Raw genomic sequence first — 47,402 nt, 5'->3', positions numbered from 1 at the left:
CATTCCGAACCCGGAAGTTAAGCCCTTCAGCGCCGATGGTACTGCATGGGAGACTGTGTGGGAGAGTAGGACACCGCCGGACATTTTTTAGGAAGGCCCCGCCGTTACGGCGGGGCCTTCCGCATTTATCGGGGTTTCCGGTCAGGGATCGATCAGAGCCTTCGCGTAGTTGGACAGGGAACGGTTGTAGCGCGGCAGGTGGCGGGAGAGCGCGCCGAGCGCCAGAGCCGCTGCTTCGCGGTCACGACCGAGGTCGGTGAGCGCCAGGGCGAGAAAGGCCGTGACGGCATCGTCCAGCTCGTCGGAGCCGGCGTCACGTTCCGCCGTGAGAAGCCTGACGCTCTCCTCCGCCTCGCCGAGGTTGCGGAGCGTGCTGGCGAACTGGATGGTCGCCGGGCGGCGGCGCGAATCGGGCAGGCCCTCGGCGAACGCACGTCGGTAATGGACGGCCGCCTCCGCTTCATACCCGGTGGAGTCATAGGCGGAGGCGAGCTCGTACTCGGCGATGGCGTTTCCGGCAGGAAGCTCGCCGGTCAGGTCCTTGACCTTGGCGAGGAAGTCCTGCGGTTCGTGATCATCGAAGGTGGCCCAGAGGTCGGCGATCCGCCGTTGCCACCGTTCGTCCGGAATGGTCATCCGGGAAGCCTTCCACACGAGGCCGATGGTGCGCCCGGCGGCCCCAGACGTGCAGGTCGGGCAGGGACGCAACGCGTGTGCAACGTGTGATGAGTGATAATTCAACTGTCTGGTGATGACCGGGCTCATGGTCGCGCCGGTGCCAACCCACACACTGCACCGGCGCGGCCACCGGCCCGCACCACACGCCGGCGTGGTGGTCACATGCCGGTGAGCGTGAGCACATACCGAGGCGGGACAACGTCACCCCCGCGAGGCCGCACACAAGGGGCGCGCCAGGCAGGTTGGGATCATCATGTCGCCGAGCACCGCGAGGGCCGCAGTCACGAGGACGTGGCGTTGCGAGCGGGCGTTTCCGTCTGGCGGGTCCGGCGGCCGGAGGCGGTGGAGCGTCCGGGAGGGCGACGCGGGGAAATCGAGCGCCATCGCGTCGTGGACTTCGGGGCGAGGAATGTCGCGCGCGATCCGGCCGCCATCGCCGGATGGGAGGGGACGCGCGGCTCCGCGAGGTCGGTGGCGCAGGACAGCAGCGTCCACAGGGGAGGACTCGTGCGGGGGAGCACGGTACGGCCGCGACCACGGCGCAGATGACCGGGAAGACCGTCACCAGTTGGCCGGCGGCTGCCTTGCCGGGCGACACGCCGCGGGCGATGGGCGGCAGCACTCGGGCGATGAGGAAGTCGTCGGTCTGCGGGGCGAAGGCGGCAATTACGCGAGTGTGACGAGCCAGGGACCGCCAGAGGCGCGTCGGGTGGGTGGCATCGGGCGGCCAGCCCCGTGATCCGCCTCGCCGCATGCAGATCCTCGACGCGGTTCTTGATCATTCCGCCGGGACGGGGGTGTCCGGGCTGTCGATGCGTCACGTTGGCCAGGCGCTCGGGCACTGAACGCGTGCTCACGCATCACCTCGTGACAAGGACGCGCTGCTCACGCGGCTTCCAAAGATTCAGCACTAGAAGTCACCGACCGGGGGATCGGCGCGATCGTCGCGAGTCGTGGCACCGCCACCTTGCGGTGGAAGATCTCGTGCGCATGCGCTTGGTCCGCGAGATCGAGGTGCTCTGGTGGCGGGCCGCTTCGGCGACCGGGTGTCCGCATGCCTGGCCGCGGGGGCCGAGGTCGTCGCCGGAGCGCTGGTCACGGCCCGCGTCAGCCCTCGCGACCTGCGACCGCGAGCCGGTCGAGGTCGCCCTCGACCGGCTCTGTGCCCTCGCCGACTCCTGGACGGTTGCCCCGGCTGACCGGCGCTGCGCACTCGCCGGTCAGGAGGCCGTGTGCGTCCAGGTGAGCAGAGCGAACGATCGCCGGTCGCCCTCGACGACGGTGGCCGGCGCGTCGGTCGGCCGGTAGCCCGCGGCCCGGGCGACCGCAATGCTGGCCTCGTTGTCCGGCTCGATCTCCAGGAGGGTGCGGGGGAGTCCGGCTTCGGCGTGCGCGTAGCGGGTCATCAGCTGGAGTGCGCGCGAGGCGAGGCCCTGCCCCCGGTACCGGGCGCCGACGACATAGCTGATGGTGCCGAGCAGCCGGTTGAGCCGGATCTCGCCCTTCGCCTCGAGGCCGTCGGTCGTGATCGCGCGCTGGACGCGCTCGCCGCTGCGGCGTGCCTTGCGCGCGTCGTCCAGATAGCGGCGGGCCGCGGCCCGGTCGAAGGGCGAGGGGAGCGGCGTGCGGTGGGCGACCACCGGGTCGTCGAGCAGGGCGACGAGGGCGTCCAGGTCGCCGTCCGCCCATTCGCGCAGCACCAGGCCGTTCCCGCGCACTCCCCGCGGCGGCGTCTCGTCCATCGGGCACCCTCCGCTCCGCCCCGGTCAGGCGCCGGGGTCCTCCCGGAACGCGGCGGCGTTGCGGGCGCACCAGTCGGCGAACGTCCGCGGAGCGCGTCCGGTCAGCCGTTCCACCGTATCCGTGCGGAACCCCGCGGTGTCCGCGCGCATCAACGCGAACCCCTCGACGAGGGCTTCGGCGAGCGCCGGGGGAGCGCCGGACGGGAACCGGGCGCGCACCGCCTCCTCCGGTGTGCGGACCTCCCGTACCCGCAGGTCGCGGCCGATGGCGCGGGACAGGACGGCGACCTGCTCGGCGACGGTGAAGATCTCGTCGCCGGTGAGCGCGTACGCCTCGCCCTCGTGGCCGTCCCCGGTCAGGACGGCGGCGGCCACGGCGGCGATGTCGGCGGTGTCGATCGGCGCGAACCGTCCGGGGCCGACCGGGTCGAGGACGTACCCGCCCTCCCGGATGGTCGGCAGCCACTCCAGGGCGTTCCGCATGAAGCCGCCGGGCCGCAGGATCGTGGCGGGGACGCCGGACGCGCGGACCGCCTCCTCCCGCTCGTGGTGCCAGCGGCCCATGGCGGGCATCGGGTCGCCGAGCACGTTCGTCGACGACAGGAGCACGATGTGCCGGACCCCGGCGTCGCGTGCGGCCGCCGCGGCGTGCGCCGCCTGGGCGGTGCCGATGCCCGGGGTGAGGAGGAACAGCCGCTCGGCGCCGCGGAAGGCGGCCGGCAGGGTGGCGGGGTCGTCCAGGTCGCCGACCGCGCGTTCGGCGCGGGCGGGCAGGTCGGCGGCGCGGGCCGGGTCGCGGACGAGGATCCGCACGTCGGCGCCCTTGGCGTCCAGCTCGCGGACGAGGTCGCGGCCGATGTTCCCGGTGGCCCCGGTGACGAGTAGCATGGCGGCTCCAGAAGTCGTTTGCCGTCTAATGAACGTCGAGAACGTTAGCCGGTAAATGATTAGCCGTCAATCGATACCTCGGAGGTCCGATGCCCGAGTTCCTGGACCTGCACGGCAGGACGTCGAAGGCGCTCCGCGCGGCGGCGGACGACGGCATGCGCCGGCACGGCCTGCATCTGGGGCAGAACCACCTGCTCGCCGCCCTCTGGGAACGCGACGGCCGCACCCCCGGCGAGATCGCCGCCGAACTGCGGGTCACCACGCCCACCGTCGTGAAGATGGCCACCCGGATGGCCGCCGCCGGGCTCCTCACCCGCCGCCGCGACGAACGCGACAACCGGCTCGTCCGGCTGTGGCTGACCGAAGAGGGGCGGGCGCTGCAGGAACCGGTCGAGGCGGAGCGCCGCGCCTTGGAGGAGGCGGTCCTGGCCGACCTGACCGGGGCGGAGCGCGAGCACCTGATGGCCGCGCTCGAGAAGATCCACCGCGCCGCGACCGCCCTGCTGGAGGACTCCCGCCCGGCGGACTGAACCGTGCCGCCGTCCGCCGCGTCCCCTCCGAGTCGGACAATTCCAGGCGCCTGATCCCCGCAATGAAGATCAATGCCGCGTTCTGTCGGAGGCCGTTGTTAGCGTGCGGTCATGACTCTGCTCGGGACGTACGAGGACGGTCATTATCGGACCGAATTCGGTGTGCTCGTGGTCCGTGGCTTCTGGCCCGCCGGGGTCGGAGGAACGGGCGAACTCCGCCATCTGAATCTGCCCCTTCTCGCGGAGGACGCCTTTGCGGCCGGGGCGCGAAGCGATGTAGCGAGGGCAGGCGCCGGCTGGGTTCTCGGTACCGCGGCCCCGCATGCCCACGTGCGCATGGAGGCGCATGACGGCCCGCCCGGGCGAGGTTCCGGCGGGTGGAGCGATGCGCTCGATACGCCGTTCCTCACGTCGCGCGGCGATATGAAACTGACCCGCGGGCGCGGTGACGATTCGCCATGGAACCTGAAACTGGCACGGCCCGGCCTGCACCGGCTTCGCGTTCTCCGCCGCCGGACCTCCGACGGGCACCGATGGCTTCTGCAATTCTGGCCGGTGGCCGGTTCTCCCGAACCGCCGCGATTCCTGGCCCGTTCCCGTCCGGCCGTCGCCACCGACGGTGCGGGGCAGGGGGACAAGCGCTACGGGCCCCTGGCCATGGACGTTCTATCGGTGGCGCTGTGGTCGCCCGGCCGCCACACCCGTGCCGCCCTGGCGGATCGCCTCCTGGCGACCCCGGAGCAGGTCCGGGAGGCGCTCCGGTACCTGACCAGGCGCGGGCTGCTGCGCGTCGGCGGTGCCGACGCGGGCCCCACCTCGACGATCGCGCTCGTGCCCGAGCGTCCGCGTCCCGCCGGCGTGAGCGTCCCGTCCCCGGCACGACCCTGGTCGCCGGCGGCACGATGAGCCGGCCCGGCGAGGCGGCGGAGGTCAGGCGGCGTAGTTGCGGACGAGGCGGAGCGCCTCGGCGGCGTCCGGGCCCTCGGCGGTGAGGGCGGTCTGCTCGGGCGTGAGGCGGCGGGCGCCGACCCGGCAGAAGTCCGCGGCCGGACCGGTGATCCGGTTGGGTGCCGCGGGGTCGCCGAAGGTCCAGCGGGTCCCGTCCGGTGCGGTGAGGTCGCAGTGGACGGCCGCGTCGGGGCGGCCCGCGACCGAGAACGCGTAGGGGAGGGTCCGGTGGGCCAGCCAGGCGATGTGGCGCAGGCGGTCGGTGTCCGGGTAGTCGATGCCCAGCGGGACGGTGATGTCCTGCGCGTGCGCCCAGTGCTCGGCGAGCCGTGTCGTGGCGAGCGTCCGCGGGGAGAGGGACGTCCGGACCCAGGCGAGGCGGGTGCCCGGCGGGTAGGAGCGGAGCGTGTCCGGCGTGGCGGACGCCGCCTTGCGCCAGCGGGCGAGGAGGGCGTCCGGCGCCATGCCGCGCTCGGCGGCGACCAGGTCGGCCATCGCGCCGTCGACGGTGGTCGCGGTGGACGGCAGGAACGACCCGGTGTCGCCGATGGCCGGGCTGCCGATCGCCTCCTCGCTCTGCGCGAGGTGCAGGACCACGTCGGCGACCGTCCAGCCGTCCGCGCCGGACGGTGCGGACCATTGCGCCGGGCTCAGCGCCGCCAGCACGGCGTCCAGCCGCCGGTACTCGGCCGCGAGGTCGTCGAGGACATCCGTCATGCCGCCACCATACCGAATAGCGTTCGGTTCGTCGGTGGCCGATGGCGGCCGCTCCCTCGCGCCGTTCGCGCCGGCGGTCCGGAGGGCCTGGCCGCCACCTGCCTGCCGATCAGCGGGCGATGAGGTCGACGACGCCGGCGGTGCCCTCGTCGGGATGGCCGGCGTCGAGGCGGCGCCGCATGAGGTCCATGAAGGGGGTCAGCAGTTCGGGGCTGACCCGCTGCTCTTCGGCCGTGCGCAGCAGCGTCGCGTTGCCCCGCACCATCATGGCGAGGTTGGACGTCACGCCCCGGGTGTAGTCGCCGCTGTCCAGCTGCTCGGCGACGCCGTTCGCGTATCCGGTCATGGCCGTGAGCCAGCCGGCGAGCATGGGGGCGAAGTCCTTCAGCGCGACGTCCTCGTCGCGGACGAGCGCGAACGCGTGCGCGACGCCGGCGAACATCCCCGTCATCGCGCTGAGCAACGCCACGTCGTGCAGGGCGGCGAAGCCGGGATCCTCGCCGACGTAGACGGTGCCGGCCGGGACGGCGAGCGTCGCGCGGTGCGCGTCGAAGAGGGAACGGGACCCGCTGTAGAAGACGTAGCCGCCGGACCCCTCGGCCCCGATCATGGGCGGGACCGCCATGATCCCGCCGTCCAGGAAGCGGGCGCCCCTCTCCTCGGCCCACGCCGCCCGCGCGCGGGCCTCGGCGGGGGTGCCGGTGGTGAGGTCGACCAGGTCCTTGCCCGCCAGGTCGGCGTCCGCGAGGACCTCGCGGACCGACGCGTCGTCGAGCAGGCAGACGACGACCAGGTCGCCGGCTGCGACCGCGGCGGCGGCCGTGTCCGCGACCTCGGCGCCCGCCGCGGCGAGGGCCTCGGCGCGGCCGGGCGTGCGGTTCCAGACGGTCAGCGAGCGCCCGGCGGCGAGCCAGGCGCGGGCGAGCGCCGTCCCCATGTCGCCGAGCCCGAGCAGAGTGAGCGAAGTGTTGTCCGAATCGGTGTGGTTCATGCCGACTAGGCTTCTCGTGGGGCCCGTGGATGATCAAGTACGCACTTCGAAGTGCGTGGTTACCACGAGGTGAGCGAGCCGGCGGGAGGGCTGATGGGGATCGGGCGGAGGCCGGGCGCGTACGTGTGCGGGATCGACGCGGCGATGGACGTGATCGGCGGCAAGTGGAAGGTCCTGATCCTGTGGGCGCTCGCCGAGCGGCCCTGCCGGTTCGGCGAGCTGCGCAGGAACCTGCCCGGGGTGACCGAGAAGGTGCTCACCGCCCAGCTGCGCGAGCTGGAGGCGGACGGCATCGTGCACCGCGAGGTGTTCGATGAGGTGCCGCCCCGGGTCGAGTACTCGCTGACGGCGCTGGGCGCCTCGCTCAACGAGGCGCTGGCGCCGCTCGGGGCGTGGGGGCGCGAGCACATCATCGGCGGCGCGTACGACGCCCGCCACGACGCCCGCCAGCCGGCGCGAGGCCGTGACGGCGCGCACACCGGCGCGAACGCGCGGCCGTGAGCCGGGACGCCGCGCGTAGGATCCGATCATGCTGACGGCCGCGCTCGCGTTCGCCGGGGCCGCGATGATCATCAATGTGGTGCCCGGCCTGGACACCCTGCTCGTCCTCCGGACGTCCGTCGCGCTCGGACGCGGCGGAGGGTTCGCCGCGGCGCTCGGGATCGTCACGGGCTGCTGCGCGTGGGGGCTCGCCACCGCGGTCGGCCTCACCGCGCTGCTGACGGCGTCCCGCCTCGCCTACGACGTGCTGCGCGTCTGCGGCGCCGCGTACCTGGTGTGGCTGGGCGCCGCGGCGCTCTGGAAGGCCAGGCGGGAGGAGCCCGCCGAAGAGGTCCCGGAACCGGCCGTGGCCGGGTCGCGGTGGGCGGCGTTCCGGGCCGGGGTCGGGACGAACCTGCTGAACCCCAAGGCCGGGGTGTTCTACATGAGCCTGATCCCGCAGTTCGTGCCGCACGGAGCGCCGGCGTTCGGCACGACCGTCCTGTTCACGGGCATCGACGTCGTGGAACTGGCCGTCTGGTACTGGCTGGTGTCGGGGGCGGCGGCGAAGCTGGCGGAGCGCCTGCGGCGGCCGCGGGTGCGGCGGCGCCTGGAGCAGGTCGCGGGGGTCGCGTTCCTCGGCTTCGCGGCGAACCTTCTCGCGGACCGCGCCTGACGGGTCCGGATCGGCCGTAGGCTTGCACGGGTGACCGAGAAGCTCTGGGAGATCGAACCCTCCGGACCTCTGCGCGGCGACGTCACCGTGCGGGGGGCGAAGAACGCCGTCAGCAAGCACATGGTCGCGGCGATGCTCGGGGCGGAGCCGAGCACCATCCGCAACGCCCCCGACGTCGGCGAGGTCGGGATCACGGCCGGGATACTCGAGCACGTCGGGATGGCCGTCGAGCGGTCCGGCGGCGAGATCACCGTCGTTCCCCGGCCGGTGGCGGACCCGAGCGTCGGCAAGGCGTTCACCGGGCTGAACCGGATCCCGATCCTGATGCTGGGCCCGCTGCTGCACCTGGCCGGGGAGGCGTTCGTCCCGCTGGTCGGCGGCGACCCGATCGGGCGGCGGCCCGTCGACTTCCACGTGGACGCGCTGCGCGCGTTCGGCGCCGAGGTGACGATCGCGGCCGACGGCATCCACGCCCGCGCGTCACGGCTGGTCGGGACGCGGATCGACCTGCCGTACCCGAGCGTCGGCGCCACCGAGACCGTGCTGCTCGCGGCCGTCAGGGCGCAGGGCAAGACGGTCATCCGGAACGCGGCGACGGAACCGGAGATCATCGAGCTGGCGCTGTTCCTGCAGCGGATGGGCGCGCGGATCTCGTTCGCGCCCGACCGCCGGATCGTCGTCGAGGGCGTCGACCGGCTGGGCGGGGCCGTGACGCGGCTGGAGGGCGACCGGATCGAGGCGTTCTCCTACCTGGTGGCGGGGCTGGTGACCCGCGGCGAGGTGCGGGTGCACGGCTGCCCGCAGGACCGCCTCGTCACCGCGATCACCACGCTGGCCCGGATGGGCGCCCGGTTCGAGATCACCGACGACTGGATCATGGCGTCGGCGCCGGACGGGCTGCGTCCCGCGGCCGTCCAGACCGACACCCACCCCGGGTTCGCGACGGACTGGCAGACGCCGCTGATGGTGCTGTTCACGCAGGCGGACGGCATGTCGGTGCTGCACGAGACCGTGTACGAGAACCGGCTCGCGTACGTCCCGGCGCTGCAGAGCATGGGCGCGGAGATCGAGGTCTACGACACGTGCCTCGGCGGCCCCGCGTGCCGCTACCACGACACGGCGGCGCTGCACTCGGCGGTCGTGCGCGGGGTGTCGAAGCTGCGCGGCGGCGACGTGACGATGCCGGACATCCGGGCCGGGTTCTCGGCGGTGCTCGCGGCGGCGGTCGCCGAGGGGCCGTCGACGCTGCGCGGCGTCCACCACATCGAGCGCGGCTACCACCGGCCGGTCGAGCAGTTCCGGGCGCTGGGCCTCGCGCTGAAGGCGGTCTAGCCGACGACGGCGACGGCCTCCACCTCGACGAGCTGGTCCTCGTAGCCGAGGACGGCCACGCCCAGCAGCGTGCTGGGCGCATCGTGCTCGCCCATGTGCTCGCGGACCACGGCCCAGGCCTCGACCAGGTCGGCCCTTCGGGAAGAGGCGACGTAGACGGTCGTCTTGACGATGTCGGTGAGGGACGCGCCCGCGGACTCCAGGGCCGCGGCGAGGTTCCGCATGACCTGGTGGGCCTGGGCCGCGACATCGCCGGGCGCCACGGTCGTGCCGTCGGCGTCCAGGGGGCAGGCCCCCGCCGTCCAGATGGCCCGCACCGGGGAGGCGGACGTCGCCGCGTACGCGTAGTCGACCGGCGCGAGGGCCGTGTCGCGGACGAGACGGACGGCGCTCACCGGGCCGCCACCGGGTCCGTCGCGCGCCGGGCGCAGGCGGGCGAGCCGCCGGCGGGCGGCCCGTACCGGAGCGCGGTGGCGGCCCGGGTCCGTTCGAAGATCACTGCCACGTGGTCAGGCTAGGGTGGCCCGCCCGGAGATCGCACGCCCATTTCCGCGGCGGGTAGCGTGGGCCGCTCGTCCGCACGGAGGGACCGCTCGTGGAATTCGACCGGCGCGACCCGTACCCCTGCTACGCCCGGGCCAGGGAGGCCGAAGGGCTCACGTTCGTCCGCGAACTGGACGCCTGGCTCGTCGCGCGGGACGCGGACGCGCGGGCGGTGCTGCGCGACGCGGAGACGTTCTCGTCCGCCGGCGCGATGCGCCCGGAGGCGATGCCGGGGCCGGAGGCGATCGCGGTGCTGGAGACGGTGCCGTCGGGGCGCCCGGTGGTGCTGTCGGCGGACGGCGACGAGCACCGGCGGGTGCGCGAGCCGCTGGTGCGCGGGCTGTCGCCGCGGCGGGTCGCGGCCGCCGTGCCGTTCGTCGAGCGGCGGGCCGCGGAGCTCGTCGCGTCGTTCGCCGGGGACGGGCGCGTCGAGCTGATGTCCCGGTACGCGCGGGTCCTGCCGGGCGAGGTGATCGGGCACCTGCTCGGGCTCGACCCGGCGGACGTCCCGGCGGTCATCCGGGGCAGCTACCGGGCCGAGGAGCTGGTCTTCACGCCCATGGAGCCGGACGAGCAGGTCGCGGCGGCGCACGAGGTCGCCGGGATGAAACGGCTGCTCGAGGCGCTGGTGCGGGGGCGGGACGGCGATCCCGGCGACGACCTGACCGGCGAGATGATCCGGGCGATCGAGCCGTACGGCACGCTGATCTCCAACCTGCAGAACCTGCTGCTGGCCGGGCACCTGACGACGACGGCGCTGATCGGCACCGCCGTCCTGCACCTGCTGCGGGACCGGGACCAGTGGGAGCTGCTCTGCCGGCGGCCCGAGCTGGCCGCGGCGGCGGTCGAGGAGGCCGCCCGCCACGACGCGCCCGTCCAGGGGTTCCGGCGGGTCGCGACGCGGCCGGTGACGATCGCCGGCACCGACCTGCCCGCGGGCGCGCACGTCTTAGTCGCCTTCGGCGCCGCCGGCCGCGACCCGGACGCGCACGCCCGGCCGGACGCGTTCGACATCACGCGCGAGCCCGCGCGGCACCTCGCCTTCGGGCACGGCGCGCACGCCTGCCCCGGGGCGCAGCTGGCCCGCGAGCAGGTACGGATCTCGCTGGTGACGCTGGCGCGGGAGCTGCCCGGCCTGCGGCTGGCGGGACCGGTGGAGACGCAGCCGAACCTGATCCACCGGTCGCCGGAGGAACTGATCCTTACCTGGTGATGGCCGAAAGCTCCAAGACGTCCGCGCCGCGCGCGGCAAGGCTGTCGACATGGATCTGACCAAGGCCTCCGACTTCATGGCCACCCATGCCCGCCTCCTCGACCGCCGCCGTTTCGAGCTGCTCACCGGCGAGGGGGACCGGGACGCCGCGCTGGCCGCGCTGAACGCCTACCGGAATCCCGACGGCGGGTACGGCCACGGCCTCGAACCCGACCTGCGGTCGCGGACGAGCCAGCCGGGCCCCGCGCTGCACGCCTTCGAGGTGTTCGCCGAACTGGCGCCCGTGGCGGCGCCCGAGGCGGCGGCGCTCTGCGACTGGCTGGAGACGGTGACGCTGCCGGACGGCGGCATCCCGTTCGGGGTGCGCATCCCCGACCCGGCGGGATGCGCCCCGTTCTGGGCGGGCGCCGACCCGGCCGCGTCGTCGCTGCAGATCACCGCGGTGGTCGCCGCGACGGCCCACCGCGCCGCCGCCCATGACCCGGCGGTCGCCGCGCATCCGTGGCTCGCCCGCGCCACCCGCTTCTGCCTGGACGCCGTCCGGGCCGGGACGGAACCGCACGCGCTCGAGCTCGCGTTCGCCCTGTGGCTGCTGGACGCCGTCCACGCGACCGAACCGGAGGCGGCCGAGCTGATCGCGCTGCTGGGCGAGCACATCCCGCCGGACGGCCTCGTCCACGTCGCGGGCGGGCTGGAGGACGAGATGATGCGGCCCCTCGACTTCGCGCCCCTGCCGGACACTCCGGTGAGGGCGCTTTTCGCGCCCGGCGTCGTCGCCGCCGAGCTCGACCGGCTGGAGCGCGGGCAGGAGGCGGACGGCGGGTGGCGCGTCGACTTCGCCAGCTACTCGCCCGCCGCCGAACTGGAGTGGCGCGGCTACCAGACCGTCAAGGCCGTCTCGATCCTGCGCGCCAACGGCCGCGCCTAGAGGGCCAGGCGGAAGCGCTCGCGCAGGTCGCCGAGCCGTTCGGCGGGTTCGTTGGCGAACACCAGCCGCAGGTACTGGGCGCCGCTCGGGCCCCAGCCGTCCATCGGCGTCGCGGCGACCTTCGCGCGCTCGAACAGCCGCCGCGACAGGTCGGCGGGGGACAGGCCGAGCGGGCGCGTGTCGATGAGCAGCGACCAGCCGCCGTGCGGCCGCACCGCGGGCAGGTCGGACAGCTGGGCGAGGATCGTCTCGCAGCGTTCCCGCCAGGTCGCCGTCGCGGCCGCGACGTCGGCGTCGGCGTCCGGCGCGGCGAGCGCCGCCGCGACCGCCTCCTGCGCGATCCCGACCTGGCAGACGACGTTGGTGAGCCCGACGAGCCGGACGTCGTGCAGGATCGAGGCCGGTCCGGTGACCCAGCCGACCCGCCACCCGATCATCCGCAGCTCCTTGGACGCCGATCCCACCGTGATGGTCCGGTCGGCCAGCCCGGGGATCCGCGCGGGATGGTCGGGGCCGCGGCCGTCGAACCGGATCCGCTCCATCGCGGCGTCGTAGACGAGCCACGCGTCGTGCCGTTCGAGCGCGCCGGCGAGGGCCGTCCAGTGCGTCTCGTCCAGGACCAGCCCGGTCGGCATCGCCGGGCCCATCATCAGGACGGCGGCCGTCCGCGGCCCGACCGCGTCCGCGAGCCGCCGCGGGTCGACCGTCCAGCCGCCGGCGGACGCCTCGCACGGGACGAACCGGGGCACCCCGCCCGCGAGCCGCACCCGGTTGACGAGCCCGGCGTAGATCGGGTCGCAGAGCACGACCTCCTCGCCGGGCTCCACGGTCGCGAGAAGCGTGTTGAGGATCCCGTTGAGCCCGCCGGCGACGCCGACGCATTCGGTGGCCGGGTCGTAGGTGCGCCCGGCGATCCGCCCGACGTGCGCCGCGGCGGCCTCCAGCAGGCTCCCGCGCCCCTGGAACGGCAGGTAGCTGTTGGCGTCGTCGGCGTCCACCGCGGCGCGCGTCGCGGCGAGTGCCACCGCGGGCGGGCGGACGTCGGTGTCGAGGTTCTCCAGCCGGAGGAACTCCGGGTCGGCGGCCGCGTCGGCGGCGTCGCCGACCTCGTCCACGCCGATGCCGGGGATGTCGCGGAGCCGGGACACGGGCACGCTGCCACCTCTCGTCGATCTTGATCCTCCGGCCAGCCTCGCGCACGCCGGCCGCGGCGTCCAGGGACGGACGGGCCGCCCGTGGGATCCTTGGGCGCAGGCCACATCCGTGCCGCGGGCGCCGGGCGCCCCGGCCGACGGCACCGGAGGACCCATGGACAACGGCCCCGGCTACACCGCGCTCACCCCGCTGGCGTTCCTGAAACGGTCCGCGGAGGTGTTCCCCGGCAAGACCGCCTACGCGTACGGGGACCGCCGGGCGACGTACGCGGAGTTCGCCGCGGAGGCGACGCGGCTGGCGAACGCGCTGCGGGCGTCCGGGATCGGGCCGGGCGACCGGGTCGCCTACCTCGCGCCGAACGTCCCCGAGCTGCTGGTCGCGCACTTCGGCGTGCCGCTGGCCGGCGCGGTGCTCGTCGCGATCAACACGCGGCTGGCGGCGGCGGAGATCCGCTACATCCTCGAGCACTCCGGGGCGAAGGCGCTGGTCGTCGACGCGGGCCTGCACCCGGCCGTCGCGCCGCTCGCCGGGGCGCTGCCCGAGGTCGTCACCGTCCCGGCCGAGGGATGCGAGCCGGACCCGGCCGTCGGCGGGATCTCCTACGCCGAGTTCCTGGAGCGCGGCTCGGACGACCCCCTCCCATGGGAGGTCGACGACGAGAACGCGCCCATCTCCATCAACTACACGTCCGGGACCACGGGACGGCCGAAGGGCGTCGTCTACACCCACCGCGGCGCCTACGTGAACGCGCTCGGCGAAGTGGTGCACTCCCGGCACACTCCCGGCAGCGTGTACCTGTGGACGCTGCCGATGTTCCACTGCAACGGGTGGTGCACGGGGTGGGCGCTCGCCGCGATCGGCGGGACGCAGGTGTGCCTGCGCGCCGTCGACGCCGCGGAGGTGTGGCGGCTGATCGACGCCGAGGGCGTCACGCACCTGAACGGCGCCCCCACCGTCCTGGTCGCCATCGCGAACGCGGCGCAGGCGCACCCGCTGGACGCGCCGCTGACCGTCACCACCGCGGGCGCCCCGCCCAGCCCGACGATCATCGGGCAGATGGAGGCGCTCGGCGCGACGATCGTGCACGTCTACGGGCTGACCGAGACCTACGGGCCGTACTCGGTGTGCGAGCCGCAGCCCGGCTGGGACGCGCTCGCCGCGCCCGAGCGGTCCCGGCTGCTGGCGCGGCAGGGCGTCGGCATGGTCCAGACCGACGGCCTGCGGGTCGTCGACGCGGACATGAACGACGTCCCCGCCGACGGCGAGACGCTCGGCGAGATCGTCATGCGCGGCAACAACGTGATGAAGGGCTACCACCGCGACGAAGAGACCACCGCGCGGGCGTTCCGCGGCGGCTGGTTCCACTCCGGCGACCTCGGGGTCCGCCACCCCGACGGCTACGTCGAGCTGCGCGACCGGTCCAAGGACATCATCATCTCCGGCGGCGAGAACATCTCCACGGTCGAGGTCGAGCGCGCGATCGACGCGCACCCGGCGGTGCTGGAGGTCGCGGTCGTCGCCGTGCCGGACGACAAGTGGGGCGAGCGACCGAAGGCGTTCGTGGTCCTGCGCGCGGGGCGCACGGCGACGGAGGCGGAGCTGATCGAGCACGTCCGCGCCGGGCTCGCCCGGTTCAAGGCGCCCGACACAGTGGAGTTCGTCACCGAGCTGCCGAAGACGTCCACCGGCAAGATCCAGAAGTTCCAGCTGCGGGAGCGGGAGTGGGCCGGCCGGGACCGCCGCGTCCAGGGCTAGCGGGCCGGTTTCCGGCCGCCCCCGGCACGTGAGGAGCCGCCGTTCGTGGGAAGGGGTGTAGGGCCGCACCCGCGCACGGACGGAAGGGGATCCGGATGCCGCCCAGGTCGACGGGGAACGTGCTGATCGTGGGCGCGGGGCCGACCGGGCTCCTGCTCGCGGGGGACCTGGCGGCGGCCGGCGTGGACTGCACCGTGCTGGAACGGCGCCCGGAGGAGACCGACAACCTGACCCGCGCGTTCGCCGTGCACGCGCGCACGCTGGAACTGCTCGACGCGCGCGGCGTCGCCGACGAGCTGGTCGCGGCGGGGGAGCGGGTCGGCGGGCTGCGGCTGCTCGGAGCCGCGGCGCTGGACCTGTCACGGCTCCCCGGCCGTTTCCCGTTCGTGCTGGTCACGCCGCAGTACGAGACGGAGCGGGTGCTGCGCGGTCGCGCGCTGGAGGCCGGCGCGGAGATCGTCCACGGCGCGGAGGCGACCGGGCTCCGGCAGGACGCGGAGGGCGTGGACGTCGACGTCCGGATGTCCGACGGGTCCACGGCGACCCGCCGGGCGTCGTACGTCGTCGGGGCCGACGGCGTCCGCAGCACCGTCCGGGAGGCGCTCGGCCTGCCGTTCCCCGGCCGGGCCGTGGTGCGGTCGGTGATGCTGGCGGACGTGCGGCTGGACGACGCGCCCGCCGAGGTCCTCACCGCCGGCGCGTCCGGTGACGCGTTCGCGTTCATCGCGCCGTTCGGCGACGGCTGGTACCGGGTGATCGCCTGGGACCGCCGGCACCAGGCCGCCGACTCCGAGCCCGTCGACCTGGAGGAGGTCCGCGACGTCGCGCGCCGCGCGCTCGGCTCCGACCACGGGATGCGCGACCCGCGCTGGACGTCGCGGTTCCACAGCGACGAGCGGCAGGTGCCGCGCTACCGGGTCGGACGGGTGCTCCTCGCGGGCGACGCCGCGCACGTCCACTCCCCGGCGGGCGGCCAGGGCATGAACACCGGGATGCAGGACGCGGCGAACCTCGGCTGGAAGCTCGCCGCCGAGCTGGCCGGCTGGGCGCCGTCGTGGCTGCTGGACAGCTACCACGAGGAGCGCCATCCCGTCGGCAGGCAGGTCCTGCGCGGCAGCGGCGCGCTGCTGAGGTTCGCGATGGTCGAGCAGCCGTGGCTGCGCCGGGGGCGGGCCGTCGCGGCCTGGGCGGCGACCCACGTCCGGCCGGTCGCGCGGCGGCTGGCCGGCGCGGTGTCCGGCATCGACATCGCCTACCCGGCGCCGCGCGGCGCGCACCGCCTCACCGGCATGCGCGCGCCGGACGTCCCCGTCGCGGGAGCCCCGGGGCGCCTCTACCGGCTGCTCGGCGACGGGCGGTTCGTGCTCGTCGTCGCGGCCAACGACCCGGCGGTCACCTACCTGGCGACCAAGCGGTGGGCGGGACGGGTGCACTGCGCGCTCGCGGGCGGCGCCACCCGCACGACCGCGCTCGTCCGGCCCGACGGCTACATCGCGTGGGCGTGCGACGAGACCGCGCCGGACCGGCGCGCCGCCGCGATCCGTGAGGCGCTCGCGCACTGGTGCGGGCGCCCGGCGGACCGTCCGGCGCACGACCGGGAGCGTCCCGCCCGGCCCGTTTGAGCGCGGCCGTTACACGACCGGAGGGAGCGGAGGAAACGCCCATGGCCAACGGCACCGGAGGCCGCAACGTCGCCCGCAAGCTGATCGCCTCGCACCTGGTCAGCGGCGAGATGGAGCCCGGCACGGAGATCGGGGTCCGGATCGACCAGACCCTCACCCAGGACGCCACCGGCACGATGGTGATGCTGGAGCTGGAGGCGCTCGACCTCGGCCGGGTGCGCACGGACGTGTCGGTGCAGTACATCGACCACAACCTGCTGCAGTCCGACGAGCGGAACATGGCCGACCACATCTTCCTGCGGTCGGCGTGCCGCCGCTACGGCCTCTGGTACTCCAGGCCAGGCAACGGCGTCTCGCACCCCACGCACATGCAGCGGTTCGGCGTGCCCGGCGCCACGATGGTCGGCTCGGACTCCCACACCTGCGCGGCGGGGTCGCTCGGCATGCTCGCGATGGGCGTCGGCGGCCTGGAGGTCGCCATGGCGATGGCGGGCGAGCCGATCCACGTGACGATGCCGGAGATCTGGGGGATCCGCCTCACCGGGGAGCCGCCTCCGTGGGTCAGCGCCAAGGACGTGATCCTGGAGATGCTGCGGCGGCACGGCGTCCGCGGCGGCGTCAACCGGATCATCGAGTACCACGGGCCGGGCCTGGCGGCGCTGACCGCGATGGACCGGCACGTCATCGCGAACATGGGCGCCGAGCTCGGCGCGACGACGACGGTGTTCCCGTCCGACGAGCGCGTCCTGGAGTTCCTGCGCGGCGAGGACCGCGAGGGCGACTTCACCGAGATCGTCGCCGACCCGGACGCCTCCTACGACGTCACCGGCGAGATCGACCTGTCGGCGCTGGAGCCGCTGATCGCCCGCCCGTCCTCGCCCGGCGACGTGGTGCCGGTCCGGGAGGCCGCGGGGGAGGAGGTGCACCAGGTCGTCGTCGGGTCGTCGGCGAACCCGGGACTGCGCGACTTCGCGTCCGTCGCCGCGATCGTCAAGGGCCGCCAGGTGCATCCGCACGTGTCGCTGGACGTGAATCCGACCTCCCGGCAGATCCTCGTCGACCTCACGAAGATGGGCGCCGCCACCGACCTCGTCCAGGCCGGCGCCCGGATCCACCAGGCCGGCTGCCTCGGCTGCATCGGCATGGGGCAGGCGCCCGCGATCGGCCGCAACAGCCTCCGGACGTTCCCGCGCAACTTCCCCGGCCGCTCCGGGACCGCCGACGACCGGGTCTGGCTGTGCTCGCCGGAGACCGCCGCGGCCGCCGCGCTCACCGGCGAGATCACCGACCCGCGCGAGCTGGACATGGAGCCCCCGGTCCTGCGCCTGCCGGAGCGCTCCAGCGTCAACCGGGAGATGCTCGAGGCGCCGCTCCCCGAGGACGAGGCGCGCCGCGTGGAGCTGGAGAAGGCGCCGAGCATCGGCGTCCTGCCCGAGCTGGACCCCTTGCCGGACGAGCTGGACGTGCCCGTCGTGATCAAGGTGGGGGACGACGTGTCGACCGACGAGATCCTCATGGCGGGCGCGCGGGCCCTCCCGTACCGCAGCGACATCGCCAAGCTGGCCGGCTTCGCCTTCGTCCGCATCGACGAGGGCTACCCGGATCGGGCGCGGGAGGCCGGAGCGCACGCCGTCGTCGGCGGCCGCAACTACGGGCAGGGCTCGTCCCGGGAGCACGCCGCGATCGCGCCGCGCCATCTCGGGCTGCGGCTCGTCCTCGCCCGCGGGTACGCCCGCATCCACTGGCAGAACCTGGTCAACTTCGGGATCCTGCCGCTGGAGTTCGCCGAGGAGGCCGACTACGACCGCGTCGAGCAGGGCGACCGGCTGCGGATCGAGGGCGTCCGCGCGGCGCTGGAGAAGGGGACCGAGGTCGAGGTCCGCAACGTCACCAAGGACCGGACGTACCGCGCCCGGCACCGGCTGTCGCCCCGCCAGCGCGAGCTCGTCGCCGCCGGAGGCCAGATCCCCCTGCTCCGCGCCCGCGCCTCCCGTTGAGCTGCGGCGAGTCGCCGTCATGAGGTTCGCTCACAACGACGGCTCGCCGCGCGTGAACGTCGTCGAACGTCGTTCGGAGGATGGTCAGAAGCGGCGGTTCTCCCGTCCGTAGCCGAGCTCGTCGGCGACGTCGGCGACGTTCTCGTACTCGCGGTCGGGCAGCGTCTCCAGGGCGCCGACCGCCGCGTCGTCCGCTCCCGCGCCGGAGGCGTGCGCGACCAGGTCGTCGAGGCGGGCGGGGTAGCGGACGCCGGAGAGCAGCCGCGCCAGGCCGCTGCGGCCCTCCACGTCGCCCGCGCTCATCCCCGGCGGGGATCCCTCGCGCGGGTCGCCGGTGGCGGCGGTCGGGTCCCAGGGCGCGTCACCGGAGTACGGTTCGGTCTCCTTGAACTCCTCGGCGTGGGTGGAGTGCCCGCCGCGGACCATGCCCTCCGTCTCGTGGCCGATCTCGTCGTCCACCTTGGGACCGTGCTTGTCGCTCTTGTCTGGCATGTTCGTCCTCCCTGCGCCTTGACAGGAAGAGCGTTCCCGGGCGGGGTCGTCTAAACAGGCGGCGATCACCGCGGGCGGGCGCGGTACGGTGTGCGCATGCTGCCGGAGGAGGGCGTGAACGCCGTTCGGGTCGTGGTCGGGCTGCTGGTCCGCGGCGAGTACGAGGAACTGGAGACGCTGACGGAGGCCCGCCGGCTCACCGCGGCGGAGATCGCCGCGGCCGTGGCGCGGCACGGCCGGGACCTGATCAGCCCGCCGGACGCGGCGTTCCGGGAGGTCGACGCGGTCGCCGTCCCGCACGAGCCGGCGGACGAGCACGCGTTCCACGTCGAGTTCCCGCTCTGGACGGCCCAGGACGGCCTTTCGGACCTGACGCTCGGGCTGACGGTCACCGAGGTGATGGACGGCGTGTGGACGGTCGAACTGGACGGCGTCCACACCGCCTGACCCCGCCCGGCACCCGCCGAAAACCCTCGTTCGGGCCCATATGATCATGGTCCGGCCCCGGGCGGGCGGGCCGGTCCGTCTCAGCAGGGAGGACGCGCGCGGTGGCAGCGCACATGACGCCGGACGAGTTCCGCCGGTACGGCAAGCAGGTCATCGACTGGATCGCCGACTACCAGGAGAAGATCGAGTCCTATCCGGTGCTGTCGCGGGCCCGGCCGGGCGACGTGCTGGCGAACCTGCCCGCCCACCCGCCGGAGCGGGGCGAGGGGTTCGAGGCCGTCCTCGCCGACATGGACCGGGTCGTCATGCCCGGCGTCACCCACTGGCAGCACCCGGACTTCTTCGCCTACTTCCCCAGCGGCGCCAGCGGCCCCTCGATCCTCGGCGACCTGCTGTCGGCGGGGCTCGGCGTCCAGGGGATGCTGTGGGCGACGAGCCCGGCCTGCACCGAGCTGGAGATCCGGGTCCTCGACTGGTTCGCCGAGCTGCTCGGCCTCCCGGCGAAGTTCCGCGGCGACGGCCCCGGCGGGGGAGTGATCCAGGACTCGGCGTCCGGCGCGGCCCTGGCCGCGGTCGTCGCCGCGCTGCACCGCGCGGACGGCGGCGCCGCCGGACGCGACGGCATCACCCGGCGCCACACCCTGTACGTCAGCTCCCAGACGCACTCCTCGCTGGAGAAGGCCGCGCGGATCGCCGGGATCGGAGCGGCGAACGTCCGCGTCGTGGACGTCGACCCCGCGACCCTGGCCATGGACCCCGCGCACCTCGACGCGCTGCTCGCCGAGGACGCCGCGGCGGGCGCGCTGCCCGTGATGGTGTGCGCCACCGTCGGCACCACGTCGACCACGGCGGTGGACCCCGTGCCCGCGATCGGCGAGGTCTGCCGCCGGCACGGCGTCTGGCTGCACGTGGACGCCGCCTACGCGGGCGTCGCGGCCGTCTGCCCCGAGCTGCGCGGCGTCAACGACGGCGTCGCCGAGTACGCCGACTCCTACGTCACCAACCCGCACAAGTGGCTGCTCACCAACTTCGACTGCACCGCGATGTGGGTGGCCGACCGGGAACCGCTGGTGAGCGCGCTGTCGATCCTGCCGGAGTACCTGCGCAACCAGGCGTCCGCGTCCGGCGAGGTGATCGACTACCGCGACTGGCAGATCTCGCTCGGACGCCGGTTCCGCGCGCTGAAGCTGTGGTCGGTCATCCGCTGGTACGGCGCGGAGGGGCTGCGCGAGCACGTCCGGACCGGCGTGCGGCTGGCGGCCGGGCTCGCCTCGCGGATCGCCGCCGATCGGGCGTTCGTGCTGCTGGAGGAGCCGAGGCTCAGCCTGGTGTGCTTCCGTCCGCGCTGGGACGGTCTGGACGGCGGCGAGGCCGACACCGCGACGATGCGGCTGATGGAGCGGCTCAACGCGTCCGGCGACCTGTACCTGACCCACACCAAGGCCGGAGGCCGCGTCCTGCTGCGCGTGGCGATCGGCGCGGCCGGCACGACCGACGCGCACGTGGACGCGGCGTGGCGGCGGATCCGGGAGGAGACCGCCGCCCTGACCGGCGAGCGGGCGGGCTGACGCCCGCCGAGCGGACGCGTCGACGGCGGGCGGGCGGCACTGCCGGGCGGGCGGCCCTGCCGGATGGCCGGCTCCGCGGTGGCGGTCAGCTCTGCGACAGCCGCATCGTCCGCAGGATCCGCCGCACCAGCGACGCCGACCCGGACCCGGCGCGGTCCGGCTCCTGCGGGCTCCCGTCCGGCTCGGGGGCGGCGGGTGCCGGCCGCCGGGGCTCGCCCGCCAGCTCGTAGTCGACCGGCAGGGAGCGCAGCCCGCGGATGAGCGGGGACGACCGCCAGGCCAGCTGGTCCGGCGGCAGCGCCAGCCGCAGCCCGGCGAACCGCTCGAACAGCCGCTCCACCGCGATCGTGGTGACGGTCGTCGCGAGGTCGCGGCCCAGGCAGGCGTGCGGCCCCGCGCTCCACGCCAGGTGCGCGCGCGAGCTGTAGATCGAGTCGGGTGCGGCGTTCCCGGTGAACGCCGGGTCCAGGTGCGCGGCGGCGGGCGACACCATGACCGGGTCGCCGGCCGCGATCTGGAACCGGCCGACGCGCACGTCGGACCGGGGCCAGCGGAACGCCAGGTTCGCCATCGGCGGGTTGGCGGTGGAGGCCCGGTTGATCGCCTCCTGGATCATCCCGGCGGACAGGCTGTCGCGGGCGCCCGTCTCGCCGATCAGCACCTCGGTGATGGTGTTGCAGATGAGCGTGCCGGTGACGTCGCCGACCAGCCCCGTCATCATCGCCATCTCGCCGGTCAGCTCCTCGGCCGTGAGGTCCGGCATCGCCGCGAGCATGAAGGACGGCAGGTCCTGGCCGGGGGAGGCGGCCCGCGCCGCGCACACGCCCGCCGTCCGGGCGAGCAGCCGCGCGGACGCCTCCTGGGCGTCCGGGCCGGCGTCCAGGACCCGCCACAGGTCGACGATCAGCCCGTCGTCCTCGTCCGCGCCGGTGCCGAGCAGCCGCCCGACGACCATCAGCGGCAGCGGCCGCGCGTACTGCGCCGCGAGGTCGGCGTAGCCGGTGCGGCCGCCGTTCTCGGCCAGCACGTCGATCAGCTCGTCCGCGTACAGCCGGACGGCCTCCTCCAGCGCCTTGGCCTCCGGGCGGGTCCGGTCCTGGAACGGGCGCAGCCCCTCGCTCCACGCGCTGCGCAGCCGGGTGAGGTCGGCGCCGTCGCGGAAGCCGCAGTTGTCGGACTCGACCACCGGCAGCATCGGCCAGTCCGCGGGGACGGCGCCCTCCCGGTAGGCGCGCCACGCGTCGACCCGGCGGCTCCACACGCCCCGGGAGTCGCGCAGGATCTCCAGCGTCTGCGGGTAGCCGATGACCAGCCACACCGGCACGCCCAGCACGTTCACCGGCGCGACGGGACCGTACTCGGCGCGGAGCCGCTCGTAGAACACGGCGGGGCGCGTCTCGTAGTCGCGGTTGAGGAGCGGCTGGACGGCCAGCGACTCCAGCGGCGGATGGGCGGGCGCGGCCTCGGCCTGCGGGATCTGGGGCTCCACGATCACAAACCTTAGAGAGTTCCTCCCAGCCTGGCCGGTTGATGGGGAAAACTCCCAAGTTGATCTTCGGAGGGGGTGCGGATCGCCGTCCGGGCCGGGATGTGTGAGGCTAGGGGTGCCCCTATGAGAGCTGGAGGTCCGCATGGCCGACCCGAACGGAGACGGCGAGACAGGCGAGGACGACGTGAAGCGCAGGTTCAGGGAGGCCCTGGAACGCAAGCGCGGCGCGTCGGAGAAGAGCGCCGGCGGGGCGGGGCGGAACGGGTCGAAGGTGCGGGGCGTGCACGAGCGCGCCGACCACCAGCGCCAGTTCCGCCGCAAGAGCGGCTGACCCGGCCGCTCGGCGTGCAAGACCCCCGCGCGCGAAAGCGCGGGGGTCGTTCCACGGCGCCGGGGTTCGGCGGTGCCGACGTTCACGGGCGCCGGGGTTCACCGGCGCGGCGTCCGCGTCCCGCCCGGTGTCAGCCTCCGTAGAGCCTGTTCTCGTAGGCCGGCCCGTAGTACCGCTCCAGCTCGTCGAGGCTCTCCTCGGTGTACTGGACGGCCTTGACGATGTGGGCGTGCGAGGGGAGCGTGTCCTCCGCCCACTGCTCGGGCTTCCACATCCTGGAGCGCATCAGCGCCTTCGCGCAGTGGAAGAAGATCTGCTCGATGTCCACGATCAGCGCCAGCGACGGCCGGTGGCCCTTGACGACCATGTCGTCGAAGAACGGCGCCTCCCGGACCAGCCGGGCCCGGCCGTTGATCCGCAGCGTCTCGCTGCGCCGCGGGACCATGAAGAGCAGCCCGACATGCGGGTTGCTCAGGATGTTCAGGAAGCCGTCCGCGCGGCGGTTGCCGGGACGGTCGGGGATCGCGATCGTGGTGTCGTCGAGCACGTGCACGAACCCGGGCGGGTCGCCCTTGGGGGAGACGTCGCAGCCGCCCTCCGCGTCGCTGGTGGCGATCAGGCAGAACGGGGACCGCGCGAGCCACTCCCGGTCCCAGGCGTGCAGCGCCGTGCGCTCCTTGTCGATGGCCCGCCGCATCGGGGCGCCGAGCAGCTCGCGCAGCTCCTCCGCGGAGGTGATCTCGACGATGTCGGTGGACTCGGGGGCGAGCGTCATGGCGCTCCTTCCGCCGGGGGACTTGGAAGAGCATGCTAACCGGCGGCCCCGGGCCGCCCGCGGGCCGGGGCGCCCGGTGGGACCCGCCCTTGCGCCGCGCTGTCGCGCCATGGTCCTTATAGGGGCATGACGGCGATCGCAGACCTCGAGTTCTTCGACTCCCACGTGCACTTCTGGCGGCCCGAGGCCAACGACTGGTACCCGGGGCTGGCCGTGTGGAGGCCCGAACTCGTCCGCGACCACCTCCCGGACGGGTACCGCTCGGCGGCGGACGGTGTCGAGATCACCGGCGTCGTGCACGTCTCGGCGGTCACGAAGCCGGGCGCCCACCTGGACGAGACCCGCTGGCTGGACGAGACGCGCCGCGCCACCGGCGACCCCGCCGCGATCATCGGCACCGTGGACCCGTCCGCGCCCCTCGACGCGATCGCCGCCGACCTGGACGCGCAGGCGGCGAGCCCGGCGTTCCGCGGGATCCGGGTCTTCGACGGCCTGGACCCGGAGGCGGCCGGCGGCCTGTTCCGGCTGCTCGGCGATCGGGACCTGGTCTTCGACCTCGTCGTCCACCCCGGCGACGCCGCCGCCCACGCGGCCGCCGCCGAGCGGGCGCCCGGCACCGCGTTCGTGCTGGAGCACGCCGGATGGCCGGACGGCGACGCGCCGGACCAGTTCCGCGCGTGGCGCGACGGCGTGGCCCGGCTCGCCGCGCTCCCGCACGTCGACTGCAAGATCTCCGGGCTCGGGATGGCGCTCGGCACCCTCGAGACGGCGCGGCTGCGGCCGTTCGTGGAGACCTGCCTGGAGCTGTTCGGCGTCGAGCGGTGCTTCTTCGGCAGCAACTTCCCCGTCGACGGCGTCGCCGGGACGTTCCCGCGGCTCATCGCCGCCTACCGGGAGATCGTCGAGCCCCTGTCCGGCGGTGAGCGGCGGCGCCTGTTCTCGGGCAACGCCCGCCGCCGCTACCGGGCCTGACGCCCCGCCGGCGCGCGGCACGCGAAACTCGTCCGCCCTTCCCGGTGACTTTCCCGTCCCGCCGCGGTCAGTTCAGGTGGGGACGGTCCCCGGAAGGCGAGGGCGGGGATGAGCTCGGTGGAGACGGTGGCGCTGCTCGAACGGTCCGTGGGTTACGCGCTCGGCGGGCTCGGGGGCGTCACGCCCGCGGCGCTGGGCCGGGCGACGCCATGCCACGGCTGGGACGTCGGGGCGCTGCTGCGGCATACCGCCGACTCCCTGGACGCCTTGCTGGAGGCCGTCGACACGGGGTCGGTCCGGTTGCGCCCGGGGCCGGGCCCGGCGTCCCGCGGCGCTCCGCCGGACGACCCGGCGGCCGCGCTGGTGGCGGCGTTCCGGTCCGGCGCCGTCCGGCTCCTCGGCGCCTGGACGAGCGCCGACGACCGGCCGGTCACCGTCGGCGGGTGCCCCCTGCAGGCGTCCATGGTCGCCATGACGGGCGCCATCGAGATCGCCGTGCACGGCTGGGACATCGCCTGCGCGACCGGGAACCCGCGGCCGATCCCGCCGGGCCTCGCCGGGCTCCTGCTGGACCCCGCCATGGCGCTGGTCACCGACGCGACCCGCGCCGGCCTGTTCGCCCCGGCCGTCGCCGTCCCCGGCACGGCCGCGCCCTCCGACCGGCTGCTGGCCCACCTGGGCCGCGACCCGCTGGCCTTTCAGGCGCGCGGCGCGTAGCGGCGGACGCCGCCCTCCTCGTGGACGTCCAGGAGGCCCTGGTCGGCGAGCACGTCCAGGTGCGCCTCGATCTCCAGCACGGCGAGCATCCGGCTGAAGGCGTCCAGGTCGGCGAGCGTGCGGCGCCGCCGCGTCCAGGTCATCGCCGCGGCGACCTCGAAGGCCGTCCCGTGGCCCGCGCGGACCCGCTCGGCGGCGGCGTCGAGGCGGGCCGCGTGGTGCTCCAGCAGCTGGTCGATCCGGGTGTGGACGCTCGCCGTCACCGGGCCGTGCGCGGGCAGCAGCAGCGTGTCGGGCATGTCGCGGACGAGCCGCAGCGAGTCCAGGTAGCTGCGCAGCGGCCGCCGCTCCGGCTCGGCCTCGAGGCCGATGGACGGGCTGATGTGCGGCAGGACGTGGTCGCCGGCGAAGAGCAGCCCAGCCGACGCGTCCCGCAGCACCACGTGCCCGCGGGTGTGGCCGGGCGTGGCGAACACGTCCAGCCCGCGCCCGGTCAGCGCGACCCGCTCCCCGTCGTCCAGCCAGGCGTCGGGGGCGGTCAGCGGGTCCTCCTCGCCGGCGGGGTCGCGGGTGATCGCGGCGATCTCCGCGGCGAGCTCGCCGGCGCCGCAGCGGCGGAGCATCTCGACCTGGCGCGCGTGCACGCCGTGCGGAAGCGCGGACGCCTCGATCGACGGCCGCTCACCGCGCCCGACCCGCACCCGGGTGCCGAACGACCCGCGCAGCGCGAGCGCCTGCGAGTAGTGGTCCCGGTGCGCGTGCGTGACGAGGAACTGCGCCACGTCGTCGAGCCCGTGGCCGAGCGTCCGCAGCGCGGTCTCGAGCGCCGTGCGGCTGTCCGGCATCGCCCAGCCGGAGTCGACCAGGACCGGGCCCTCGGAGTCCTCGATGACGTAGACGTTGACGGCGTGCAGCGACGGTATGGGGAGCGCCAGCGGGATCCGGTGCACGCCGGGTGCCACCGGATGGGCCCCCGGTTCGTACCATTCCGCCGCCTGTTCCACCACCGGTGCCGTCACCGCGCGCCCCCTGATTCTCGAATCGCGTTCTATTAGTGGAACTTACTTCATCACGGGACCCGGCCGTGCGGCCGGGGTCCCGCGGTCAGCCGTGCGCGGCGTCCCGGTCGGCCGCCCGCCGCGCCTCCTTCGCCGCCTTCCGCGCATCCCGCGCCGCCTCCTCCGCCCGGTCGCGCGCCTGCTCGGCGCGCTCCGCCTTCCGCGCCGCCGAGTCCCGCTCCGCGGTGGCCCGCTCCAGCTCGTGTCGCAGCCGCCCCACCTCGGCCGACGCGTCCTCGGCCACCCGCCTCGCCGCGTCTGCGCGCTCGGTCCTGTCCGCCAGGGCGCGCTCCGCCTCGTCCGCCCGCCCGGCCAGGGCCTCCGCCCGCCTGGCGCGCGCCGCGCTCGTCCGCGTGACCCTCGGCCGCTCGGCCTTCCTCTCCGCCGGGGCGGCCGTGTCCTTGGCGGGGGCGGCCTTCTCCCGCGGCTTCGGGCGCTTCCCGGCCTCCGGTTCCCGCTCCGCCCCGGCCCCGGGGGCGAGGGCGAAGCCCGCCGGGACGAAGCCGGTGTGGCTGCGCGGCCGCGGCAGCCGCCCCTCCCGCACCTCGCCCGCGACCTGCTCGTCCACGGTGGCGGCCTGCAGGGTGTCCTCGACCTCGCGGACGGCCTGGTCGCGCAGCGGACGCCCCGCCTCCGCCGCGAGCTCGCCCGCGCGGCGCAGCAGCGCGGCGACGAGCCGCGCCCGCTGCCGTTCCAGGTCGCCGAGCCCGCCGCCGGAGCCCCACGCCTCCCGCATCCGCGCGCCGACGTCCAGCAGGCCGCCGAGATCGTCCGCCGCCGACCGCGTCAGCAGGTTCACCGCCCAGGCCGACAGCGTGGGCCTGCGCAGCGCGCCGATCCGCTTGGCGAGCGCGGCGTCGCCGTCCGCTCGGGCCTCGCGCGCCAGGCGCGTCCGGGTCGCCACGAACTCCTCCGGCACGACGCCGTACAGCTCGTCGGCCGCCGTTGAGAACTCCACGACCGTCTCCTACCCGCCCGGACGCGGCCTCAGGGGCGCAGCGCGTCCTCGATCAGGGCGAGGAGGCGGCCGCGCTGCCCGGGGTCGTGCGCGGTGTCCTCGGTGGCGAGCGCCACGCCGACGACCAGTTGCGTCATGTCGGCGGCCGTCACGTCGGGACGCGCCGCGCCGGCCCGCTGGGCGTGCCCGAGGACGCGCCCGGCCGCCTCCCGGATCGCGGCGTGGCAGTCGAGGCCGAGGTCCGGCGGTCCCGCCAGCGCCGCGCCGCCGAGCCCGTGGTCGCCGCTCGCGTGGTCGAGGAAGGCGCGCAGCCAGCCCGACAGCGCGGCCGCGGGGGACTCCGAGGCGATCAGCAGGTCCGCGCGGGCGCACAGCCGCTCGACGCGGTCGGCGAGGACGGCGGCCAGCAGCGCCCGCCGGGTGGGGAAGTGCCGGTAGAGGGTGCCGGGGCCGACGCCGGCGCGCCGCGCGATCTCGTTGAGGGAGGCGTCCGGGCCGCTCTCGGCGAACGTCTCGCGGGCCGCCGCCAGCACCCGCTCGCGGTTGCGGCGGGCGTCCGCGCGCAGCGGGCGCCCGGAGCGCGTCTCGTCCGCCGTGGTCATCGTCCCATCCTCGGCCGTCGCGGCCCGGGTCGCCAACTGGAGAACTTCTCCGTATCGTACCCGGCAGTGAACCGGAGAAGTTCTCCGGAAAACGGGAGGCATGCGATGCAGCGGGACGGGCTCGGCCGGGTCGGGATCTGGACGTTCGCGTTCGACGGGCAGCCGGCGGGACGGGTGCGCGAGGCGGCGGCGGAGATCGAGGAGCTCGGCTACGGGGCCATCTGGTTCGGCGAGGCGTTCGGGCGCGACAGCGCCGGGCAGGCGTGGCTGGTGCTGGGCGCGACGCGGCGAATCGCCGTCGCGTCCGGGATCGCCAACATCGCCTTCCGCGACCCGATCGCGATGGCGGGGGCCGAACGTACCCTCGGGGAGGCGTTCCCGGGCCGCTACCTGCTCGGACTCGGCGGCCACCGGGCCGGCGAGGCCGGCGAGCTGGACGGCTACGCGATGCCGCCGGTCGGGCGGCCGGTGCCGATGATGCGGGCCTACCTCGACGCGATGGACGCGGTGCCGGTGCACGCCGTCCCCGCCGATCCGGCGCCGCGCCGGGTGCTGGCGGCCCTCGGGCCGAGGATGCTGGAGCTGGCGGCGGAGCGGACGTGGGGCGCGCACCCGTACTTCGTGCCCGTCGAGCACACCGTGCGGGCCAGGCGGATCATGGGCACGGACGCCTTCCTCGGCGTCGAGCAGGCCGTCGTGCTCGACGCCGACACCGCCCGCGCCCGCGAGATCGCGCGGGCGCACGTCGCCGGCTACGTGCACGCGGCGGAGCACCAGCGGGCCAGCGTGCGGCGGCTCGGCTACGGCGACGACGACATGACGGGCGGCCCCGGCGGCGGTCCGAGCGACCGGCTCGTGGACGCCATCGTCGCGCACGGGGACGCGGACGCGATCCGCGAGCGCGTGCGCGAGCACCTGGACGCGGGCGCCGACCACGTCTGCGTCCAGGTCCTCACGGCGGACCCGGCGGAACTGCCGCTGGAGCAGTGGCGCGAACTGGCCCCGGCGCTTCTCTGACCCGGGCCGCCTCTTCGAGCCGGGCGCTTCGTCGAGCCGGGCGCTTCGTCGGGTCGGGTGCTTCGTCGGGTCGGGTGCTTCGTCGGGTCGGCAGGGCATGGACGCGATTGCTTATACTCGTCCACGAATAATCGTGGGCGAGGAGCACGGCATGGCGAAGCGGCGGAAGGTGGGCAACCTCCTGGGGCTCGCCGTGCTGTCGACGGTCTCGGCCAGGCCGATGCACCCGTACGAGATGGCTTCGCTGATGAAGGCGCGTGGCAAGGACCACGACATGGACATCAAGTGGGGCTCGCTCTACACGGTGGTCCGGAACCTGGAGAAGCACGGCTTCCTGGAGGTGGAGGGCAGCGTCCGCGACGGCGCCCGCCCCGAGCGCACCGTCTACCGGATCACCGACGCGGGGCGCGAGGAACTGGCCGACTGGGTGCGGGAGCTGATCGAGGTCCCCGAGACCGAGCACCGGCGGCTCGAGGCCGGGCTGTCGGTGCTCGGCGCGCTCGGCCCGGACGAGACCGCCGAGCTGCTGCGCCGCCGGCTCGACGCCCTGGAGCGGCGGATCGCGGACGGCCGCGCCGCGCTCGACGCGGCGACCGAGGTGCCGCGCGTCTTCCTCCTGGAGGCCGAGTACGCCCTGGCCATCGTGCGGGCGGAGGCGGACTGGGTGCGCGCCTTCCTCGGCGAGATCACCGGCGGCACCCTGGAGGGCCTGGCGATGTGGCGCGCGTTCCACGCCACCGGCCGCGTCCCGCCGGAGATCGCGGAACTCGCGGAAAGGGGCGCCACGGAGACCTGATCATGGCCCGGCGGCGGTGCGGCAACACCGCCGCCGGGCCTCAGAACCCACCACGGAAACCCGCTCGCGGAGCAGGTCCCGGCGGCGAGACCTCGAAACCAGCTTATCCGGGACGCCCCGCCGAGCACGTCTCGCCGTACGGAGGCGACCATGGCGCACGCCATCGAGGCCGACCATCTGGTCAAGCACTATCCCGGCGACGTCCGGGCCCTGGACGGGCTGTCCGTCACCGTCGGCCGGGGAGAGATCCTCGGCCTGCTCGGCCCCAACGGGGCGGGCAAGTCCACCACCGTCAAGATCCTCACCACGCTGGTCCGGCCGGACGCGGGCACCGCGTCCGTCGCCGGGCACGACGTCCTGCGCCGCCCCGGCCGGGTGCGGCGCGCCATCGGGGTCGTGGCGCAGCAGTCCGGCGCCGACCCCGGCGCCTCGGGCCGCGCGAACCTGGTCCTGCAGGGCCGGCTGCACGGGATGGGCGGCGCGGACGCGCGCCGCCGCGCCGACGAGCTGCTCGACCGCTTCGGGCTGCGGGACGCCGCGTCCCGCCAGGTGAAGACCTACTCCGGCGGGATGCGGCGCCGGCTGGACGTGGCGCTCGGCCTCGTCCACCGGCCGCGGGTGCTGTTCCTGGACGAGCCGACGACCGGGCTCGACCCCGAGGCCCGCGCGTCGATGTGGGCGGAGATCGCCCGGCTGGCGGGCGACGACGCGCTCGCGATCCTGCTGACCACGCACTACCTGGACGAGGCGGACCGGCTCGCCGGGCGGCTGGCGATCGTCGACCGCGGCCGGGTCGTCGCGGAGGGCACCCCCGACGCCCTCAAGGGAGAGCTTCGCGGCGACGCCGTCCACCTGGAGTGGCGAGAGGCGCCGGACGAGGCGCGGGTGCGCGCGGCGCTCGGCCGGCTGTCCGGCGTCCGCGACATCGTGCTGGACGGCGCGCGGCTCAGCGCGCGCGCCGACGACGGCGCGTCCGCGGTGCCCGCCGTCCTGGCCGCGCTCGACCAGGCCGGGATGCCGGCGGCGGCGGCGACGGTCGCGCGGCCCTCGCTGGACGACGTGTACCTGCGCTACGCCGGACGCCGGTTCGCGCACGCGGACGCCGTCCCCGGCGCGGCGTCCGAGCCCGCGGCGATCGGAGGCGCGCGATGAACGGGCTCCTCAGCGGCACCTGGTGGATGACGCAGCGCCGGCTGTCGGCGCTCGGCCGCAACCCGGCCGTCCTGGTCATGACGCTCGTCCAGCCGATGGTCTGGCTGTTCCTGTTCGGCGAGCTGTTCAAGCGGGTCGTCGAGCTGCCCGGCTTCGGCGCCCCGTCGTACCTCGACTACCTCATCCCCGGGGTCGTGGTCATGAACGCGGTGTCGCTGAACTCGTTCGCCGGGATGGCCACCATGGACGAGATCGAGCGCGGCACCCTGAACCGGTTCCTGGTGACGCCGGTCCGGCGCAGCGCGATCACCAACGCGGGCGTCGTCGAGCAGGCGCTCAGCACGGCGTTCCAGTCCATCGTGATCATCGCGCTGGGGTGGGCGGCGGGCGCGCGCTACCCCGGCGGCGCAGGCGGGCTCGCCGTGCTCGTCGCCGCCTCCGTGCTGGTCGGCGTGGTCCTCGCCGCGCTGTCGAACACGCTGGCCCTGCTGCTGCGCGACCGCAACACCATCATCGGGCTCAACGTCATGCTGCTGCTGCCGCTGACGTTCCTGTCGTCGGCGTTCATGGCGAAGGGCCTGATGCCGGCCTGGATCCGGCACGTCGCGGCGTACAACCCGGTGAGCTGGGCGCTGGACGCCGGCCGCGCCGCGATGGCCGGCGACCCCGACTGGGGCTCGGTCGCGCTGCACGGCGGATGGCTGCTGGCCCTGACCGCGCTCACCGTCGCGCTGGCGATCCTCTCGCTGCGCAGCTACCAGAAGTCGCAGTGACCCCGCGGCACGGCCCGCGCATGCGGCCCGGGGGTCAGCGCGTGTCCAGGAAGCGGTCGAGGACGCGGGTGCCGAACGCCAGGCCGTCCACCGGCACCCGCTCGTCCACGCCGTGGAACATGCCGAAGTAGTCCAGGTCCGGGCCGAGCCGCAGCGGCGCGAACCCGAAGCTGGTGATGCCGATCGCGTTGAACGATTTGGCGTCGGTGCCGCCCGCCATCACGTACGGGACGGGGCGGGCGAGCGGGTCCTCGGCCCGCAGCGACCCGGCGAGCGCGGCGAACGTCGCGCCCGCCGGGTCCGCCGCCGGGGCCTCCTCGTGGTTGATGAACTCCCGGGTGACCTTCGGGCCGAGCAGCCGGTCGATGGTGGCGAGGAACTCCTCGCCGGTCCCGGGCAGGTACCGGCCGTCCACCTGCGCGGACGCCGTGCCCGGCACGACGTTCACCTTGTACCCGGCCTCCAGCCGCGTCGGGTTGGCCGAGTTGCGGACCGTCCCGGCGAACAGGTGCCCGGCGCGGCCGAGCCGCACGGCCTCCTCGTCCAGCCGGTCGTGGTCGATGGTCGTGCCGAGGGCGTCCGCCAGGCCGTCCAGCAGCGCCCGCACGCCGGGCGTCAGCCGCACCGGCCACTCGTACGAGGCGATCCGCGACACCGCGTGCGCGAGCTCCGCGACGGCGTTGTCGGGCGCCGGCTTGGACCCGTGCCCGGCGGTCCCGCGCGCCGTCAGCCGCATCCAGGCGGTGCCGCGCTCGCCCGTCGCGACCGGGTAGATCCGCGCGCCCGCGCCGTCCCCGGCGGGCGCGGCGTCCACGCTGAACCCGCCCGACTCGCTGATCGCCTCGGTGCACCCCTCGAAGTGGGCGCGGTGCTCGCGCGCCACGTACCGGGAGCCGTACTCGCCGGTGCACTCCTCGTCGGCGAGGAACGCCAGCACCAGGTCGCCGCGCGTCCGGCGGCCCGCGCGCAGCCGGGCCCGGACCGTCGCGAGCGTCATCGCGAGGCTGCCCTTCATGTCGACCGCGCCGCGCCCCCACACGCATCCGTCGCGCACCTCGCCGGAGAACGGCGGGACCTTCCAGTCGGACGCGTCGGCGGGGACCACGTCCAGGTGCCCGTGGACGAGGAACGCCGGATGCGACGGATCGGTGCCGGGGATCCTGGCGAGCACGCTGGCGCGGCCCGGCGCCGACTCCACGATCTCGGCGGCGACGCCGACCTCGTCCAGCAGTGCGGCGACGTGCTCGGCGGCGGGCCGCTCCGGGAGGGCCACGCCCTCGCCCCGGTTGGTGGTGTCGAAGCGGATGAGGTCCGCGCAGATGGCGGCCGCCTCCGCACCCGGGTCCGGAGCCGCCTCCGGTGCCGTCTTCGTCCCCGCCGTCCCCGCCGTCGCGTCCGGCTGCCGAGTCACCCGTCGAGCCCCTTTCGCAGGAAACCTTAATTTTCCCCTGCCGCTGACCTGTGTCAACGGTTGATCAACAAGTCTCGATCAGGTTTCGACTCGGTCAGCGCCATACCGAAACCGCCGCGCCGGTACGACGCTGCCACCAACCTGAAGTGCGGCGGGTGTCCGGGCCCGGTGCACGAGGGGACAGCACGAGGAGGAGCATGAGCAGCCTCAGGGACGCGGGCCCGCGCAGGGGCGCGCGGGGGAAGGCCGCGGCGCTCGCCGCGGTGGCGCTGGCGGCATCGCTCGGCCTGTCGGCCTGCGGCGGGAGCGGGAAGAAGAGCGACGGCGTGTTCACCGTCGGCCACTCCGAACCCGACCACCTGGTTCCGGGCAACACCACCAGCAGCTACTCCTTCGACGTGCTCAGCGGGCTGTTCGACAACCTGGAGGGCCTCACCAAGGACGGCAAGCCGTACAACCTGGCCGCCGAGTCCCTCACGACCACCGACCAGAAGATCTGGACGATCAAGGTCCGCGGCGGGCAGAAGTTCCACAACGGCGAGCCCGTCACCGCGGAGAGCTTCGCCGACGCCTGGAACAACGCCGCGTACGGGCCGAACGCCTACTCCGCCAACGACTACTTCTCGCACATCCAGGGGTACGACGCGATGAACCCCGAGGACGAGAAGGCCAAGCCGAAGGCCGACAAGCTCTCCGGCGTCCAGGTCGTCGACCCCTCGACCCTCAAGGTGACGCTCACCGCGCCGTTCAACCAGTTCCCGCTGCTGCTCACCTACCCGGCGTTCGCGCCGATGCCGAAGGCGGGTCTGCAGGACCTCAAGGGCTTCGACAACCACCCGATCGGCAACGGCCCGTACATGATGAGCGGGAACTGGGAACGCAACAGGCAGATCAAACTCGTGCCGTTCCCCGGTTACACCGGCCCGCGCAAGCCGAAGAACAAGGGCGTGATCTGGAAGAGCTACTCCAGCGCCGACAGCGCCTACACCGACCTGCGCGCCGGGAAGATCGACGTGCTGCAGACGATCCCGGCGGCGAAGGTGCCGGAGGCGAAGCGGCTGCTCGGCGACCGGTTCCTGCCCCGCAAGATGGGCACGATGGACTACCTCGGCTTCCCGCTGTGGGACAAGCGGTTCGCGAACCCGGACCTGCGCAAGGCCATCTCGATGGTCATCGACCGGCAGGGCATCAACAAGGCCGTCTACAACGGCGACTACTTCCCGGCCGACTCGCTGCTGCCGTCCATCATCGACGGGCACCGCGCGAACGCCTGCGGTGAGCTGTGCACCTTCGACCCCGCGAAGGCCAAGACGCTGTTCGACAAGGCCGGCGGGTTCAAGGGGACGATGGAGCTGTACTTCTCCAACGCGCAGCCCACGTACTACCAGTGGATGCAGATCGTCGCGAACTCGCTGAAGCAGAACCTCGGCATCCAGAACATCGAGTTCCGGCAGGTGCCCGCCTCCGACTACTTCTCGATGCTGAACAAGCGCGAGGAGAAGGGGCCGTACCGGCAGAACTGGGAGGCCGACTACCCGAGCGCCCAGAACTACCTCGAGAACATGTGGGCGTCGGACGCCAACCGCATGGGCTGGAAGAGCAAGGAGTTCGACGACCTGATCGCCAAGGCGAACAGCTCCGCCGACCACCAGCAGGCGCTGCAGTTCTACAACCAGGCCGAGGACGTCGCCATCCGCGAGATGCCGATGATCCCGCTCTGGACATGGGCGGGCCAGGGCGGCCGTTCCAGCAACGTCGACAACGTCACCATCACGGCGTGGTCGACCGGCCTGATCGTCAACGAAGTGACGGTGAAGTAACCGGCGATGTGGCGCTACGTCCTGCGGCGGCTCCTCCAGGCGATCCCCGTCTTCATCGGGACCACCCTGCTCATCTACGCGATGGTCTTCGCGTTGCCGGGCGACCCGATCCAGGCGCTCGCCGGGGACAAGCCCATCCCCGCGAACGTCCTGGCGACGCTGCGGGACCGCTACAACCTGAACGACCCGCTGCTGGTCCAGTACGGCAAGTACATGTGGGGCCTCGTCCAGGGCAACCTGGGGGAGAACTACGACGGCCAGAACGTCGCGGACATGCTCGGCGGCCGCTGGACGGTGACCGCGCAACTCGCGCTCACCGCCTGGATCTTCGAGCTGGTCATCGGCATCGCGCTCGGCGTCTGGGCGGGGCTCCGCCGCGGCAGGGTGGCCGACACCCTCGTGCTCGGCGGCACCACGCTGCTGATCGCGGTGCCGGTGTTCGTGCTCGGCTACACCGCGCAGATCCTGTTCGGGCTGCACTGGCAGATCTTCCCGACGGCGGGCACCGACGACGGCTGGCCGATGAGCTACCTGCTGCCCGGCATGGTGCTCGGCTCCCTCGGCCTGTCGTACGTGGCCCGGCTGACCAGGACGAGCCTCGCCGAGAACCTGCGCGCCGACTACGTCCGCACCGCCAACGCCAAGGGGCTGTCGCGGGCGCGGGTCGTCGGCCGGCACGCGCTGCGCAACTCGCTGATCCCCGTCGTGACCTACCTCGGCGTCGACTTCGGGAACCTGATGGGCGGCGCGATCGTGACCGAGGGCATCTTCAACCTGCCGGGCATCGGCCAGCAGGTGTTCCAGTCCATCCAGCTGAAGGAGGGGCCGGTGGTGGTCGGCGCGGTCACCGTGCTGGTGCTGATCTTCCTGCTGGTCAACCTGGTCGTGGACCTGCTGTACGGGCTGCTGGACCCGCGGATCAGGTACGAGTGACGAGCGACCCGGAGGGGCATTGAAGACGATCGACCCGGGCGCGGCCGACCCCGGCCCGCCGGGCGCGGAGCCGGAACCGGCGGACGCCGGGGCGGGCGCGGGCGCGCCGGGCACCGCCGCGGCGGCCGTCGCGGTCGCCGGCGGGGAGCTCGGCCGGGCGTCGCTGTGGGACGACGCGTGGCGCGACCTGCGGCGCCGCTGGATGTTCTGGGCGTCGTCGGCGTTCCTGCTGCTGGTGGCGCTGATGGCGGCGGTGCCGCGGCTGTTCACCTCGACGGGCGTGAACGAGGGCTGCGATCCGAACCACGCCAAGCTCGGCCCGTCCGGCGCGCACTGGTTCGGCACCGACCTCGCCGGCTGCGACTACTACGCGCACATCGTGCACGGCGCCCGGCCGACCCTGCTGATCGGCGTCGCGGTCACGCTGTTCGCGTTCGCCATCGCGCTGGTGTTCGGGATGCTGGCCGGCTACTACGGCGGTCTCCTGGACGCGCTGATCGCGCGGCTCACCGACGTGTTCTTCGGGCTGCCGTTCGTGCTCGGCGCGACCGTCATCCTGGTCGCCTTCCCGAGCCACGGGGTCGGCGCGATGACGCTGGTGCTGGTGCTGCTCGGCTGGACCACGATGATCCGGATCATGCGGGCGCAGGTCATCGCCGTCCGGGACGCCGACTACGTGCAGGCGGCGCGGCTGCTCGGCGCGTCCGACCGGCGGATCATGGCGCGGCACATCCTGCCGAACGCGATCGCGCCGGTGATCGTGGTCGCCACCCTCAACGTCGGCAACGTGATCGCGGGCGAGGCGACGCTGGACTTCCTCGGCGTCGGCCTGCAGTACCCGAAGGTGTCCTGGGGCCTGCAGCTGAACCTGGCGCAGGACTCCTTCGTCGACCACCCGCACCTGCTGATCTTCCCCGCGGTGTTCCTGTCCGCCACGGTGCTGAGCTTCCTCATGCTCGGCGACGCGGCCCGCGACGCCCTCGACCCGAAGCTGCGGTGAGCGCCCGATGACGACCGAGCTGACCGAAGACGTCCCGCGGGAACCGGCCGCGCCGCCGCCGCTGCTGGAGGTGGAGGACCTGCACGTCCTGTTCCGCGTGCGGGACCGCGACGTCCGCGCGGTGAACGGGCTGTCCTACACGCTCGGCGAGGGCGAGACCGTCGCGATCCTCGGCGAGTCCGGGTCGGGCAAGAGCGTGGCGGCGCAGGCCGTCATGGGCATCCTCGACATCCCGCCCGCGCGGATCACCGGCGGCTCGGTGCGGCTGCGCGGCGAGGAGCTGCTGGGGCTGCCCGAGCGGCGCCGCCGCGGCTACCGCGGCGACCGCATCTCGATGATCTTCCAGGACGCGCTGACCGCGCTGAACCCGGTGTTCACCGTCGGCGACCAGATCCGCGAGATGTACCGGGTGCACCGCGGGCTCGGCCGCAGGGCGGCCCGCGACAAGGCGGTCGAGCTGATGGAGCGGGTGCGGATCCCGTCCGCCGCGCAGCGGCTCGGCGACTACCCGCACCAGTTCTCCGGCGGCATGCGCCAGCGCATCATGATCGCGATGGCGCTGGCGCTGGAGCCGGACGTGCTCATCGCCGACGAGCCGACCACCGCGCTCGACGTGACCGTCCAGGCGCAGATCATGCGGCTGCTCGCCGCGCTGCAGGACGAGCTGCGGATGGGCATGGTCCTCATCACCCACGACCTCGGCGTCGTCGCCGGCGTCGCGGACCGGATCGTCGTCATGTACGCCGGGTCGGTGGCCGAGCAGGCGCCCGCCCGCGAGCTGTACGCGCGGCCCGCCCACCCCTACACGCGCGGGCTGCTCGCGTCGGTGCCGCGGCTGGACCGGCGCGGAGACGCGCTCGTCCCCATCAAGGGGGCGCCGCCGAACCCGGCCGCGCTGCCGCCCGGCTGCCCGTTCCAGCCGCGCTGCCCGCGCGCCGAGGCGCTCTGCGCCGCCGAGCGCCCGCCGCTGGTCACCGTCGCGCCCGGCCACGAGGCCGCCTGCCACTTCGCCGAGGAGGTGCACGGTGCCGGAGCCGAGTGAGAGCCCGATCCTGCAGGTCGACGGCCTGGTCAAGCACTATCCCGTCACCCGCGGCGTGGTGGTCAAACGCGCCGTGGGGCACGTCCGGGCGGTGGACGGCGTCGACCTGGAGCTGCGGCGCGGCGAGACGCTCGGCGTCGTCGGCGAGTCCGGCTGCGGGAAGTCGACGCTCGCCAAGCTGCTGCTGGCGGCCGAGCGCCCGACCGCGGGGACCGTCCGGTTCGACGGGCGGGACGTCTTCGCGCTGCCGCGCGGGGAGCTGCGCGCGCTCCGCCGCCGCATCCAGATGGTCCTGCAGGACCCGTACTCGTCGCTGAACCCGCGGATGACCGTCGGCGACATCGTCGGCGAGCCGTTCGCCATCCACCCGGACGCGGCGCCCAAGGGGGAGCGGCGCGCCCGCGTCCAGGAACTGCTGGAGCTGGTCGGCCTCGACCCCGACCACCTCAACCGGTACCCGCACCAGTTCTCCGGCGGGCAGCGGCAGCGCGTCGGCATCGCCCGCGCGCTCGCCCTGCGCCCCGACGTGATCGTCTGCGACGAGCCGGTCTCGGCGCTGGACGTGTCCGTCCAGGCGCAGGTCATGAACCTGCTCGCCGAGCTGCAGCGCGAGCTCGGGCTGGCGTACGTGTTCATCGCGCACGACCTCGCCGCGGTCCGGCACATCTCCGACCGGATCGCGGTCATGTACCTCGGCAAGGTCGTCGAGACCGGCGACGAGGAGCAGATCTACGAGCACCCCACGCACCCGTACACGCAGGCGCTGCTGTCGGCCGTCCCCGTGCCCGACCCGGACGCGCCCGGCTGGGCGGGGCAGATCCAGCTGGAGGGCGAGCCGCCGTCGCCGCTGGACCCGCCGTCCGGCTGCCGGTTCCGCACCCGCTGCTGGAAGGCCCGCGACGTCTGCGCGGAGGACGTCCCCGAGCTGGTGGAGCGCGACGGGTCCGCGCATCCGAGCGCCTGCCACTTCGCCGAGGAGCAGGCGCTCACCGAACAGGCCTGACGCCGCCAGGCGGTGCGGTCCCGACACCGGTCGGGACCGCCCGGGACGGTTCCGTAGGGTGGAGGCATGGCGCGCAAGGGCAGGCACGGTCCGCGGCCGGACAGGTTCACGATCGCGGGCGGCGAGGCCGAGCTGCTGCGCGACGCCGACCGCGACGGCGGCTGGATGCTGCTCGTCGGCGGCGTCCCGCAGTCCTACGTGGACCTGTCCGACCCCACCTACCTCGACTTCGAGTACATGCGGCTGATGGGCGACGTGGTCGACGCGCTCGGGCTGGAGGGCGAGGCGTTCGACGCGGTGCACATCGGCGGCGCCGGGTGCACCCTGCCCCGCTACATCGCCGCGACCCGGCCGGGGTCGCGGCAGATCGTCCTGGAGCCGGACGCCGAGCTGGTGCGGGTCGTGCGCGAGCGGCTGCCGGTGAAGGGCGTGCCGGGGCTGCGGATCCGCATCACCGACGGGCGCAGCGGCATCGCCGCGCTCGCCGACGAGGCCGACGACCTGGTCGTGATGGACGCCTTCGCCGAGGCGTCGATGCCGGTCGAGCTGGCGACCCGCGAGTTCGTGCTGGACGCGGCGCGGGTGCTGCGGCCGCGCGGGGTCTACCTGGCGAACGTCGCCGACGGGTTCCGGTTGCCGTTCGCGCGGCGCGTCGCCGCGACCGTCCGGTCGGTGTTCCCGCACGCGCTGCTGATGGGCGACCCGGGCGTGCTGCGCGGCCGCCGGTTCGGCAACCTGATCATCGCCGCGTCGCGCGGGCCGCTGCCGGTCGCCGAGCTGACCCGGCGCGCGGCCGGCGGCGTCGCGCGGGCCAGGATGGTGGCGGGCGACGACCTCGACGCGTTCTGCGCCGGCGCGGCGCCGCTGCACGACGGCGAGGAGATCGTCGCGCCCACCCCGCCGCCCCAGGTCTTCGGGAGGTCGTGAATGGAGGCCGGCGCAGCCGATCTGATGGACGAGGCGGGCCTCGCGGCGTTCGAGGAGCTGCGGCCCCGGCTGACGGGCCTGGCGTACCGGATGCTCGGCGAGGTGCAGGAGGCCGAGGACGCGGTGCAGGACGCCTACCTGCGCTGGAGCGGGACGGACCGGGCGGCCGTCGAGGAGCCCCGCGCCTGGCTGATCAAGGTCGTCACGAACCTGTGCCTCAACCGGCTCGCCTCGGCGCGGGCGCGCCGCGAGACCTACACCGGGCCGTGGCTGCCCGAGCCGGTGCCCGCCGGCGCGGACGGGCTCGGCGCGCGGGTCCTCGGGCCGCTGGAGACCGCCGAGCAGCGCGACTCGGTGTCGCTGGCCCTGCTGACGCTGATGGAGTCGCTCACCCCGGCCGAGCGCGCGGTCTTCGTGCTGCGGGAGGCGTTCGGGTACCGGCACCGCGACATCGCCGGGGTGCTGGACGTGACCGAGACCGCGAGCCGCCAGCTGCACCGGCGCGCCCGGCAGCGCGTCGCGTCCGCCGAACGGCGGTTCGCCCCGCCGGGCGAACGGTGGCGGCGGCTCGTCGAGCGGTTCCTGGACGCGGCGATCCGCGGCGACCTGGCCGGGCTCGAGGCGATCCTGGCCGAGGACGTCGTCGCCTGGTCCGACGGCGGCGGCAAGGTCTCCGCGGCCCGCAACGCCATCACCGGGCGGGTCCCGGCGGCGCGCTTCTTCGCCGGCGTCGCCCGCCGCGTGGTGGACCGGCCGGGGACGTCGCTCGAACCGTCGGTCGAGGAGGTCAACGGCGTCCCGGCGCTGGTCGTCCGGGTGGACGGGGAGCTCACCATGATCGCCGTGCTGGAGGCGTCCGGGGACCGGGTCACCGCCGTGCACGCCGTGCTCAATCCGGACAAGCTCGCATTCGCTGCCCGCGCGCTGTCACGCTCTGGGAGACTGCCCGGTCCCTCTTAGCGGACGAAGGAGGAGCCAATGATCATCGTGACCGGGGCGAGCGGGACGCTCGGCGCGCCCCTGACCCGCAGGCTGGCGGCGGCCGACGCCGCCGACGTGCGCGCGCTGAGCCGGCGCTCCAGGACGTCGGAGAACGGCGTGACCTGGCATCAGGCGGACCTCAAGACGGGAGACGGGCTCGGCGCGGCCCTCGACGGCGCCGACACCATCGTGCACTGCGCCAGCGACTGGCGGCACTACAAGGACGACCTGACCGCCGCCCGGAACCTCGTCGACGCGGCGTGGAAGCAGGGCGCGCCGCACCTGGTCTACATCTCGATCGTCGGCGTCGACAAGATCCCGTACCCCTACTACCGGATCAAGCACGAGGTGGAACGGCTCATCGAGGACTCGGGGCTGCCCTACACCATCCTGCGGGCGACCCAGTTCCACACGCTTCCCGCGATGGTGCTGGACGCCCTCACCAAGGTCCCCGGGCTCATGCCGCTGCCGTCCGGGCTGCGGATCCAGCCGGTCGACGCGGACGAGGTCGCCGGGCGGCTGGCCGACCTGGCGCTCGCGCCGGGGCCCGCCCGGCGCGTCGACGACATGGGCGGCCCCGAGGTGCTCACGCTCGAGGACATGGCCCGCGCCTACCTGCGGGCGCGCGGCAGGCGCGGTCTGCGGCTGCCGCTCCCGCTGTTCGGCAAGACGGCGCGCGGCTTCAAGGAGGGGCACCACCTCGCCCCGGACCGCAGGACCGGAAAGCGGACCTGGCAGGAGTACCTCGACGAACGGTGGCCGCGCCGCTGACCGGCGCCCCCGTCCGCCGGTCCGGAACCGGAGGACGGCCGTGCCGAGCGGGTCGCTCGCCGTCCGCCCGCGGAGCCCATTCGCGGCCGGCGGGCGGCGGCCCGCCGGAACGGAATTCCGGACCGATCTCCCATGCCGTATCGGCTCCATCCGGCGGCGCCATGTCCCATAATCGAGCGATGGAGTCGTCCACCCGAATTCTCATTCTCGGCACGGATTCCTCGGGGAGAATACTCCAGTCCGAGCGGAACGCCGCCGCCGTTCTCTCCGCGAATCCGGACGGCCTCCTGGGCGCCTGCATCGACGAGGTGATCCCCGGCGCGCGCGAGCCGCTGCTGGAGGCGGTGAAGCACGGGCGGGAGCGCACCGCGATGCTGGCCGTCGAGACCTCCGGCGGCGCCACCCTCGACGCGGTGGTCACCGTCCACCCGATGTACGGCGGCGAGCCCGGCGGCCTCGCCGCCCTCGCGGTCATCCGGGTCCCGGTGCCGCTCGCCGACCGGTTCGTCGACCCCGCCGTCATCCGCCGGGCGCTGCTGGACGACGGCTTACCCCGCATCGGCTCCACCCTCGACCTGGAACTGCTGGCGCGCGGGCTGATGGACGTCCTCATCCCGCACTTCTGCAATTCCGGCGCGCTGATGCTGCTGGAAAGCCATCTCGACGCCGAGGAGGCGCCCGCCGGCCCGACCGGGCCCCCGCTGCGCCGGATGGCGATCGGTTTCGACGACGGCGACCCCGCCTGGGACGCGGCGTTCCCGACCGGCGAGTCCGTCATCTACCCGGCGGGCACCCCGTACGCGCGGTGCATGGAGGCGGGCGAGCCGGAGCTGACCGCGCTCGGCGGCGAGGGCGCGGCGCGGCTCGCCGAGGTCTGGCACCGCCCGCCGGTCGCGGACCTGCTCAAGGGCTCGTCGCTGCTGCTGCTGCCGATCATGTCGGCGGCGGGGGTGCTCGGACTCTTCGTCTGCGTCCGCAACGCCGCGCACCGCCCGTTCGACCGCTACGACATCGAGATCGGGATGGAGTTCGCCGCCCGCGCGTCCGGCTATGTGGAGAGCGCCCGGCAGTACTCGCTGGAGCGGGCGACCGCGCTGACCCTGCAGCGCAGCCTGCTGCCGACCGGGCTGTCGGCGCCGTCCCCGATCGAGGTGCACCACCGGTACCTGCCCGGCAGCCGGCTCATCGAGGTCGGCGGCGACTGGTACGAGTCGATCGCGCTGCCGGGCGCGCGGGTCGCGCTCGTCGTCGGCGACGTCGCCGGGCACGGGGTGAAGGCGGCCGTCACGATGGGGCGGCTGCGCACCTCGATCCAGACCCTCGCCGAGCTGGACCTGCCGCCCGCCGAGGCGCTCGAGCGGCTGGACTCGCTGATGCGGACCCTCGGAGACCGCGAACCGCACTTCGCGACCTGCGCCTACGTCGTGTACGACGCGGTCAGCGGCCGGTGCGAGGTCGCCAGCGCGGGCCACCTGCCGCCGCTGCTGGCGCCGCCCGGTGCCGCGTCGCACTTCCTGGCGGTGCCGCCCGCACCGCCGCTCGGCGTCGGCGGCGACGGCCCGATCGTCAGCCGCGAGTTCACCGTCGAGGACGGGACGCTGCTGTTCCTGTACACCGACGGGCTCGTGGAGAACCGGGCCCGCGACATCGACGACGGCCTCGCCCGGCTGCAGCGCACCTTCGGGCCCGGCGCGGCGTCCCGGCCCCTCCGGGACCTGTGCCAGGACGCGCTCGACGGCGTCTACGACGACCAGCACCGCGATGACATCGCGATGCTGGTGGCGCGGCTGTGCCGGATCCCCGAGGACCACCACGCCACCTGGGAGCTGCCCGCCGAGCCGGCCGCCGTGCGGCGGGCCCGGGGCCTGGTCCGCGACCGCCTCGCGGGCTGGGGCCTGGACGAGCTGGCCGACTCCACCGTCCTGATGGTGTCCGAGCTGGTCACCAACGCGATCCGGCACGCCGGCGGCCGCGTCGGCCTGCGGCTGGTCCGCGAGGGCGGGCTGGTGTGCGAGGTGTTCGACTCCTCCGACGGCCGCCCGCGCGTCCGGCCCCAGGACGACGAAGGCGACATGCCGGAGACGGGCCGCGGGCTGCACGTCGTCGGGCGGCTCGCGCAACGCTGGGGAGTGCGCCGCACCGCCGACGGGAAATCCGTCTGGTGCGAGCAGGAACTGCCCTGACCGCGGCTTTCCCGGCCGCTACCGCAGCACCGAGATGTGCACGTGGTCGTAGTGGTTCTGGGTGATGCCGCCCCGGTCCGCCATTGGACGCCATCCGCCGCCCCGCACATTCCAGATGTGCTGTTTCCAGATCACGTAGGAAATGCCGAGCCGCCGCGCGTTCGCGACCGCGTACGCCGCGACCTCGTCGCCGTGCCGCCGCGCCGGCGTGCTCGGCATCCGGCCGCCGGTGCCCTCCATGAAGTCGCAGGCGCGGCCGTCGCCGTGGTCCTGCGGGTCGCCGGTGGAGCGGTAGCAGCCGATCGTCGGGAACGGCCCGAACATCCCGTTGACCTCCAGCAGCACCGCGCGCATCGTCGGGGTCATCAGGTTGCCGGTGATCGGGGTGCGGGCAGGCGGCGCCCCGTCCGGGCGGCCGGTCATCCGCGGGGCGCTCTTCGGCGCCGCGGCCCTGCCGGGTGACGACGGGGCGTTCAGCGCGGCGATCCGCGTCCCGCGCGGCAGGATCCGCTTCAGCCGCCGGCTCAGCGCGCGGATGTCGGTTCTGGGCGCGCTGAGCAGAAGGGCGTTGCCGTCGGGCATGCCGAGCGCCTGGGCCTGCGCGTGCGAGACGACGGCGTCGACGCTGCCGATGCCGAGCGACGCGTACGCGCCGACCCGGACCCGCCCCGGGTGCGCGCTGCTCCCCGCCGGCACGACCGTGCCGAGCGGGAACGCGCCGTCCTGCCCGAGGGCGAACGACAGGGCGGCCCCGCCGGACGCCACCGTCCGCCAGAGCTGGTCGGACGCGGCGGTCGCCTCGGGCGCGAACGCCCGGAACGACGACGGGTCCACGCCGAGCAGCCCGACGCGGTGCCCGCCGACCTGCGCGCGGGCCGCGTCCACGACGGTCATCCCGGTGACCCCCTTGAGCCGCCGGGCACGCGCGAGGGCCCGCTCCGGCAGCGGCGCGGGCCCGGCGACCAGGAGGTGCGGGGTGTAGCGGCGGGTCAGCGGGGCGACGGCCGGCACCGCCGGCGCGCCGGCCTTGGCGACCGACACCAGGTCGCGGGGCGGCCGCTCATGCCCGCCGCCGTCGGCCCGGCCCGTCGCGAGCACCCAGGCGTCGGCGCCGAGGGTCAGCGCCACCGCCGCCGCGACGATCCCGGGCAGCGTCCTGCCGCGCCCGCGCGGCGTGCCGCCCTGCCCGCGCATCGAGCCGCCCCCGTCCCCTCGGTCCCTCGCGGCATCGTAGAGGACGCGGAGCGGCCGGCGCCGGGCGGCAGGTGCCGGCCGGTCAGTGCCTGCCGGTCACCGCCGCCCGGCGGTCAGTGCTGGACGGGCTGCGTGCCGAGCAGGTCGTCGTAGTCGTCCGGGAGCTGCGCCATGATGTGCTCGAACAGCCCCGGCTCGACCGACGCCTTGACGGCGGCCACCACCGCCCGCGCGTGCTGGCGGGCCTGCGGCGGCCGGGTGCCCTCGGTGTCGGCGACCCGCTCGTAGAACTCCTCCAGCCCGAAGCGCCGCCCGGGGCCCTCCTCCGGCAGCGCCTCGGCCAGCGCGGGCGGCAGCTGCGCGGCCAGATCGCGGCTCTGGCCGCCGGCCAGCCGCTCGCCGAGGACCGCGAGCGTGGCCTCGATCGCGCGCTCGGCGTGGTCGGCGGTGTCGATGCGCCCGGTCTCGCGGACGGCCGACACCATTTCGTGCTCCTTCATGATCCCCCCGAAGGTCGGCTCAGACGGTCACGGCCATGCGGACCCCGATACCCGCCGGTCAGTGGAGGCATTCATCCCGAATGTCCCACTCTGGTCCGGATCAGGCGGGGGCCGCGGCCTCCAGCAGCCGGCCCTCGGCGAGCCGCAGCCAGCGGTTCACCCCCACGTCGGCAAGGAACCGCTCGTCGTGGCTGACCACCACGAACGCGCCCTGGTAGGCGTTGAGCGCGCCGACGAGCCAGGCGGCGCTCGCCAGGTCGAGGTTGTTCGTCGGCTCGTCCAGGAGCAGCAGCTGCGGCGCCGGCTCGGCGCACAGCACGCACGCGAGCGTGGCGCGCAGCCGCTCCCCGCCGGACAGCGCGCCGACCCGCAGGTGCGCGCGGGCGCCGCGGAACAGGAACCGGGCGAGCAGGTTCATCCGCTCTGCCTCCGGCACGCCCGGCGCGAACGCGGCGAGGTTCTCCGCCACGGTGCGGTCCAGGTCGAGCAGGTCGAGGCGCTGCGACAGGTACGCGACGCGCCCGTCGGCCCGCCGCGCCGTCCCGTCGCCCTCGGGGGAGAGGTCGCCGCCGATCAGGCGGAGCAGGGTCGACTTGCCGGCGCCGTTCGGGCCGATCAGCGCGACCCGCTCGGGACCGCGGATCTCCAGGCTCGCGCCGGGCTCGGCGAAGACGGCCCGGTCCCCGTAGCGGACCCGCATGCGCTCGCCGAGGAACACCGTGCGCCCGGCGGGCACGGAGGTGGCGGGCAGTTCCAGGCTGATCGCCTGCTCGTCGCGCAGGGCGCGCTCCGCCTCCTGGAGCCGGGCGCGGGCGTCGCCGAGCCGCGCGGCGTGCGCCCCGTCGGCCCTGCCGGCCGACTCCTGGGCGCGCCCCTTGCGCGCACCGGCGAGGATCTTGGGCAGGCCCGCGTCCTTGAGGTTGCGCGCGGCGTTGCTCTGTCGGCGCGCCGCCCGCTCCCGGGCCTGCTGCATCTCGCGCTTCTCCCGCTTGACCTCCTGCTCGGCGCTGCGGACGTCCTTCTCCGCGGCCTCCTGCTCGATCCGCAGCGCCTCCTCGTAGGCGGTGAAGTTCCCGCCGTAGAAGCGCATCTCGCCGCGTTCCAGCTCGGCGATGCGGTCCATCCGGTCGAGCAGCGCCCGGTCGTGGCTCACCACCAGCAGGCACCCGTTCCAGTCCTCCAGGACGCCGTACAGCCGGTGCCGCGCGTCGATGTCGAGGTTGTTGGTCGGCTCGTCGAGCAGCAGCACGTCCGGCCGCTTCAGCAGCTGCGCCGCCAGGCCGAGCGAGACGACCTGGCCGCCGCTGAGCGTGTCCAGCCGGCGGTCCAGGGCGACGTCGCCGAGGCCCAGCCGGTCGAGCTGGGCACGGGTGCGCTCCTCGATGTCCCAGTCGTCGCCGATCACGGCGAAGTGCTCCTCGGCGGCGTCGCCGGACTCGATGGCGTCCAGCGCGCGGATCACCGGGGCGACGCCGAGGACGTCCGCGACCGTCAGGTCGCCGTCCAGCGGGAGCGTCTGCGGCAGGTAGCCGAGCACGCCCTCGACCGAGACGGTCCCGGCGGCCGGGCGGTGCTCCCCGGCGATCAGTTTCAGCAGCGTGCTCTTGCCGGCGCCGTTCGGCGCGACGAGGCCGGTGCGGCCGGCTCCGAGGGTGAACGACAGGTCCTGGAACACCGGGACGTCGCCGGGCCAGGAGAAGGACAGGCCGGAGCAGATGATGCGGGCATCGGACACGTGAGGGACCTCATGGGATGCGGCGGGCGTACCGGAGCCGCCCGTCAGGGGCAGGTAAGGGAATGGACGACGGCACGGCCACGTCGGCGGCGCTCGTCCGCGCGCACCGGTGGCCGATCACTTCCGGGATCACCCGGAGATGTCGTCGTCACCTGCCACTGCTGATCTCCCTCTGCGGATCACTCGTCCGGTCCCACTTTATCAGCGCGCGGCGCCCACCTGGCCGAGCAGCGCCGCGGTGGCGTCCTCAGCGAGGGCGCCGGGCAGGTCGGAGCCCATCCGGTCGGCGGCCGCCGCGCGCAGCCGGACGCCGGCCGCCGCGCTCGCGGTGGCCGCGGCGGCGGCGAGCACCACGGGCGGCCCGCTGCGGATGCCGTCGCGGCGCGCCATGGCGCGGGCCGCGACCGCCGCGAGCGCCACCCGGGGCGCCAGGCCCTGGGGCGAGGTCCGCGGCGGGACGGACGGGAGCTTGTCGATCCCCATCTCGGCCACCGTGAACAGGCCGTTCAGCGCCTTGACGGCGGGATGGGAGAGCCGTCCGGACAGCCCCGGGTAGTAGC

46 protein-coding genes and 1 rRNA gene (1 of these 47 cut by a window edge) are annotated in these 47,402 nt (G+C 74.4%); 29 read left to right on the top strand and 18 right to left on the bottom strand.

Going from position 1 to position 47,402, the window contains the following annotated elements:
- A 5S ribosomal RNA gene (gene rrf, locus J4557_RS34360) occupies positions 1 to 82 on the top strand; the annotation flags it as partial.
- Positions 83 to 141: 59 nt separating this feature from the next.
- Here the strand turns inward: rrf and J4557_RS34355 are convergent.
- The 3 genes from J4557_RS34355 to J4557_RS34345 form a co-directional block, all read right to left on the bottom strand.
- Positions 142 to 636 (bottom strand): tetratricopeptide repeat protein, encoded by a 495-nt coding sequence (locus J4557_RS34355; protein WP_208270934.1) that lies wholly within the window; start codon positions 634 to 636, stop codon positions 142 to 144.
- 1,262 nt (positions 637 to 1,898) lie between these two features.
- A complete protein-coding gene (locus J4557_RS34350) occupies positions 1,899 to 2,420 on the bottom strand; it encodes a GNAT family N-acetyltransferase (RefSeq protein WP_208270933.1) in 522 nt (173 codons plus the stop codon).
- Positions 2,421 to 2,444: 24 nt separating this feature from the next.
- Positions 2,445 to 3,308: an NAD(P)H-binding protein gene (locus tag J4557_RS34345; RefSeq protein ID WP_208270932.1), complete on the bottom strand. Its 864-nt coding sequence runs from the start codon at positions 3,306 to 3,308 to the stop codon at positions 2,445 to 2,447.
- Positions 3,309 to 3,397: 89 nt separating this feature from the next.
- On the opposite strand from J4557_RS34345, the gene J4557_RS34340 reads away from it, so the two are divergent.
- Positions 3,398 to 3,838, top strand: a complete 441-nt coding sequence (locus J4557_RS34340; protein WP_208270931.1) for a MarR family winged helix-turn-helix transcriptional regulator — start codon at positions 3,398 to 3,400, stop codon at positions 3,836 to 3,838.
- A 111-nt stretch (positions 3,839 to 3,949) separates the two neighbouring features.
- On the top strand, positions 3,950 to 4,744 hold the full coding sequence (locus J4557_RS34335) for a hypothetical protein (protein ID WP_208270930.1): 795 nt from the start codon (positions 3,950 to 3,952) through the stop codon (positions 4,742 to 4,744).
- Positions 4,745 to 4,768: 24 nt separating this feature from the next.
- On the opposite strand, the gene J4557_RS34330 is transcribed toward J4557_RS34335, so the two are convergent.
- Both J4557_RS34330 and J4557_RS34325 read right to left on the bottom strand, forming a co-directional pair.
- Positions 4,769 to 5,503, bottom strand: coding sequence for a maleylpyruvate isomerase family mycothiol-dependent enzyme (locus tag J4557_RS34330; protein ID WP_208270929.1), 735 nt, complete (start codon positions 5,501 to 5,503; stop codon positions 4,769 to 4,771).
- Between the two features lie 109 nt (positions 5,504 to 5,612).
- Positions 5,613 to 6,494 carry an NAD(P)-dependent oxidoreductase gene (locus J4557_RS34325; RefSeq protein WP_208270928.1) on the bottom strand — a complete coding sequence of 294 codons (882 nt, stop codon included), beginning with the start codon at positions 6,492 to 6,494 and terminating at the stop codon, positions 5,613 to 5,615.
- 93 nt (positions 6,495 to 6,587) lie between these two features.
- Between J4557_RS34325 and J4557_RS34320 the strand changes: the two genes are divergently transcribed.
- Genes J4557_RS34320 through murA form a run of 3 tightly spaced genes read left to right on the top strand, consistent with a single transcriptional unit; the run spans position 6,588 to position 8,982 of the window.
- Entirely contained in the window at positions 6,588 to 6,995 is a 408-nt protein-coding gene (locus tag J4557_RS34320; protein ID WP_208270927.1) for a winged helix-turn-helix transcriptional regulator, read from the top strand.
- Positions 6,996 to 7,023: 28 nt separating this feature from the next.
- Complete coding sequence (locus tag J4557_RS34315) at positions 7,024 to 7,650, top strand: LysE family translocator (RefSeq protein WP_208270926.1); 627 nt, start codon at positions 7,024 to 7,026, stop codon at positions 7,648 to 7,650.
- A 30-nt stretch (positions 7,651 to 7,680) separates the two neighbouring features.
- On the top strand, positions 7,681 to 8,982 hold the full coding sequence (gene murA / locus J4557_RS34310) for a UDP-N-acetylglucosamine 1-carboxyvinyltransferase (RefSeq protein ID WP_208270925.1): 1,302 nt from the start codon (positions 7,681 to 7,683) through the stop codon (positions 8,980 to 8,982).
- On the opposite strand, the gene J4557_RS34305 is transcribed toward murA, so the two are convergent.
- Positions 8,979 to 9,377 carry a RidA family protein gene (locus J4557_RS34305; RefSeq protein ID WP_208270924.1) on the bottom strand — a complete coding sequence of 133 codons (399 nt, stop codon included), beginning with the start codon at positions 9,375 to 9,377 and terminating at the stop codon, positions 8,979 to 8,981. The two genes, murA and J4557_RS34305, sit on opposite strands and share 4 nt — an antisense overlap.
- Before the next feature lie 200 nt (positions 9,378 to 9,577).
- Here J4557_RS34305 and J4557_RS51835 point away from each other — a divergent pair, with 200 nt between their 5' ends.
- Entirely contained in the window at positions 9,578 to 10,738 is a 1,161-nt protein-coding gene (locus tag J4557_RS51835; protein WP_208270923.1) for a cytochrome P450, read from the top strand.
- A gap of 49 nt (positions 10,739 to 10,787) precedes the next feature.
- Complete coding sequence (locus J4557_RS34295; protein WP_208270922.1) at positions 10,788 to 11,666, top strand: hypothetical protein; 879 nt, start codon at positions 10,788 to 10,790, stop codon at positions 11,664 to 11,666.
- Here J4557_RS34295 and J4557_RS34290 read toward each other — a convergent pair.
- Positions 11,663 to 12,820, bottom strand: a complete 1,158-nt coding sequence (locus J4557_RS34290; protein ID WP_208270921.1) for a pyridoxal phosphate-dependent aminotransferase — start codon at positions 12,818 to 12,820, stop codon at positions 11,663 to 11,665. The genes J4557_RS34295 and J4557_RS34290 overlap by 4 nt on opposite strands.
- 154 nt (positions 12,821 to 12,974) lie before the next feature.
- Between J4557_RS34290 and J4557_RS34285 the strand changes: the two genes are divergently transcribed.
- The 3 genes from J4557_RS34285 (at position 12,975) to J4557_RS34275 (ending at position 18,195) form a co-directional block, all read left to right on the top strand.
- Positions 12,975 to 14,576: an acyl--CoA ligase family protein gene (locus tag J4557_RS34285; protein ID WP_208270920.1), complete on the top strand. Its 1,602-nt coding sequence runs from the start codon at positions 12,975 to 12,977 to the stop codon at positions 14,574 to 14,576.
- Between the two features lie 95 nt (positions 14,577 to 14,671).
- The gene (locus J4557_RS34280) at positions 14,672 to 16,198 is read left to right on the top strand and encodes an FAD-dependent monooxygenase (RefSeq protein ID WP_208270919.1); all 1,527 of its coding nucleotides are present in this window, start codon (positions 14,672 to 14,674) and stop codon (positions 16,196 to 16,198) included.
- Positions 16,199 to 16,239: 41 nt separating this feature from the next.
- The gene (locus J4557_RS34275) at positions 16,240 to 18,195 is read left to right on the top strand and encodes an aconitate hydratase (RefSeq protein ID WP_208270918.1); all 1,956 of its coding nucleotides are present in this window, start codon (positions 16,240 to 16,242) and stop codon (positions 18,193 to 18,195) included.
- 84 nt (positions 18,196 to 18,279) lie between these two features.
- Here J4557_RS34275 and J4557_RS34270 read toward each other — a convergent pair whose 3' ends face one another.
- The gene (locus tag J4557_RS34270) at positions 18,280 to 18,687 is read right to left on the bottom strand and encodes a DUF2795 domain-containing protein (protein WP_208270917.1); all 408 of its coding nucleotides are present in this window, start codon (positions 18,685 to 18,687) and stop codon (positions 18,280 to 18,282) included.
- 96 nt (positions 18,688 to 18,783) lie between these two features.
- Here J4557_RS34270 and J4557_RS34265 point away from each other — a divergent pair, with 96 nt between their 5' ends.
- Entirely contained in the window at positions 18,784 to 19,134 is a 351-nt protein-coding gene (locus J4557_RS34265) for a DUF7668 domain-containing protein (protein ID WP_208270916.1), read from the top strand.
- Between the two features lie 101 nt (positions 19,135 to 19,235).
- Positions 19,236 to 20,702: an aminotransferase class I/II-fold pyridoxal phosphate-dependent enzyme gene (locus J4557_RS34260; RefSeq protein WP_307800369.1), complete on the top strand. Its 1,467-nt coding sequence runs from the start codon at positions 19,236 to 19,238 to the stop codon at positions 20,700 to 20,702.
- Positions 20,703 to 20,787: 85 nt separating this feature from the next.
- Here J4557_RS34260 and J4557_RS34255 read toward each other — a convergent pair whose 3' ends face one another.
- Positions 20,788 to 22,191: a cytochrome P450 family protein gene (locus J4557_RS34255; RefSeq protein ID WP_208270915.1), complete on the bottom strand. Its 1,404-nt coding sequence runs from the start codon at positions 22,189 to 22,191 to the stop codon at positions 20,788 to 20,790.
- A 142-nt stretch (positions 22,192 to 22,333) separates the two neighbouring features.
- Here J4557_RS34255 and J4557_RS34250 point away from each other — a divergent pair, with 142 nt between their 5' ends.
- Positions 22,334 to 22,522 carry a DUF5302 domain-containing protein gene (locus tag J4557_RS34250; protein ID WP_208270914.1) on the top strand — a complete coding sequence of 63 codons (189 nt, stop codon included), beginning with the start codon at positions 22,334 to 22,336 and terminating at the stop codon, positions 22,520 to 22,522.
- A 130-nt stretch (positions 22,523 to 22,652) separates the two neighbouring features.
- On the opposite strand, the gene J4557_RS34245 is transcribed toward J4557_RS34250, so the two are convergent.
- A complete protein-coding gene (locus tag J4557_RS34245) occupies positions 22,653 to 23,297 on the bottom strand; it encodes a pyridoxamine 5'-phosphate oxidase family protein (protein ID WP_208270913.1) in 645 nt (214 codons plus the stop codon).
- A 126-nt stretch (positions 23,298 to 23,423) separates the two neighbouring features.
- On the opposite strand from J4557_RS34245, the gene J4557_RS34240 reads away from it, so the two are divergent.
- Both J4557_RS34240 and J4557_RS34235 read left to right on the top strand, forming a co-directional pair.
- Positions 23,424 to 24,269: an amidohydrolase family protein gene (locus J4557_RS34240; protein WP_208270912.1), complete on the top strand. Its 846-nt coding sequence runs from the start codon at positions 23,424 to 23,426 to the stop codon at positions 24,267 to 24,269.
- Positions 24,270 to 24,377: 108 nt separating this feature from the next.
- Positions 24,378 to 24,986, top strand: coding sequence for a TIGR03086 family metal-binding protein (locus J4557_RS34235; protein ID WP_208270911.1), 609 nt, complete (start codon positions 24,378 to 24,380; stop codon positions 24,984 to 24,986).
- On the opposite strand, the gene J4557_RS34230 is transcribed toward J4557_RS34235, so the two are convergent.
- The 3 genes from J4557_RS34230 to J4557_RS34220 form a co-directional block, all read right to left on the bottom strand.
- Entirely contained in the window at positions 24,968 to 26,005 is a 1,038-nt protein-coding gene (locus J4557_RS34230; protein WP_208270910.1) for an MBL fold metallo-hydrolase, read from the bottom strand. The two genes, J4557_RS34235 and J4557_RS34230, sit on opposite strands and share 19 nt — an antisense overlap.
- Positions 26,006 to 26,090: 85 nt before the next feature.
- Positions 26,091 to 27,002: a hypothetical protein gene (locus J4557_RS34225; protein ID WP_208270909.1), complete on the bottom strand. Its 912-nt coding sequence runs from the start codon at positions 27,000 to 27,002 to the stop codon at positions 26,091 to 26,093.
- A gap of 29 nt (positions 27,003 to 27,031) precedes the next feature.
- Positions 27,032 to 27,604, bottom strand: a complete 573-nt coding sequence (locus J4557_RS34220; protein ID WP_208270908.1) for a TetR/AcrR family transcriptional regulator — start codon at positions 27,602 to 27,604, stop codon at positions 27,032 to 27,034.
- 105 nt (positions 27,605 to 27,709) lie between these two features.
- Between J4557_RS34220 and J4557_RS34215 the strand changes: the two genes are divergently transcribed.
- The 4 genes from J4557_RS34215 to J4557_RS34200 all read left to right on the top strand — a co-directional run bounded on the left by J4557_RS34215 (position 27,710) and on the right by J4557_RS34200 (position 31,342).
- Positions 27,710 to 28,621: a TIGR03620 family F420-dependent LLM class oxidoreductase gene (locus tag J4557_RS34215; RefSeq protein WP_208270907.1), complete on the top strand. Its 912-nt coding sequence runs from the start codon at positions 27,710 to 27,712 to the stop codon at positions 28,619 to 28,621.
- A 151-nt stretch (positions 28,622 to 28,772) separates the two neighbouring features.
- Positions 28,773 to 29,417, top strand: a complete 645-nt coding sequence (locus J4557_RS34210; protein WP_208270906.1) for a PadR family transcriptional regulator — start codon at positions 28,773 to 28,775, stop codon at positions 29,415 to 29,417.
- Positions 29,418 to 29,567: 150 nt separating this feature from the next.
- Positions 29,568 to 30,569 carry an ATP-binding cassette domain-containing protein gene (locus J4557_RS34205; protein WP_208270905.1) on the top strand — a complete coding sequence of 334 codons (1,002 nt, stop codon included), beginning with the start codon at positions 29,568 to 29,570 and terminating at the stop codon, positions 30,567 to 30,569.
- Positions 30,566 to 31,342, top strand: coding sequence for an ABC transporter permease (locus J4557_RS34200; protein ID WP_208270904.1), 777 nt, complete (start codon positions 30,566 to 30,568; stop codon positions 31,340 to 31,342). The genes J4557_RS34205 and J4557_RS34200 overlap by 4 nt, the downstream gene beginning before the upstream one ends.
- Positions 31,343 to 31,376: 34 nt before the next feature.
- Here J4557_RS34200 and J4557_RS34195 read toward each other — a convergent pair whose 3' ends face one another.
- Complete coding sequence (locus J4557_RS34195) at positions 31,377 to 32,753, bottom strand: M20/M25/M40 family metallo-hydrolase (protein ID WP_208270903.1); 1,377 nt, start codon at positions 32,751 to 32,753, stop codon at positions 31,377 to 31,379.
- Positions 32,754 to 32,950: 197 nt separating this feature from the next.
- Between J4557_RS34195 and J4557_RS34190 the strand changes: the two genes are divergently transcribed.
- The 9 genes from J4557_RS34190 to J4557_RS34150 all read left to right on the top strand — a co-directional run bounded on the left by J4557_RS34190 (position 32,951) and on the right by J4557_RS34150 (position 43,413).
- Positions 32,951 to 34,573 (top strand): peptide ABC transporter substrate-binding protein, encoded by a 1,623-nt coding sequence (locus J4557_RS34190; protein ID WP_208270902.1) that lies wholly within the window; start codon positions 32,951 to 32,953, stop codon positions 34,571 to 34,573.
- 6 nt (positions 34,574 to 34,579) lie between these two features.
- The gene (locus J4557_RS34185) at positions 34,580 to 35,506 is read left to right on the top strand and encodes an ABC transporter permease (protein WP_208270901.1); all 927 of its coding nucleotides are present in this window, start codon (positions 34,580 to 34,582) and stop codon (positions 35,504 to 35,506) included.
- Positions 35,507 to 35,525: 19 nt separating this feature from the next.
- Positions 35,526 to 36,506 (top strand): ABC transporter permease, encoded by a 981-nt coding sequence (locus J4557_RS34180; RefSeq protein ID WP_243776772.1) that lies wholly within the window; start codon positions 35,526 to 35,528, stop codon positions 36,504 to 36,506.
- A gap of 7 nt (positions 36,507 to 36,513) precedes the next feature.
- On the top strand, positions 36,514 to 37,548 hold the full coding sequence (locus J4557_RS34175; protein ID WP_208270900.1) for an ABC transporter ATP-binding protein: 1,035 nt from the start codon (positions 36,514 to 36,516) through the stop codon (positions 37,546 to 37,548).
- Positions 37,532 to 38,551 (top strand): ABC transporter ATP-binding protein, encoded by a 1,020-nt coding sequence (locus J4557_RS34170; RefSeq protein WP_208270899.1) that lies wholly within the window; start codon positions 37,532 to 37,534, stop codon positions 38,549 to 38,551. The genes J4557_RS34175 and J4557_RS34170 overlap by 17 nt, the downstream gene beginning before the upstream one ends.
- Positions 38,552 to 38,617: 66 nt before the next feature.
- Positions 38,618 to 39,478, top strand: coding sequence for a spermidine synthase (locus tag J4557_RS34165; protein ID WP_208270898.1), 861 nt, complete (start codon positions 38,618 to 38,620; stop codon positions 39,476 to 39,478).
- Complete coding sequence (locus J4557_RS34160) at positions 39,479 to 40,438, top strand: RNA polymerase sigma-70 factor (protein ID WP_243776771.1); 960 nt, start codon at positions 39,479 to 39,481, stop codon at positions 40,436 to 40,438.
- A gap of 18 nt (positions 40,439 to 40,456) precedes the next feature.
- Positions 40,457 to 41,230 (top strand): SDR family oxidoreductase, encoded by a 774-nt coding sequence (locus J4557_RS34155; protein WP_208270897.1) that lies wholly within the window; start codon positions 40,457 to 40,459, stop codon positions 41,228 to 41,230.
- 179 nt (positions 41,231 to 41,409) lie between these two features.
- Positions 41,410 to 43,413 (top strand): ATP-binding SpoIIE family protein phosphatase, encoded by a 2,004-nt coding sequence (locus tag J4557_RS34150; protein ID WP_208270896.1) that lies wholly within the window; start codon positions 41,410 to 41,412, stop codon positions 43,411 to 43,413.
- A gap of 18 nt (positions 43,414 to 43,431) precedes the next feature.
- Here the strand turns inward: J4557_RS34150 and J4557_RS34145 are convergent, their stop codons facing one another.
- The 4 genes from J4557_RS34145 to J4557_RS34130 all read right to left on the bottom strand — a co-directional run.
- Complete coding sequence (locus J4557_RS34145; protein WP_243776770.1) at positions 43,432 to 44,607, bottom strand: VldE C-terminal domain-containing protein; 1,176 nt, start codon at positions 44,605 to 44,607, stop codon at positions 43,432 to 43,434.
- Positions 44,608 to 44,720: 113 nt separating this feature from the next.
- Entirely contained in the window at positions 44,721 to 45,107 is a 387-nt protein-coding gene (locus J4557_RS34140; RefSeq protein ID WP_208270895.1) for a DUF2267 domain-containing protein, read from the bottom strand.
- Positions 45,108 to 45,207: 100 nt separating this feature from the next.
- Positions 45,208 to 46,842 (bottom strand): ABC-F family ATP-binding cassette domain-containing protein, encoded by a 1,635-nt coding sequence (locus J4557_RS34135; RefSeq protein WP_208270894.1) that lies wholly within the window; start codon positions 46,840 to 46,842, stop codon positions 45,208 to 45,210.
- A gap of 201 nt (positions 46,843 to 47,043) precedes the next feature.
- Positions 47,044 to 47,402: the 3' portion of a hypothetical protein gene (locus J4557_RS34130; RefSeq protein WP_208270893.1), read on the bottom strand. Its footprint extends 610 nt past the window's final position; the window shows 359 of its 969 coding nt (coding positions 611-969); the start codon falls outside the window, past its right edge — the gene reads right to left on this strand; its stop codon occupies positions 47,044 to 47,046.

The organism is Actinomadura nitritigenes (assembly GCF_017573545.1).
Lineage (GTDB): Bacteria > Actinomycetota > Actinomycetes > Streptosporangiales > Streptosporangiaceae > Spirillospora > Spirillospora nitritigenes.
Note: the sequence above shows the minus strand (reverse complement) of the source record. Positions and strands in the feature narration are given on the sequence as shown.

What these genes read in the sequence shown, in the direction of transcription:
- J4557_RS34355 (WP_208270934.1), bottom strand. Translation starts at nt 636, where the DNA reads ATGACCATTCCGGACGAACGGTGGCAACGGCGGATCGCCGACCTCTGG.
- J4557_RS34350 (WP_208270933.1), bottom strand. Translation starts at nt 2,420, where the DNA reads ATGGACGAGACGCCGCCGCGGGGAGTGCGCGGGAACGGCCTGGTGCTG.
- J4557_RS34345 (WP_208270932.1), bottom strand. Translation starts at nt 3,308, where the DNA reads ATGCTACTCGTCACCGGGGCCACCGGGAACATCGGCCGCGACCTCGTC.
- J4557_RS34340 (WP_208270931.1), top strand. Translation starts at nt 3,398, where the DNA reads ATGCCCGAGTTCCTGGACCTGCACGGCAGGACGTCGAAGGCGCTCCGC.
- J4557_RS34335 (WP_208270930.1), top strand. Translation starts at nt 3,950, where the DNA reads ATGACTCTGCTCGGGACGTACGAGGACGGTCATTATCGGACCGAATTC.
- J4557_RS34330 (WP_208270929.1), bottom strand. Translation starts at nt 5,503, where the DNA reads ATGACGGATGTCCTCGACGACCTCGCGGCCGAGTACCGGCGGCTGGAC.
- J4557_RS34325 (WP_208270928.1), bottom strand. Translation starts at nt 6,494, where the DNA reads ATGAACCACACCGATTCGGACAACACTTCGCTCACTCTGCTCGGGCTC.
- J4557_RS34320 (WP_208270927.1), top strand. Translation starts at nt 6,588, where the DNA reads ATGGGGATCGGGCGGAGGCCGGGCGCGTACGTGTGCGGGATCGACGCG.
- J4557_RS34315 (WP_208270926.1), top strand. Translation starts at nt 7,024, where the DNA reads ATGCTGACGGCCGCGCTCGCGTTCGCCGGGGCCGCGATGATCATCAAT.
- J4557_RS34295 (WP_208270922.1), top strand. Translation starts at nt 10,788, where the DNA reads ATGGATCTGACCAAGGCCTCCGACTTCATGGCCACCCATGCCCGCCTC.
- J4557_RS34285 (WP_208270920.1), top strand. Translation starts at nt 12,975, where the DNA reads ATGGACAACGGCCCCGGCTACACCGCGCTCACCCCGCTGGCGTTCCTG.
- J4557_RS34280 (WP_208270919.1), top strand. Translation starts at nt 14,672, where the DNA reads ATGCCGCCCAGGTCGACGGGGAACGTGCTGATCGTGGGCGCGGGGCCG.
- J4557_RS34275 (WP_208270918.1), top strand. Translation starts at nt 16,240, where the DNA reads ATGGCCAACGGCACCGGAGGCCGCAACGTCGCCCGCAAGCTGATCGCC.
- J4557_RS34270 (WP_208270917.1), bottom strand. Translation starts at nt 18,687, where the DNA reads ATGCCAGACAAGAGCGACAAGCACGGTCCCAAGGTGGACGACGAGATC.
- J4557_RS34265 (WP_208270916.1), top strand. Translation starts at nt 18,784, where the DNA reads ATGCTGCCGGAGGAGGGCGTGAACGCCGTTCGGGTCGTGGTCGGGCTG.
- J4557_RS34250 (WP_208270914.1), top strand. Translation starts at nt 22,334, where the DNA reads ATGGCCGACCCGAACGGAGACGGCGAGACAGGCGAGGACGACGTGAAG.
- J4557_RS34245 (WP_208270913.1), bottom strand. Translation starts at nt 23,297, where the DNA reads ATGACGCTCGCCCCCGAGTCCACCGACATCGTCGAGATCACCTCCGCG.
- J4557_RS34240 (WP_208270912.1), top strand. Translation starts at nt 23,424, where the DNA reads ATGACGGCGATCGCAGACCTCGAGTTCTTCGACTCCCACGTGCACTTC.
- J4557_RS34235 (WP_208270911.1), top strand. Translation starts at nt 24,378, where the DNA reads ATGAGCTCGGTGGAGACGGTGGCGCTGCTCGAACGGTCCGTGGGTTAC.
- J4557_RS34220 (WP_208270908.1), bottom strand. Translation starts at nt 27,604, where the DNA reads ATGACCACGGCGGACGAGACGCGCTCCGGGCGCCCGCTGCGCGCGGAC.
- J4557_RS34215 (WP_208270907.1), top strand. Translation starts at nt 27,710, where the DNA reads ATGCAGCGGGACGGGCTCGGCCGGGTCGGGATCTGGACGTTCGCGTTC.
- J4557_RS34210 (WP_208270906.1), top strand. Translation starts at nt 28,773, where the DNA reads ATGGCGAAGCGGCGGAAGGTGGGCAACCTCCTGGGGCTCGCCGTGCTG.
- J4557_RS34205 (WP_208270905.1), top strand. Translation starts at nt 29,568, where the DNA reads ATGGCGCACGCCATCGAGGCCGACCATCTGGTCAAGCACTATCCCGGC.
- J4557_RS34200 (WP_208270904.1), top strand. Translation starts at nt 30,566, where the DNA reads ATGAACGGGCTCCTCAGCGGCACCTGGTGGATGACGCAGCGCCGGCTG.
- J4557_RS34190 (WP_208270902.1), top strand. Translation starts at nt 32,951, where the DNA reads ATGAGCAGCCTCAGGGACGCGGGCCCGCGCAGGGGCGCGCGGGGGAAG.
- J4557_RS34185 (WP_208270901.1), top strand. Translation starts at nt 34,580, where the DNA reads ATGTGGCGCTACGTCCTGCGGCGGCTCCTCCAGGCGATCCCCGTCTTC.
- J4557_RS34175 (WP_208270900.1), top strand. Translation starts at nt 36,514, where the DNA reads ATGACGACCGAGCTGACCGAAGACGTCCCGCGGGAACCGGCCGCGCCG.
- J4557_RS34165 (WP_208270898.1), top strand. Translation starts at nt 38,618, where the DNA reads ATGGCGCGCAAGGGCAGGCACGGTCCGCGGCCGGACAGGTTCACGATC.
- J4557_RS34160 (WP_243776771.1), top strand. Translation starts at nt 39,479, where the DNA reads ATGGAGGCCGGCGCAGCCGATCTGATGGACGAGGCGGGCCTCGCGGCG.
- J4557_RS34155 (WP_208270897.1), top strand. Translation starts at nt 40,457, where the DNA reads ATGATCATCGTGACCGGGGCGAGCGGGACGCTCGGCGCGCCCCTGACC.
- J4557_RS34150 (WP_208270896.1), top strand. Translation starts at nt 41,410, where the DNA reads ATGGAGTCGTCCACCCGAATTCTCATTCTCGGCACGGATTCCTCGGGG.
- J4557_RS34145 (WP_243776770.1), bottom strand. Translation starts at nt 44,607, where the DNA reads ATGCGCGGGCAGGGCGGCACGCCGCGCGGGCGCGGCAGGACGCTGCCC.
- J4557_RS34140 (WP_208270895.1), bottom strand. Translation starts at nt 45,107, where the DNA reads ATGAAGGAGCACGAAATGGTGTCGGCCGTCCGCGAGACCGGGCGCATC.